Origin of the sequence: Avibacterium sp. 21-586 (assembly GCF_026226775.1) — a bacterium.
Classification (GTDB): domain Bacteria; phylum Pseudomonadota; class Gammaproteobacteria; order Enterobacterales; family Pasteurellaceae; genus Avibacterium.
Window position 1 is genome coordinate 1,490,001 of record NZ_JAKKOD010000001.1, and the last position, 57,671, is coordinate 1,547,671.

The window sequence follows — 57,671 nt, forward strand, 5'->3', positions numbered from 1 at the left end:
TGTTTATTAAAAACACAGCACTCTGCAAACACGAAAGTGGACGTATAGGGTGTGATGCCTGCCCGGTGCTGGAAGGTTAATTGATGGTGTAATCGAAAGAGAAGCTCCTGATCGAAGCCCCAGTAAACGGCGGCCGTAACTATAACGGTCCTAAGGTAGCGAAATTCCTTGTCGGGTAAGTTCCGACCTGCACGAATGGCATAATGATGGCCAGGCTGTCTCCACCCGAGACTCAGTGAAATTGAAATCGCCGTGAAGATGCGGTGTACCCGCGGCTAGACGGAAAGACCCCGTGAACCTTTACTATAGCTTGACACTGAACCTTGAATTTTGATGTGTAGGATAGGTGGGAGACTATGAAGCGGTAACGCCAGTTATCGTGGAGTCGTTGTTGAAATACCACCCTTTAACGTTTGATGTTCTAACGAAGCGCCTGAAACGGGTGTTCGGACAGTGTCTGGTGGGTAGTTTGACTGGGGCGGTCTCCTCCCAAAGAGTAACGGAGGAGCACGAAGGTTTGCTAATGACGGTCGGACATCGTCAGGTTAGTGCAATGGTATAAGCAAGCTTAACTGCGAGACAGACAAGTCGAGCAGGTGCGAAAGCAGGTCATAGTGATCCGGTGGTTCTGAATGGAAGGGCCATCGCTCAACGGATAAAAGGTACTCCGGGGATAACAGGCTGATACCGCCCAAGAGTTCATATCGACGGCGGTGTTTGGCACCTCGATGTCGGCTCATCACATCCTGGGGCTGAAGTAGGTCCCAAGGGTATGGCTGTTCGCCATTTAAAGTGGTACGCGAGCTGGGTTTAGAACGTCGTGAGACAGTTCGTCCCTATCTGCCGTGGGCGTTGGAGAATTGAGAGGGGCTGCTCCTAGTACGAGAGGACCGGAGTGGACGCATCACTGGTGTACCAGTTGTCTCGCCAGAGGCACTGCTGGGTAGCTAAATGCGGAAGAGATAAGTGCTGAAAGCATCTAAGCACGAAACTTGCCTCAAGATGAGTTCTCCCAGTCTATAAGGCTGTAAGGGTTGTTTGAGACTAAGACGTAGATAGGCTGGGTGTGTAAGCGGTGTGAGCCGTTGAGCTAACCGGTACTAATTGCCCGAGAGGCTTAACTATACAACGCTCAAGGGTTTTGGCTTGTTTTTGATTGAGAAGGAAGAGTAAGAATGCTTAGTGAGATAACGAAATAATAGAAGTTATGAACTAAGAGAAAGGACTTAAAGAATAGAAAGAATTATCTTGGCGGCGTTAGTGCAGTGGACCCACCTAAATCCATGCCGAACTTAGAAGTGAAACGCTGTAACGCCGATGGTAGTGTGGGATATTCCCATGTGAGAGTAGGGCACCGCCAGGTATTGAATGAAGAAGAACGCCATTGAGGGAACTCAGTGGCGTTTTTTTATGTGGTTAAAAAATGGAAAAATGCTAATTATGTCTTTTGGTAAAATAGGAAGAGAATAAATATTTTCTATATGAGACGTATTCCATAGCATATTATGTGATAACTTTCACAGTTTTAAAAATTATAATAGATTATTATCTTTCTCATCATTCTTACAGTCAGTTGAAAAATTTGGAGGATCCAATGAGTGTGAGCCGTAGAAAATTTATTCGTAATGTTGCTTTAGGTTCTGCTGGTTTAGTGATGATGCCTGAAAGTATAGCTAAAGGAACTTGTGAAAATACAATAAACAAACCGCTAAATGCAAAAAATATTGTAATTATTACTGCGGACCAACTGGCTAAACGAGCGGTGGGAGGATATGGCAACGAAACTGCGAGAACACCAAATATTGATGCGTTAATGAATAAGGGAGTCAGCTTTGATAATGCTTATTGTAGCTATCCTTTATGCGCCCCCTCAAGATCAAGCTTTTGGACCGGCTGTTTGCCCCATCAGACAGGCGTTGTAGCTAACGATAACGCAGATATTCCTGAAACTTTAGCTACAATTGGTACTATTTTTAGTGATGCAGGATATGATTGCTACCATTTTGGTAAACGTCACGATCACGGTGCATTGAGAGGATTTATTAGTGCACCACAAATTGAGAAAGAATTTCCTGCAGAGCTTGCCTTTCCTGTAAATTATGATACGAAAGAGGATGTCTATTGCTTAGAAGAGAGTTTAAAATTTATCAATAACCTTAACCATCGTTCAGAAAAAAAACCTTTTTTATTGGCAGTGGAATTCAATAATCCGCATAACATTAATGGTTGGGTTGGTCATTTTAGTGGTGAGCATGATGATATTGAAGGTATAGGTGAATTACCTAAATTATTGGCAAATTTTGATACTAAAAATGACTTAATTAATCGCCCTAAAGCTGTTCAGTATGCGTGTTGCACACACACAAGAGTAAAGCAAGCTGGTAAATGGAATGAAAAAAATTTCCAGCAATATCTTAAAGCTTATTATTACTATACTGAGTTGGCTGATAGTTTCATAGGACAAATACTTTCTGCTTTAGATGAGAATGGCTTACGTGATAATACTCTTATTGTTTTCTTATCTGATCATGGGGATGCAATGGGGGCACATCGTCTAGTCACTAAAATGAATTGGTTTTATGAAGAATCTACAAATGTACCTTTTATATTTGTAGGGCCAGGGATCAAGAGAAATCAACATAAGCAAGAATTGGCTTCTTTGTGTGATTTATTACCGACTCTTTGTGATTATGTTGGATTAGCAATTCCTAACCCGATTTATGGCCGTTCATTATTACCACTATTACAAGGGCAGAATATTGATGATTGGCGTGAATATGTGGTTTCCCATTGGAATACGGATCGTAATCTTGATCTCCAACCTGCTAGAATGTTGCGTACTAAGGAATTTAAGTATGTATTGTATAAAGAAGACGAGGAAGAAGAATTATATGATATGCTCAATGATCGTGGAGAAACACGAAATTTAGCAAATGATTTGAATTATCAAGCTATAAAGAAACAACTCCGAGAGAAATTGGATAAGCATATTCAAAATAATTCTGATCCTTTTTATTCGCAGGATGTTCTTATTGATAAGCAACGTTGGCGAACTCATTCATTAGGCTATGAGCATCATGTTGGGGAAACTAGTACTGAAATTTATTTGCGAGAAATTCGTCCATTATTAAATAAAAAAGAATGGGAAAAAGCACATAGGGTAAAACTTCAACTTCAAAAACAATTACGCCTAAGTAATACTACATTAGTCGTCAATAAATAATCTTATTTTAAAGCTATATTAGACGAACATAACCGTTAATCTAATATAGTTTTTTATTTTACCTTATTAATTCCAAATAATCTCCACCCAAAACCCTTTCTCCCCGCACGAATTCTCGGCATTTTTATACCGCACTTGGTAATGATGTAATTGGGCAATGCGTTGTACGATAGATAATCCCAAGCCGCTGCCTTTTTCATTTTGGCCTGCGGGGCGGTAGAAGCGTTGGCCGATCTTATCTAGGGCGTCATCAGGGACGCCACCACCATTGTCGGCGATGATGAATTTATCTTGTTGTAAAATAAGGCGAATTTTGCTGCCTTTAGGGCAATAGGCAATGGCGTTGTCGATCAGATTGCGTAGCATCAACGAAAGCAATAATGGTTCACCTTGCTGTGTATTGGGTTTGCTTAGTGGTTCAAAGATTAATGTGATTCCTGCTTTTTCGGCTTTTAAATAACGCTCAGCCACAAGCTCGGTGATTAATTTATCCCATTCAATGGTGTTAAGATGGGCTAGTTCATTGAGATTGTCTAAGCGCGAGAGTGTAAGCAGCTGTTCCACTAATTGGCTTGCACGATCGATGCCTAGCGTCAGGTTTTGCAATGCTTGATTACGCATTTTTTCGTCATCGCCTGCCATTTGAGCGAGTTCAGTTTGAATACGCAACGCGGTGAGTGGGCTGCGCAATTCGTGCGCTGCATCAGATGTAAAACGCCGCTCCCTTAGTAGGCTGGTTGCCGTGCGAGTGAAAAATTGGTTTAAATTTTGCACTAATGGCAGGATTTCTTTTGGCACTTGTTGAGTGTCTAGTGGCTGTTCATCATCAGGGCTACGCAGGCTCACCTGTTCACTTACATTACGCAATATTGCCAATTCGCGGCTAATAGCCCAAATAATCACGGCAAGTAGCACGGGCAGGCTGGCAAACCAGCTCCACATTTGACCTAGCACCATTTTTTCAACTAATTCTTGGCGATATTCCAGCTCTTGCCCCACAGCAATCATTAATCTGCCTTCCGCTGCGGGTAGCCAAAAAATTCGCCATTCATCGTCATCACCTTGCAAGGTGGTGTTATTAAATCCTCTTTTCGGTTCATAAATAAAATTGTTGCCGTTTTCGCTATCACTCAGCAGCATTTCGCCATCACGATTAAAAATCGCAAAGGCAAGGGCGTCATCATCGTAATTTTGTCTTTTGCGAAAGTGCGGTGGTTTTTGGCGATAATTTTTTCCTTCGGGGCGGTAGCGTTCAATTAAAATACTTCTTAAATGCGAGGTGGCAAGCCGTTTAGCGAATAAAATTTGTTGTTTATCAAAGACTTCGTTTACTTGGCTACGTGCTGCTGACCAAGCAATCGTAGTGGATATCAGCCAAATAACACTGGCTAACAGGGAAAGAATGAGAATTAGACGAAGACGTAAACTGCGTGGTTTCATTTTATTCCTCGATTGTGCCAAGGGCATAGCCTACGCCGTGTACCGTGCGAATAAACGGTTTGCCGAGCTTTTGGCGTAAATTGTAAATATGCACTTCCAATGCATTGCTGCTCACTTCATCGTTCCAAGTATAGAGCTTTTCTTCAATAAATCCGCGAGAAAGCACCCGCTCTTTATTGTGCATAAACAGCTCAAGCAGCTTGTATTCCGTTCCAGTGAGGGAAACTTCTTGGTTACGCAAAAAGGCTTTGTGCTGTCCCAGATCAAGGTTCACCACGCCGTGCGTGAGCAGCGATTGGGTTTGTCCGTAACGGCGGCGAATGAGCGCTTGTAAGCGTGCAACGACTTCGCCTAGGGCAAAGGGCTTGCCCAGATAATCATCTGCCCCGAGTTGCAAACCTTCAATACGTTGTTCTAAGCTATCTCGTGCGGTTAAAATAAGTACAGGCACATCTTGATTCGCTTTGCGCCATTGTTGCAACACCTGTAAGCCATCTTTTTTCGGCAAAGTGAGATCGAGCACGACGGCATCATAAGGGGCTGAAGTCAAGGCTTGCATACCGGTTTCACCGTCTTGAAACCAATCGACACTGAAACCTGATTTGCCTAGTCCAATGTTAAGCCCATCACCGATTAAAGGATCGTCTTCAATTAATAAAATTCGCATAATTTTAACCGCACTTTAGTTAGCTTAAATCCAGCCCCATTTGCCAAAAGTCAATTTCCATTCGCGTCGCCGTGGTGAAAATATGTTGTAGCTGTTGCTGTTGTTTTACTGAAACATTTTTAAATAATCCGTTGAGCATTGTGCTAAACTCCGCCGCTGCTTGTTGGAAATCTTGTGAAGCGTAAGTATCGATCCATTTCCGATAAGGATTATTCGGTGTTGGAACTTGGCTGTCGAGCATTTTGCCGATTGCCGCATAGCCCAGCATACAAGGCGCAAGGGCTGTATAAAGTTCCGCAAGCCCGCCTTTGATTCCACAATCTAATACATAACGCGTATACGCCACACAAGCGGTAGCTTCAGGCACTTTTTGTAGATCTTGCTCGGAAATGCCCCATTCTTGGCAGAATGCGATGTGTAGCTGAATTTCTTTCAGTAACACTTCATTAGCTTGGTGAGCGGTGTGAATTTCAGCAAAATTGTCTGCTTTGAAAATGCCTAGCGACAACGCACGGCTGTACTGAAAGAGATAGAGATAATCTTGCTGTAAATAATGTTGAAAGCATTGGCGTGGTAGGTGACCCGCAGCGAGCTGTTGCACAAAGGAATGTTGGATATACCTATCCCAATAAGGCTGGCTTTGGGCGATCAACTTTTCTACGGTAAGCATTTGATTTTCCTTTTATGTTGACGTAAATAATGCCATCTTGTCCCATTTACCACATAAACCCAATGAGCAAAATGCCCATTGAGTTTAGCCTAAAAAGATAAATTTGCGAATGGAATCTTTTCGCGATTAATGACTTTTTGCCACTTTTGCAACGCGTTGAACTTCCAATTCTAATTTTTTGTCGGATTTGTCTACTTCTGCAAGTATTTTCACTTCATCACTTGGCGTGATAGTTTTGCCACGCCACGCGTGTGGCTCAATTTCCACTTCAATTTCACCGCTCTTATCACGGAATAAGAAATCATCTTTGCTTAATTGTTTAATAATATTACCTTGTAAAACAATGCGTTGATCATCTTTCCAAGTCGCTTGCTCGCTAATTTGGCTTACGGGTAAATTATTGGCAAAGGGTTTTTTACCATTTGTTTGTTGCTGTGGATTATTCGGATCAACAAACCCACCGCATTTTTTGTGTTCTTTTTTATGTTTATGATGATGCTTTTTATGCGCTTTTTCTACTTTAGCCTCAGGTACGATTTGCGCTTTTTGCTCTACTGTGGCAGCTTGCTCAGTATTTGCAGGTAAATTCTCTGCGCTAACCACAAGGCTAGCAGTTGATAATAGTAAAATTGTTGCTAAACTAAGTTTTTTCATTGTTAAACTCCTTTCAAATGACAAGACGGCTGTCTTGTTGGGAATAGTAAAACAAAGAAATATTAAGAGAATCTTAAGATAGGCAAAAAAAGGAAAAAATAATGCGTTGTGAAAATATGTCGGCATTTATTGTGATGGATATTGTGCGTGAAGCGGCGAAATACCCTAATGCCATTCATTTTGAAATTGGCCAACCTGATTTACCGCCATCACCGAAAGTCAAACAAGCCTTGCAACAAGCGATTGAAGACAATCAATTTAGCTATACGGAAAGCCTTGGTTTGCCCGCATTGCGTGAAAAAATTCGTGAATTTTACCACCGCACTTATCAAGTGGATGTTGCGCTACATCGTATTATTCTTACCCCCGGCACAAGTGGCGCATTTCTTGTTGCCTATGCCTTAACCCTTAATAAAGGGGATAAATTGGGGCTGACAGATCCGGCTTATCCGTGCTATAAAAATTTTGCTTATATGATGGATATTCAGCCTGAATTTATCCCTGTCGATAAGCAAGATTGTTATCAGCTTGCACCACAGCAGCTTGAAAATCGTCAAATTAAAGCCTTGCAAATTTCTTCACCCGCGAATCCAACGGGCAACATTTATACCCCAGAACGCCTCAAAGCGCTAAATGAATATTGTATTGCTAATCAAATTGCCTTTATTTCTGATGAGCTTTATCACGGCTTGGTTTATGATGAGCAAGCTGCGACCGCCTTGCAATTTAATCCAAATGCTTATGTGATTAACGGATTTTCTAAGTATTTTTGTATGCCAGGAATGCGTTTAGGTTGGATCATCGTACCGGAAGAAAAGGCAAGAGAAGCGGAAATTGTCGCGCAAAATATTTTTATTTCCGCACCTACATTGAGCCAATATGGCGCATTAGCTGCCTTTGATTATGATTATCTTGATGAAATTAAAGGTATTTTCCAAGAACGGCGAGATTTTCTGTATAACGAATTAAAAGCCCTATTCAAGATCGAATTTAAACCGCAAGGGGCGTTTTATCTTTGGGCTGATGTATCTGATTACACGCAAGATAGCTATGAATTTGCGAAAAAAATGCTGGCTGAGATCCAAGTGGCAGCGACCCCAGGTATCGATTTTGGAGAAAATGGCACGAAGCATTATCTCCGCTTTGCCTACACCAGAGAGATTGCCCATTTGCGCGAAGGCGTAGCGCGAATGAAAAAATGGCTCGCTAAACAGAAATAATTACCGCACGATCGAAAATAAAAAGGAACATTATGCATTTTCAAGCAGATACCGAACAAGCTCTATTGGATATTGTAAAACAAGAAGTTGTACCCGCGCTAGGCTGCACCGAACCCATTTCCCTTGCTTTAGCAGCGGCAACTGCACGGCAATATTTAAACGCAATACCCGAACGCATTGAAGCAAAAGTTTCGCCTAATTTAATGAAAAACGGAATGGGTGTAACCGTACCAGGAACGGGGACTTTAGGGCTAACAATGGCGGCGGCCATCGGGGCGATTGGTGGCGATCCGAATGCTGGATTAGAGGTGTTGAAAAACATCACGTCAGAACAAACCGCGCAAGCGAAACAAATGATCAAGGAAGATAGAGTTTCCGTTTCAATTTTTGAAACGGAGCATATTTTGTACTCTGAAGCTACGCTTTTTCATCAGCAGGATAAAGTGTGCGTACGCATTGCTGCACATCACACTAATGTAATTTATATTGCCAAAAATGATCAGGTTATTTTTACCAAGCCCTGCGCGGTAGAAAGTGAAAATTTGTACGAAATTTTTACCGCACTTTCAGCGAAAGCGATTTTTGATTTTTCCACCCAAGTGGAGCTGGCTAAGATTAAATTTATTGATGAAGCTGAAAGGCTAAATTCAGCCCTTTCACAAGAGGGCTTACGGCAAGATTATGGCTTGCATATTGGGCGCACATTGCAAAAACAAATTGCCACAGGATTGCTCGGTGATGATTTAATGAACCGCATTATTATCGAAACCACCGCAGCCTCCGATGCGAGAATGGGTGGTGCAAATTTACCCGCAATGAGTAATTCTGGTTCTGGTAATCAGGGGATTGCAGCCACAATGCCTGTTGTGGTGGTCGCAAAACATATTAACGCCACTGATGAACAACTCACCCGTGCGTTATTTCTTTCGCATTTAATGGCGATTTATATCCATAGCAAACTGCCAAAACTTTCCGCATTGTGTGCGGCGACTACCGCTGCAATGGGGAGTTGTGCAGGCATCGCGTGGTTGCTTACGGGCAAATTTGAAACTGTAAGTATGGCAATCAGCAGTATGATTGGCGATATTAGCGGCATTATTTGTGATGGCGCAGCAAATAGCTGTGCAATGAAAGTATCCACCAGTGTCACTTCAAGCTATAAAGCTGTGCTAATGGCGCTAGATAATATGCAAGTGACTGGCAACGAAGGCATTGTAGAACATTGTATCGATCGTTCAATTAATAACCTTTGCAATATTGCTTCACGCAGTATGCAATACACTGATCGACAAGTGATTGAGATTATGGTGAGTAAGCCAAAGGATTAAGAGCATCTTTAATTTTTTCCTGTTAAATTGGCTGAGATTTCCCCTGCATTTTTGTTGAACTATTATACTGATACAATGTGCAGGGATAACCTTTTATAATTATTCTACTTTGTTCTTTTGTTTAATTTTTATGTCTTGCTTTTTATGTTTGTACTGCCTTTATATGTAACTTAAGCAATTAAGCGTAACATTTCTTCTGCATTAGCTAAGGCACTTTCAGTAACTTTGGTTGAACCGAGTAATTTGGCTAAGGCTTTCACGCGCTGTTGCTGAGAAAGTGCGGTCATTTTTGTTTCAGTTTTTCCATCAATGGTCTGCTTTTCTACGCAAAAATGCTGATGTCCACAGCAGGCTACTTGCGGTAAGTGGGTTACACAAATCACTTGGCATTTTTGCCCTAACTTGCGTAATAATTTTCCTACCACACTGGCAGTTGCTCCGCTGATGCCTACATCAATTTCATCAAAAATGAGCGTTGGAATGGCGGATTTATCAGAGGTTAGCACCTGTAGCACTAAAGCAATACGAGAAAGTTCACCACCCGATGCCACTTTTACCAAAGGCTGAGCAGATTGTCCAAGGTTCGCTTGTAGAATAAATTGCACCTGATCCATTCCGTGAGCAGTCAGTTTATTTTCCACTTGTTCCACGCAAATAGAAAATTCAGCATTTTCCATTGCCAGTTGCTTAATCCCTTTGGTAACTTGTGCTGAGAGCTTTTCTGCCCCTTTTTGGCGGCTTGCACTTAAAGCTTGAGCATTTTCTAATAGCTGTGCGTAAGCTTGTTTTTCTTGTTCAATGAGGGCATCTTCGCTATCCGCAAAATCTACTAGCTGATCGAGTTCCTGTCTTAAGGAGTGATGTAATGCAACCAATTCTTCTGCTTTCACATTGTGTTTACGCGCAAGTTGAAGGGCTTGGCTCATTCGGCTCTCTACTTCTTGTAAACGATAAGGATCAGGTTCAATATTGCTAGAGAGATGTTGGATCTCAGAACTTGCTTCTTGCACTTGGATAAGCGCTTCTTGCAACATGGTGAGTGCATCATTGTAGTGCGGATCAAGTGCCTGTAGTTCCTCTAAATTTTGCACTGCACGATAGAGCAGGCTATCTGCGTTCAGTTCATCATTTTCACTTAATAAATTTAGCACTGACTGCGAAAGGGCGGTCAGCTCTTCACTGTTTGCAAGGCGGTTGTACTCTTCTTCTAATTCAGCAAATTCATTTTCTTGTAAATTAAATTCATCAAGTTCTTCCACCTGATATTGCAAAAGTTGTTTTTTCGCTTCATTTTCAGCACATTTTTGTTGGAAGTTTGCCACTTGTTGTTGCAGATCTTTCCATTGGCGATAGTGCTTTTGTACTTTGGTAAGGAGATCATTATGAGCGCAATAGTGATCTAATAAGGTAAGTTGATAGTCATTTTTTAGTAAACGTTGTGAGGAATGTTGTCCGTTCACTTGAATCAAAAACTGACCCAGCTCTTTGAGTTGGCTTGCTGAAACAGGAATGCTATTAATAAAGCCTTTAGAGCGTCCATCAGAGCTTATTACACGGCGTAAAATACAATTTTCTGGATTATCTTCATCTTGCAATTCTTGGGCATTTAGCCATTCACCTGCTGGGCTGTTTGGTTCAATGCGGAATGTGGCGCAAATATCCGCACGATTTTGCCCTTCACGCAGCATTGTGCTTTCTGTCCGTTGCCCTAAGCATACACCAAGTGCATCAATAGCAATAGATTTTCCTGCACCTGTTTCGCCGGTGATTACCGACATTCCCTGCGCTAATTCAATGTCAAGATGATGAACAATAGCAAAATTATTAATTGTAAGTTGAGTAAGCATAATACACTCCCGTTTAACTGTATATACATCAGTTTATAACTGTTTTTATATACAGTAAAGCGTTTTGTGCAAATTTTTTATGCGAAATTTCTCAACCAGCCTAGTTTCGTGCTTAATACATTGTAATAATTATAATTTTTTAAGTGCAATAAGCGCAGTTTATGTTTGCTTTTATAAATATGTACCACGTCATCAGGGGTGAACGGCAGGGCAACTTGGCTATCACAACCCACTTCTAATTGCGGCGTATTGTAATCGGCAAAGCGAATGGAAATCTTACTTTCGCCGTCAATAACCAACGGGCGGGAAGAAAGGGTGTGCGGAAACATTGGTACAAGGGCAATAGCATTCAGTTGTGGGGTAAGGATTGGGCCACCAGCAGAAAGGGAATAAGCCGTTGAGCCTGTTGGGGTGGAAATGATCAAGCCGTCAGAACGTTGTGAAAACGCCAGTTTATCATCAATATAAACGTGGAAGTCGATCATATGTGCAATTTTGGCAGGGTGAATCGCCGCTTCATTCACCGCATTGCTGGTGGTAATAATTTGCCCTTCTCGCTCAATGGCAGTTTCCAAGAGAAAGCGTTCTTCAACGAAAAACTCGCCACGATCTAAACAGGCTTCTAGCTGAGCATAAGCATTTTTCGGATCAATATCCGTGAGAAAACCTAAATTGCCACGGTTGATACCAATTAAAGCAATATCATATTTGGCCAAGATTCTAGCGCGTCCAAGCATATTACCATCACCACCGATCACGATGGCTAATTGCGCGCGCGTACCAATTTCATCTAATCCTGCAAGATGTTGAGCTGGCAAGCCTAAACGCACACCAACACTCTTTTCTACTAGCACTTGATAGCCTTTTTCGGACAGCCATTGAAATAAATTTTTGTGCATTTGCAAATTTACATCATTGCGCGGACGCCCTACCAAGCCAATGGTATGGAAAGAATTATGCAAGGTTTTGTTGTCGATTAAATGAGTTGTGGACATAATATTTATTTTTATGCGAAAAACAGACCGCACTTGAATTCAAGAAATTAGGGGCTATATTACACATAAACTGTGTCAGTGGCTAGTCTTAGGGTCTGTTGATAACTCAAATACAAAATGAATTATCAACAGACCCTAGCAACTGTCAATTTTTATGTTTTTTGTTACAATAATGCAAACTTTTGAACAGATGGAGAAAACAATGTCAGAACAAGAACAACAAGTAGAAAAAAACGAATTAGATCAAGAACAAACGGAACAAGTGGAACAAGCAGAAAACGCACAAGAAACCGCAGAACCGCAAGAAAACGCTGAAAATCTTGAGGGCGATGCTTTAGAAGAAGCCATTGCCCGCGTACAAGAGCTTGAAGAACAGCTCGCTGAAACAGCAAAAAAAGAGCAAGATATTTTGTTACGTAGCCGTGCTGAAATGGATAATATTCGTCGCCGCGCTGAACAAGATGTGGAAAAAGCACATAAATTTGCCTTAGAAAAATTTGCCAAAGATCTGCTTGAAACCATTGATAACCTAGAGCGTGCACTAGCAACGCCAGTTAGCACAGAAGATGAGAGCTTAAAGGGGGTGCTAGACGGTGTAGAATTAACCTTAAAAGGCTTGTTAGCAACGGTTACACGTTTTGGCGTGGAGGCCGTGGGCGAAGTGGGCGAAACGTTCAACCCAGATTTACACCAAGCCATTTCAATGCAACCAACAGAAGGCTTTACAAGCAATCAAATCACCACAGTATTACAAAAAGGCTATTTGTTAAATGGCAGAGTGATTCGCCCCGCAATGGTAATGGTGGCTGCATAGTTTACTATTAAATTAATAATAAGTTGTGATAACGCTTTATCAAGGTAAAATTTGATAAGGCGTTTTTTTATAATGTCGTATAATACGGGCAGTTAACAAAATAGGGCAAAATTATGCAACAGAAATTAATGACTTTCATCGGCGGTGGAAATATGGCACAAGCGATTGTGTTTGGTTTATTAAAACAGGGATATCCTGCGCAAAAAATTACTGTTAGTGATCCTAATGAGGATAAATTGGCGTTGTTTGCTGAGCGTCAAGTCAATATTTCGCAAGATAATTTGCAAGCCGTGCAAAATGCCGAAGTGGTGGTGTTAGCGGTGAAGCCACAAGCCCTTGCGGAAGTATGCCAACCTTTAAGTGCGGTGGATTTTTCTGAAAAATTAGTGATTTCTATTGCGGCCGCAATTTCTGTGCGAAAACTTACCGCACTTTTGCCTAGCGCGCGCCATATTATCCGCGTAATGCCGAATACGCCAGCATTGGTATCGGAAGGAATGGCTGGTTTATTTGCGGAACACAATGTTCCAGCCGATCTCAAAGCCTTTGCACAAGATTTAATGAATGCCGTAGGGCAAGTTTGCTGGGTGGAACAAGAAGATGATATGCACTTGATTACCGCAGGTTCTGGCAGCAGCCCCGCATATTTTTTCTTATTTATGGAAGCCATGGAAAACGCCTTAAAAGCCCTCAATTTAGATGCACAAACCGCTCGAATGTTGGTGCAACAATCCGCTCTTGGTGCAGCCAAAATGGTGCAACAACAGCCTGATATGGCCATTTCTACCTTGCGTGAAAATGTGACGTCAAAAGGCGGCACAACGGCGGCAGCGCTTAATGTTTTCCAGCAACAACAATTATCCCAAACCGTACAGCAAGCCATTGAAGCCTGTGTGCAACGTTCACAAGAAATGGAAAAATTATTTTGATGAAAATCAGCCCTTTTAATTGGTTAGCCTTGAGTTTTTTCGGCTATTACTGCGTCTATGGTGTGTTTGTGCCATTTTTTCCTGCGTGGTTGAAATCGCAATCTTACAACGAAGAAATCATTGGCTTTATCATTGCCAGTTCTTACGTATTCCGCTTTTTAGGTGGGATCGGCTTTTCGGCAATGATCAAAAAAGCAGGGCATTTGCTGAATGCCTTGCGATATCTCGCTTGGGCAAGTTGTGGCGTAATGCTTTATATGAGCTTTGTGGCGGAAAGTTTCCCCTTGCTTTGCCTTGGCATCGCCTTATTTGCCATGATTAATGCGGCAGGAATGCCGTTAAGCGATACCCTTGCTACCACTTGGCAGCAGCAAATTAATTTGGATTATGGCAAAGCACGATTAATTGGCTCAGCTGCTTTTGTGGTGGGCGTGACGCTGTTTGGCAATATTATTGGCTTTATTGGCGAAAATTATACAGTCTTGATTTTAACCGTATTGCTAGCTATTTATGCCATAATGCAAATGACCACGCCAAAGATTTTGCCACAAGATACGCAGACAAGTGCGGTGGAAAAGTCCGTTGGATTTTTGCAGTTATTAAAAAATAAATGTACGTTACGTTTAATTATTGCCATTTCCCTTATTCAAGGTTCGCACGCCGCTTATTATGCTTATAGTGTGCTGTATTGGCAAAGCCTCGGTATTTCTGTGCAGACAACCAGTTTGCTGTGGGGATTAAGCGTGGTGGCGGAAATTTTGCTCTTTTTCTTTTCCACCAAATTATTTCGTTTTTGGAAAGTTAGCACCCTGTTTTACTGCGCCGCCATCGCTTGTGTGGTGCGTTGGGGCGTATTAGGCAGTGCGACAAGCCTTTGGCTAATTGCCTTAGTGCAATTATTGCATAGCTTAACTTATGCCCTTGGTCATTACGCCATGGTGCGTTACATCACCACGCAACCACAAAATGCAATGGCGAAATTGCAAGGCCTTTATAACGGCATTTCAGGTTCAGCAGTGATCGCCTTGCTTACTGCATTGGCTGGCGTGCTATACCCAATTTCACCACAAATGGCATTTACGTCAATGATGATTTTTGCCTTGCTTGCGTTGCCGATTATTCCGCGTAAAGTGGAAGCCTTTTTGGTGCGTAGAGTAGAATAGGACGTTGAATAGGATTAACAATGAAAGACAGCGCCTTAATCGATCTTTTTCTGAATGAACAATGGCTAGAAAAAGGGCTTTCGGAGAATACCATTCAATCCTACCGCTTGGATCTCAGTGCGGTGTCAAATTGGCTCGAAACGCAAAACCTCACCTTTGAAACCTTAGATGCCATTGATTTGCAAGGTTTTCTTGGTGAGCGATTGCGCGTAGGCTACAAAGCCACAAGTACAGCAAGATTATTGAGCGCGTTGCGTAAATTCTTTCAATATTTATATCGGGAGAAATATCGCACAGACGACCCAAGTGCGGTGTTAACTTCGCCAAAATTACCGAGTCGATTACCCAAATACCTAACAGAACAACAGGTTACGGACTTGCTTAACACACCTTGCGTGGAAGTGCCGTTAGAATTACGCGATAAAGCCATGTTGGAATTACTTTACGCCACAGGTTTACGGGTTACCGAATTGGTTTCTCTCACCCTTGACAACATCAGCGTGCAACAAGGTGTGGTGCGGGTTATCGGCAAAGGTAACAAAGAACGCATTGTGCCAATGGGCGAAGAAGCCGCCTATTGGATCAAACAATTTATGCTTTATGGCAGAGCCGTATTATTAGACGGACAACCTTCTGATGTGCTGTTTCCCAGTCGACGTGGCACACAAATGACTCGCCAAACCTTTTGGCATCGCATTAAACATTACGCCATTTTAGCGGATATTGACAGCGAAGCGCTCTCCCCTCACGTCCTACGCCACGCTTTCGCTACCCACTTAGTTAATCACGGCGCTGATCTGCGCGTGGTGCAAATGCTGTTAGGTCACAGCGATCTCTCCACCACCCAAATTTACACCCACGTTGCCAAAGAACGCCTAAAACACTTGCACGAACGGTATCACCCAAGGGGATAAACGTTGTGATGTGAAAAAATCCCGGACTTTATAGAGTGCGGGATTTTTTATTTACGTTATTCAACAAAATCTTCGGTTTTTTCTACCGCACTTCGGATAGTTAAACCTACTTCTGTTGAGATCATATGGGAGAGAATTTCACTAAGCGCATTTAAGCGTTGCATATCAATGTGATTTTCATCATCAAAATAGCCTTGTTCTTTTAAGCTTGCTACAAAAGCTGAGAATACGGCTTTGTCGAAAAACTCAGGTGCATTAATGCCGTGTAGTACGGATAAACGTTGAGCAACAGATTGGCTTTCTTTTTCCAATACTCCACGAGAGATGCTCGGATCGTTTTGTAAAATGCTCACGGTGATGTAGTAGCGTTGTAAGATTTCACGAATACCAGCCGACCATAATTGCAGCGCGCGAACGTGTGGTTTATTGATGGATAAGATATTCTCGTTACATTGAATAATATTTTGTCGTTGCAATTCCGCGATGATGTTTTCTACTTGCTCATTAACTTCTCCTTGACTGAAATGCAGGAATAGCTCACTTTGCAAGAAGGGATAAATTTTATTTACTGCATCAAAAACCAGAGATTTCTGAATAGATTCATAATGCAACACAATACTAGCAACCAATGACGGTAAGACAAAAAGATGCTGAATATTATTGCGATAATAGGTCATTAGCACCGCGTAATTGCGTTCTAAGCGAATAATTTCACCAAAATTATCTTTTTCTTGCACCACGCCAACTCTATCTAGATTAAGCACATGGTCGAGCATTTCTTCCGGTGTTTCCGTAGGAACGATAATATCTGAAGAATAAGGCACGTTTTGTAAGAACTGTTGATAACTAGCCAGCTGTTCTAAGAGCTGTTCACGGGTTAATGCACGTTGGCGTGAAGAGAGTAGTGCTAATCCCGTTAAATTCATTGCATTGACAGCGGCAGCATTATTAATATTCACCATAACTTGGTTTGAAACTGAATCAACCGCTTTATTAAACCATGATGAACGCTCCTCTTCTGAATGTGGTTCTTTCCATTCTGGGAAATGTTGGTTCAAATAACTGCTTAACACGATTGGCTCGCCAAAATTCACATAACCTTTACCTAAATTGCGCAATTTTTTGATTACACGTATCACAAGACCTGCATTTTCTTTCTCTTTTGCAGCACCACGCAATTCTTTGGCGTAAGTATCCACTTCTAAAACGTGTTCATAGCCCACATAGACCGGCACTACAGAAATTGGGCGTGTTTGGCGTTGTAGCAAGGCCTGTAAGGTCATTGACATCATCCCTGTTTTTGGTGCAAGCAAACGCCCTGTCCGAGAGCGACCGCCTTCAATGAAATATTCAACCGAATAACCACGATGGAATAATTCCGCTAAATATTCACGGAAAATGGTTGAATACAGGCGATTGCCTTTAAATGTACGGCGAATAAAAAATGCACCACCACGGCGGAACATTGCGCCTACTGGCCAGAAATTTAAGTTTATTCCTGCGGCGATATGTGGTGTTACTAAGCCTTGATGATATAACACATAAGAAAGCAATAAATAGTCAATATGGCTACGGTGGCAAGGTACATAAACAATTTCGTGGCCATCAAGCGCGAGCTTGCGCACACGATCAGCGTGTTGCACATCAATACCTTGATAAAGTTTATTCCATAGCCAACGTAAGAAACGATCCGCTACACGCAAGCCTTCATAACTCACATTTGCAGCGATTTCATCTAAGATTTTATACGCCTCTTTTTGTGCTTTTTCGATTGAAATTTTCTTGCTTTTTGCTTCATCTTCAATCGCTTTCAGAATTGCGGGAGATTGCAGCAATTTATTAAACATCGCTTGGCGATTTGGCAAGCGTGGCCCTGTGGCTGAAATGCGTTGTTTAGAAAAGTGAATTTTCGCAACACGTGCTAATTTCGCGGCAATTTTTTCATCAGAACCGTGTTCATTCACCATATAACGTAATGAAACAGCTTGTGAAAAACGTACAAAAGTATCGCGCCCAAACCAAATCGCAGCGGCAAATTTTTGAATACCATTTAATAAACGTAAATTTGGCAAGCCTGTTTTATTTTCGTGGCCGGGCGAACGTCCCCATAATACAGAGACAGGAATAAGCTGCACATCAAGATCAGCGAACGTGCGGTGTAATTCGAGGTATTTATTAAAAATGGCGATGGTTTCTTTTTTTGCCCCTTTAGATTTAAAAATGCGTTGTCCTTCATCTAAAAAAACAAAACGTGGCAACGAAATGCCACCAATATCATTTTTCTCAAAAGGATCAGGCAAGCCAACATTTAAACAATTTTTGCGGAAAATCACTAAATCCGTTTGCGATGTGTAAGGCAACACATAAACCATAGGTTGCTGCACATTTAAACATAATTCTTCAATAGGATTGTGAGGAATCGGATTATTTTTAACTAATACAGAAAGGGGCAATTCTAATAATTTTCTATATAAATTAAGTATGCTAGCCATATAACTATCCATCATTTTTGTAATAATTTAATAAACTATCACGGCATTTTAACACAAAAAATTTGCCTTGCTTTGAATTCAAGGTTGAACTTCCATTTTTCAGTCAACTATTTTTTTAATTTGTGGAAAAATCGACAAAATCATAGATAAACAAGAAAAGCGGTTGCAACAAATTCGTTTCTGTATATAATGCCAGTAAATATGTATATAAAAACAGGGGAATAAAATGACAATAATGATGAAAGCCCTCACTGCCCGTCAGCAAGAAGTTTATGATCTACTGAAACGCCATTTAGACACTACAGGAATGCCGCCCACTCGAGCAGAAATTTCTCGTGAATTAGGATTTCGTTCACCAAATGCTGCGGAAGAACATCTTAAAGCCCTTGCGCGAAAAGGGGTAATTGAAATTATCCCAGGTGCATCGCGCGGTATTCGTTTGCTTGTAGAAGAAAACGAGGAAGAAGAATTAGAGGGCTTACCGCTTATCGGACGTGTCGCTGCGGGTGAGCCGATTTTAGCGGAACAACATATTGAAGGCACCTATAAAGTAGATGCCAATATGTTTAAACCGCAAGCGGATTTCTTGCTAAAAGTCTATGGTCAATCAATGAAAGATATTGGCATTTTAGACGGTGATCTATTAGCAGTTCATAGCACCAAAGATGTGCGAAATGGTCAAGTGATCGTAGCTCGCATTGAAGATGAAGTTACTGTAAAACGCCTTGAGCGCAAAGGTTCGATTGTTTATCTCCACGCAGAAAATGAAGAATTTGAGCCAATTGTGGTTGATCTTACTGAAACTGAACAATTTGAAATTGAAGGCATCGCGGTAGGGATTATTCGCAATAATGCGTGGATGTAGCCGATGAATTTACTTTGCGAGTCATTGAAAATTCAAAAAATTGCACCGCACTTTTGGTTACGGATAGGGCATTAGGCAATTGTTAATTTTACAAGCTATCTTTAACTTTTAATGCAAACCTACTTGGCAAAGTGCGGTTGTTTTTCTCTAAATTTTTAGCGGAAACGCTAACTTTTTTGATATCCCCAAAAATTTACTAATTTACTACTTAAAAACCTAAGATTTCTTTATAAAAGAACCCAATTTTTCCTTGTGCTTTTTCATTAATCCTGTATAATCGCACGCCTTACAGCTACATCATCATTTTCGTTCCTTGCTTCCGCAAGATTGGTAGCTGGTCTTACAGTCGGAGGCTGATTAACCCGTAAGGAGCAGTAATGCGTCACTACGAAATCGTGTTTATGGTTCATCCGGACCAAAGCGAACAAGTACCAGCGATGATTGAGCGCTATACCAATTCTGTTAAAGAAGCGGGCGGTCAAATCCATCGTTTAGAAGATTGGGGTCGCCGTCAATTAGCTTACCCAATCAACAAATTACACAAAGCACACTATGTGCTAATGAATGTAGAAGCGCCTCAAGAAGTCATCGACGAGCTAGAAACAACTTTCCGTTACAACGACGCAGTTCTTCGTAACGCAATTATTCGTACTAAGCACGCCGTAACAGAAGCGTCCCCAATGGTTAAAGCACGCGAAGAGCGTAAACCTTTAGCTGAAGTTGAAAACAACGATTTTGAGGATGCTGAAGAGTAATTCAAAGATTGATAATCGCTTCTCATTGATTGGTCAAGTCAGTGACTTTCCCAAACGAAGCAAAAGCCCTAACGGGATTGAACATTGTCGCTTTTATTTAGAACATCGTTCTGAACAACAAGAGGCAGGATTGCCCCGCCAAGCGTGGTGTAAAATTGCAATTCAAGTTAGTGGCCATCAGTTAATTGCAAAAACTCAAAGCATTACGGTCGGCAGTAATTTATTGATTGTGGGGTTTATCACTTCACACAAATCTGCAAATGGTTTAAGTCAATTAGTATTACACGCCGAGCAAATCGAATTTATAGATTAGGAGACTAGCCAAATGGCACGTTATTTCCGTCGTCGTAAGTTCTGCCGTTTTACAGCGGAAAACGTTCAAGAAATCGATTACAAAGATATCGCAACGTTAAAGAACTATATTTCAGAGAGCGGCAAAATTGTTCCAAGCCGTATTACCGGTACTCGTGCGAAGTATCAACGTCAATTAGCTCGTGCAATCAAACGCGCGCGTTTCTTAGCGTTACTTCCATACACTGATAATCAGTAATTAAGGAGAATACGGTAATGCAAGTAATTCTTTTAGATAAAGTTGTTCACCTTGGTAACGTAGGTGATCAAGTTAATGTTAAATCTGGTTATGCACGTAACTTCCTAATCCCACAAGGGAAAGCAGTTATGGCAACTAAAGCTAACATTGAATATTTTGAAGCACGTCGTGCAGAATTAGAAGAAAAAGCAGCGAAAGCACTTGTGGCAGCAAAAGATCGCGCAGAGCGTCTTGAAGCTCTTGAGTCTGTAACCATCGCAAGTAAAGCAGGTGATGAAGGCCGTTTATTCGGTTCTATCGGTACTCGTGATATTGCTGATGCAATCACAGCTCGTGGTGTTGAAGTAGCGAAAAGCGAAGTTCGTTTACCAAATGGTTTAATCCGTACCACAGGTGAACACGAAGTTCGTTTCCAACTTCATGGTGAAGTATTTGCAACCTTACGTCTTATCGTAGTTGCTGAATAATCACAGCTTTTTATAAGATAAAAAACCCAGCATGCGCTGGGTTTTTGTTTGTAAGCGTATTTTATTCCCTTGTTGTTTCAAAAATAATAATGATAAAAAACACTTTGCCTAAAATATCCCCGATTCTTTCCTTGCTTTCCCTTTCCTGCAATGTCAAACTTACAGCAATCTATGCCTTATAAGGAAATCATTATGGCTAAAAAAATAACAAAAAAAACCACCGCACTTTCCGATCCAAATTATCAGCAGGAATTAAAAAAATATAGCAACCCTGTACCAAGCCGTGAGTTTATTCTCAACATCATTCGTGATCATAATGCGCCAATGTCAAAAGAAGAATTATATGCCGTTTTGGCGATTCACGATGAAGAACGCCAAGAAGCAATGCGTCGCCGTTTACGCGCAATGGAAAATGAAGGGCAACTTGTTTTTACCAAGCGTAAACGTTATGCCTTGTCAGAAAAATTAGACTTAATCAAAGGAATGGTGATTGGGCATAAAGAAGGCTATGGCTTTTTACAAGTAGAGGGGGTAAAGCAAGATTTATTTATTCCTAATGGACAAATGAAGCAAGTTATGCACGGTGATTATGTCCTTGCACAGCCAAGTGGCTTTGATCGCAAAGGGCGTCAAGAAGTGCGCATTGTGCGTTTACTTGAAGGACGCAAAAAGCATATTGTAGGCCGTTTCTTTTTAGAAGAAGGAATTGGCTACGTTGTGCCTGATGACAGCCGAATCAATCGTGATATTTTGATCCCAAATGAATATCGCCACGGCGCACGAATGGGGCAAGTTGTGGTAGTGGAACTCAAACCGCGCACGGCAATGTTTACTCGCCCTGTGGGAATGATTATTGAAGTGTTGGGCGAAAATATGGCAAAAGGAATGGAAACCGAAATCGCCATTCGCAATCACGATATTCCGCACGTTTTCCCAAGTGCGGTGCAAAAACAAGTAAACAAATTCACTGAAGAAGTGCCAGAAGCGGCAAAAAAAGGACGGGTGGATTTACGCCAACTTCCTTTAGTTACCATTGATGGTGAAGATGCACGAGATTTTGATGATGCGGTGTATTGCCAACGCACTGAAAAAGGTGGCTGGAAACTTTGGGTTGCCATTGCCGATGTGAGCTACTATGTTCGCCTGCGCACCGCACTCGATAACGAAGCTTATAATCGCGGAAACTCAGTGTATTTCCCAAATCGTGTTGTGCCAATGTTGCCAGAAGTGCTATCTAATGGCTTGTGTTCGCTCAACCCTCAGGTAGATCGTTTATGTATGGTCTGTGAACTTAGCATTTCACCAAAAGGCAAGATGACTGATTATCGTTTTTACGAAGCGGTAATGAATTCTCACGCACGCTTAACCTACACCAAAGTGGCGCGCATTTTGGAAGGCGATGAAGAATTACAACAGCGTTATGCACCCCTTGTTCCTCATTTACAAGAATTGCATTATCTTTATCAAGCCTTGGTAAACGCTCGTCAGCAACGTGGTGCAATTGATTTTGAAACCATCGAAAGCAAATTTGTGTTTAATGAAATGGGGCGCATTGAACGCATTGAGCCAGTGGTGCGTAATGATGCCCATAAAATCATTGAAGAATGTATGATTTTAGCCAATATTGCAGCTGCGAATTTTATGGAAACCCACAATGAACCTGCATTATACCGTATTCACGCTGGGCCAAGTGAAGAAAAACTCAGTGCTTTCCGTGCCTATCTCGCAGAACAAGGGTTAAGTCTAGGCGGTGGTGCGAAGCCAACCACAGAAGATTACGCCAAATTACTGGTACAAGTGAAAGAGCGCCCTGATCACGAACTTATCCAAACCATGTTGCTACGCTCTCTCAGTCAAGCGATTTATTCCCCTGATAATATTGGACATTTTGGCTTAGCGTTAGAGCAATATGCGCATTTCACCTCGCCAATTCGCCGTTATCCCGATTTAACTTTACATCGTGGAATCAAATACTTACTGGCTAAGTTGCAAGGTTCAAAACGCAAAACTACGGATTCAGGTGGTTATCATTATTCCTTTGATGAAACGGATAACCTAGGTGAACATTGTTCAATGACCGAACGTCGTGCTGATGACGCAACTCGCGAAGTAGCCGATTGGCTTAAATGTGAATATATGCAAGATCACGTCGGCGAAGAATTTACCGGTGTGATTTCTGCCGTAACAGGCTTTGGCTTATTTGTGCGTTTAGATGATTTGTTCATTGACGGGCTTGTGCATATTTCAACCTTGGATAATGACTATTACCAATTTGATGTAAATCGTCAGCAATTAATCGGTGAAAACAGCGGACGGATTTATCGTTTAGGCGATAAAGTTGAAGTGCGCGTAGAAGCCGTTAGTCTTGAACAGCGTCAAGTGGATTTCTCTCTCATTAGCACTGAGCGCAAGCCACGACGCGAGGGCAAAACCGCCAAAGATAAAGCGAAAAAAGGCTTCCGCTATGCAGAAAGCGCGAAAAAACAAAAAGAGAAATCCGCCACTAAATCAACAAAAAAAGTGAAAAACAAAAGTGCGGTGAAAAATTCAGAAATTTCTGCTAAGAAAAATAAGCGTAAATCGCACCGCACTTAGTCAAAATGCACTTGCAAAAGAATATTGCAAGAAGCTCGCTTTGCGAAAAACTGGCGGAAGGACGGCAAACAAGCGTATAATTCCGCCTTATTTTATGTATCAATGTAAAGGATAACAATGTCTGAAAATATTTATGGAATCCACGCGGTGAATGCGTTTTTGGCAAATGCACCTGAACGCTTGATTGAGGTTTATGTGCTAAAAGGGCGTGAAGATAAACGCTTACAGCCTGTTCTCAATACGCTTTATCAGCTTGGTATTTCTGTGCAATTCCTTAACCGCGAAACGTTGGATAAAAAAGCCAATGGCGAAGTGCATCAAGGGATCATTGCCCGCGTGCAACCTGCCAAAGAATTAAATGAAAATGATCTGGATCGCATTTTACGCGAGCAGCAAAATCCTCTTGTATTGGTGCTAGATGGCGTAACCGATCCGCATAATCTCGGGGCGTGTTTGCGTACTGCGGATGCAGCAGGCGTGTGTGCGGTGATTGTGCCAAAAGATAAATCTGCACAGCTCAATGCTACCGCACGCAAAGTGGCTTGTGGTGCAGCAGAAGTGGTGCCATTAATTCGTGTAACCAATTTAGCGCGTACTTTAAGAGAGTTACAACAGCATTATAATATGTGGGTGGTGGGCACTGCTGGGGAAGCAGCAGAAACCTTATACCAAAGTAAATTAACAGGATCGCTCGCCTTAGTAATGGGGGCAGAAGGGGACGGAATGCGCCGCTTAACCCGCGAAACTTGCGATCAGTTGGTGAGTATTCCAATGGCAGGCACCGTATCTTCCTTAAATGTATCTGTTGCTACTGGGGTCTGTTTATTTGAGATAGCAAGACAACGTTTATTAGGGTGATAATAAAAAATGGTATTTTTTGTTAGTTTAATAAAAGTTTATAGCAAGCATTATTCCAATGTAATAATGCGCTTTGATATGCATAAATGATAAAAGAAATGGAGGATATAATGAAAATTTTACTATCTATTTTGCTTTTGTTATTGACTCCCCCCTCTTTAATGGCTGAACAATTTTTGAATACTCGAAATGACTATCCTTGGGAACGATTATTTACAGTATGTTTTTTAACAAGTTCTTTTGTTGAGATGAAGTTGCCTGAAAAGGCAAATTATTGTTATAAGCTTGAACAGAATTCACTAGATAGAGGATTGAACCGTAGTTATAGGTTGTTTTTAGGTGAAATTGATCTAGTTTCTCGAAAATATTTTAAATCTGTTCAAAGGGCTTGGATTACATATAGGGATCGCTATTTTCAATTTCTCAATTCGCTATGCTCGGAAAAACAATCTATTAATGATCATTGTGATGGAGATAATTCAGAAATTAATCGGCTAAAAGCAAAATTTATAGAGCAACAAGTACTTCGTTTAAGTGATTTTATTCAGCAAGGCGGACTAGCAGATTCTATCAATATGTTAGATTATCTCACTGATAATGAGCTTCGCGAATGGAATTTTGAACCACAGGAATTGCGAGTGTTTTTGAAAAAATATCCAGCATTAGTTAGTGAAAGAATCCATCCTTTGGTACATGATGATAGTGCATTTTTATCAGAAGAACATAAAAGGAGAGCGAGTTTACACGTTAGGCATGCATATTTTTATGAACAAGAGCAAGCAATGAATGCTGAGGTTTCTCATTTGAATGGTTTAATTGAAGAAGAGCTATATTCTGATCAGTTAGAATTATTTAATAATACAAAGAAAGCTTATTATCATTTTCAACAAACATTTAAGGCGTATATGGAAAGGATTGTATGCGATTCTCAGTTTTGTGATGCAACTTTAGCTATCAAACTTAATAAAGTTATACTGGATAGAATTGACGTGTTGGAAATGCTTATTCTCTCTCAATTTTATATAGGGCCACAAGAATTATATTATCAAGATAGAGAGAGACGCTTTAACAATATTCATTTGGGAGATTGGGATTATGAGTAATGAGCATTGTGTAAAAGTAGTAATGCATAAAATATCGGAATCTGCAGACTAATTAATCCCTATTGTAGTATTTAGTATAGTAAGATCTTAGTAAAAAGGAAGGATTGCTCCTTCCTTATTTTTTATATTAAAGATGTTAAATTAAGGTTTGTAAATAATTTCTACGCCTTCATCATCTTCTTCTGACCAATCATCCCAGTCGTCATCTTCATCATCAAATTGATGTTCAGCCAGTTGTTCTTGGTGATAATCGTCCCATTTGAATTTCACTTCTTCTGGATTTTCTGGTTCTTTCTGTTCTTCCCTTGGGTGGGCATCGAGATAGTCCATAATATCACGACAAAGCGGTTCAACATTTTTACCCGTAGCAGCGGAAATTAAATAATAATCACCTTCCCAGCCTATGCGCTCAACGATTTCTTTGGCACAGTCGTGCGCTTCTTCGTCAGACATAGTGTCGATTTTGTTAAACACTAGCCATTGGGTTTTCTCGGCAAGTTTTTCGCTATATTGGAAAAGCTCGCTTTCAATAATGGCAATGTTATCCGCCGGATCGCTACCGTCAATTGGATTGACATCCACAAGGTGAATTAATACTCGGCAGCGCTCCAAGTGTTTTAAGAAGCGGATACCTAATCCAGCCCCTTCGGCCGCGCCTTCAATCAGCCCTGGAATATCAGCCACCACAAAGCTACGATTTTCCCCCACGCGAGCTACCCCTAAACTGGGTACTAAGGTGGTGAAAGGATAGTCTGCCACTTTTGGTTTCGCCGCAGAAACGGCACGGATAAAGGTCGATTTACCTGCATTCGGTAAGCCTAACATTCCCACGTCAGCGAGTAGCATTAATTCTAATAAAAGATCACGTTTTTCTCCTGGGGTGCCGTTAGTTTTTTGTCGTGGTGCACGGTTTACCGAAGATTTAAAACGGGTGTTGCCTAAACCGTGATAACCACCTTTGGCAATCAGCATTTTTGCACCGTGTTTAGTTAAATCCCCTAGGATTTCTTTGGTGTCATTATCAATTGCACGCGTTCCTACAGGCACTCTTAGGGTGATGTCTTTACCACGGCGCCCAGTACAATCTGAACTGCGACCATTTTCACCTCGTCCTGCGGCAAAACGTTTTTCAAAACGGTAGTCAATTAGGGTGTTAAGGTTTTCATCAGCAATAAGATAGACATCGCCACCATCGCCACCATCACCGCCGTCAGGCCCGCCTTTGGGGATAAATTTTTCGCGACGGAAGCTAACACAGCCATTTCCGCCATCACCAGCCTCAACGCGAATTAAGGCTTCATCAATAAACTTCATTTTTTTCTCCTATTTCTTATTCTTTATAAATTTGTGTCCAATTGCTGAGAACATTGCACCAAGCACCACTACTAATGCTCCAATATAGCTTAGGCTGTTGAGCGCTGGCGCAGAGAAATCTTGCGGATAGATCGCGTGGAGCAAATGGGAAAAAGCAATGGTAAATAATGGCACAAGCGTTACAACAACGCTCACTTTTGCCACTTCCCAGTGGTTTAAGGCTTCGGCATACGCGCCGTAGCCGATCAATGTATTTAAACAACAGTAAATAAAACAAGCTAAGGTTAAACCACTTAGCCCCTGTACTTGCGAAACCTGTGCAAAGGGGGTAAATACGATTGCACAACCAAAATAAAACATTAATAGTACTTGTTGGGCTGTGAATTGACGTAGCATCAACTTTTGTGCCACCCCATAAGCGACCCAAATTAATGCAGCGCAGACGCTTAATAACACTCCAATTAAATACCCATTCAGTTGGGTAAATTCACTGAGTTTGTCATTAAAAAATAGCGCTAAACCGATAATTAAAATTATCAGCCCAATTTTTTGGTGTAAACCTAACCGCTCTTTGAAAACAATCACGCCACAAATCAGCATTGCAAAGGATGAAAGGTGGATAAAAATCTGTACCACCGAAGGTTCAATAAATTGTAATGAGGTATTAAATAAAGAGAAATTGCCGGAAAGCCCGATGATGCCACAAAGTAGTAAGCCTACATAATAACGGTTAAGCTGTGAGAGTTTCGGCAATTTTTTGCGTAATCCTAAAAAGAGTAGCAGCGCAGAACTTGCCACAATAAAGCGATACCAAACAATCGTTTGTGGTGTCATTACATTTAACACTTGCTTTAACGCAATAGGTAGTGAACCCCAAGCCATTGCTGTGATTAAGGCAAATATAAATCCTAATAGGGGTTGTTGTTTCATTACATTTGCTCCTTAATCTGAGCGATGTTCTCTTTTATCTTTTGTGCGGTTCAAATTGCTATATGTGGACAGCTTTGGCAATGTCTATATTGACACACAAAATTTTTGAAATGATCTGGATTATATAGGCTAATAACAAAAAAGCCCCACAAAACTGTGAGGCATTCTATTCTGTTTATTTGTAAAATTATTCAGCTACGATACTCACGTATTTACGATTTTTCTCGCCTTTAACTTCAAATTTTACTTTACCATCAGCAGTTGCGAATAAAGTGTGATCTCTACCCATACCTACGTTAGCACCTGCGTGGAATTTAGTACCACGTTGACGAACAATGATGCTACCTGCTAATACAGATTCGCCACCGAAGCGTTTAACACCAAGGCGTTTAGCTTCAGAATCACGACCGTTACGAGTTGAACCACCAGCTTTTTTAGTTGCCATCTACTTGATCTCCTCTGAAATTATGCTTGAATCCCAGTGATTTTCACTTCTGTGAACCACTGACGATGACCTTGTTGTTTACGGCTGTGTTTACGACGACGGAATTTAACGATCTTAACTTTATCGCCACGACCGTGTGAAACCACTTCAGCCACTACTTTCGCACCAGCAACAACTGGCGCACCGATTTTAACATCTTCACCATTAACGACCATTAACACTGAGTCGAATTCAACGCTTTCGCCAGTTGAAACTTCAAGTTTCTCTAAACGAACAACTTGACCTTCACTTACTCGGTGTTGTTTACCGCCACTTTGGAAAACTGCGTACATAAATACTCCGCTATACGTTGTGCCTTAATGTATAATTCATTGAGCACATCAAAATTTATATAAATAGGTCGCAAATTCTACGGAAAAACAAACCTGATAGCAAGAATTTATTTGCAAGAAGATAAAAAAATTTAGATTTATGCGGGTTTGATTTCAGAAAGCTAAGAAAATCAGGTAAAATCAACCGCACTTTAGGCAATGGTAGACATTCACGATGATAGATAAACGCAATCTTATGGATATAAATTCCATCCAAATGCTAATTAGTGAGGATATGCAGAAAGTGAATGCCAAAATTTTGGCACAACTTAATTCTGATGTTCCGCTGATTAATCAGCTTGGTTACTACTTAATTCAAAGTGGTGGCAAACGCATTCGCCCGATGCTTGCCGTGTTGGCCGCCAATGCGCTGGGCTATCAAGGGGAAGAGCATATTAATTGTGCCACCTTCATTGAATTTACCCATACCGCCACCTTATTGCACGATGACGTGGTGGACGAATCAGAAATGCGCCGTGGCAAACCTACTGCGAATAGTGAATTCGGCAATGCGGCCAGTGTGTTGGTGGGTGATTACATTTATACCCGCTCTTTTCAGCTAATGACGGATACGCACTCGCTGAAAATTCTAAAAATAATGTCTGATGCCACCAATGTGATTGCGGAAGGGGAAGTTCAACAATTAATGAATATGAACGATCCTGATACCACAGAAGAAAGCTATATGCGTGTTATTTATAGCAAAACCGCGCGTTTATTTGAGGCCGCAACGCAGTGTTCCGCCATTGTCGCAGGGGCGAGCGAAGCGCAAGAGCTTGCATTGCAACAATACGGACGCTATCTCGGCACCGCATTCCAACTTATTGATGATGTGTTGGATTATCAAGCAGACGCGCAAACCTTAGGCAAAAATATTGGTGATGATCTCGCTGAAGGCAAACCGACCTTGCCATTATTACACGCAATGCACAGCGGAGATGAAAGCCAATGTCAGCTTATTCGCAATGCCATTGAACAAGGCGGACAACGTGAAATTTTAAATGATGTGCTCGCCATAATGGCACAATATGGATCCATTGAATACACGATCAACCGTGCACGCCAAGAAGCACAAAAAGCCATTGATGCCATTGCCATTTTGCCTGAAAGTGAGTATAAACAAGCGCTGATTTCTTTGGCTTATTTATCAGTGGATAGAACAACCTAATTTTATTTTTAGCTATTATTGATTATGGAACAACAAACCAATCACGAAACAAACAAAAGTGCGGTGGAATTTTCGCAAAAATCGCACCGCACTTCGCGTAAAGCAAAAAAAGATCCGAACGCGCCTTTTGTGCGTGAAAAATTAACCTTGCCAAATGGACACCAAAAATTACTACTCCATTCTTGCTGCGCCCCTTGCTCAGGTGAAGTGATGGAAGCTATTTTGGCCTCAGGCATTGAATTTACCATTTATTTCTACAATCCGAATATTCACCCGTTAAAAGAATATTTAATCCGTAAAGAAGAAAATATCCGCTTTGCAGAAAAATTTGGCATTCCTTTTATTGACGCAGATTATGATCGGCAAAACTGGTTCGATCGTGCGAAAGGAATGGAAAACGAGCCAGAGCGTGGCATTCGCTGCACAATGTGCTTTGATATGCGTTTTGAAAAAGCCGCACAATATGCGCACGAAAATGGTTTCCCCGTGTTCACAAGCTGTTTAGGCATTTCTCGCTGGAAAGATATGAACCAAATTAACGGCTGCGGACACCGCGCGGCGGCAAAATATGATGATGTGGAATATTGGGATTACAACTGGCGTAAAGGCGGTGGCTCACAACGAATGATCGAAATCAGCAAACGCGAACGTTTCTATCAACAAGAATATTGCGGCTGCGTTTATTCCTTGCGTGATACCAACAAATGGCGCGAAGCCAACGGCAGACAAAAAATCGAAATTGGTAAATTGTATTACACCAATGATTAATGAGTTAAAGGGATGGTTTTTAAGCCATCCCTTTATGGTTTATTAGAACTGATATTCTAATTTAACAGCTAAATTAGTTTGTTTTAATCCATAGTCAGAAAGGGATTTTCTATGACTAATTTGGGCACTGATGTTTAGGTTTGGCGTAATATCATAACCTGCGCTGGCAGAGAATAATAAGGCGTTGCCTAATTTACCCGTTTTGTATTGCTGGGTTATTCCATCATTGAGGGTTAAGACAGGAGTATTTCCTGTATTGTGTTCATACATTGTACGGAGTTTCAATGATTTCCACGCAATTTCACCCCCAATTTGTTGAGTGAAAATATATTGTCGATCATTATTGATATTCCAACTGAAGGTATGATCCTCAATATTGGCTTTACTACTTTGGTATTGTAACGCAATAATCGGCGTTAAACGGACTTCATTTAGCAAGAAATGATAGCCTGTTTCTGCACCAATGCCCCAAGAATGGCCTCTCACTTTGGCTAAATCTTTATGTTGTGAAGTGGAAATTTTACCGCGCATATATTGATAGTTTCCACTAAGATTAACATAGCTTTGTTCGGTCAGTTGATTCTCTAAGGTGAACAATACTCCCACAGAGTTATATTTTGCAGAACTACTGCCTTCAATTTCTGTGGTTTTTGGTTCAACTGAGAATTTACTGAGAGCAAGTCCTAAGTGAAGGTGATGTTTATCGTTGAGATCAAGACGACCGCCAAATAGAGTGCTATTTGTGGTGGATTTGTAGCCATAGCCATAATCTCCAAAGCCAAGATTGCTATTATAAGTGGCTTTACGATGTTGTTGTAAAACATAGAAATTTTTCGTGCCTTGCGTAATGTTTTGCGCAAAGGTTTGAGCCTGCATACAACTATGTTCTAACAAGGCTAAATTCGTCACCAAATAGGCTGGAACTTGGCTATTTAATGCAGGGCGATAGGTTGAGGCACTTGCGGTTGCACTGGCGGTTGTTACATTTCCTGCTAATGGCGTAACTGCTGCATTACCTGCTGGAGACGCAGCTTCTGTGCCGTTATCCACATTCCCTGTATTTGGATTAGCAGGTGCGACTACCACAGCATTATCCACTGGGGAAGAGGTTTCACTGCGGTTATCCGTATTTTCTGCATTTGGATTGGCAGGTGGTGCTACCACAGCATTATCCACTGGGGAAGTGGTTTCTGTGCGGTTATCCGTATTTTCTGCATTTGGATCGGCAGGTGGTGCTACCACAGCATTATCTACTGGAGAAGAGGTTTCACTGGTGTTATTGGCATTTCCTCCATTTTGATCTGAAGGTGGTGCTACCACTGCATTATCCACAGGAGCGGTAGTTTCACCGCTATTGTCAGTATTCCCTTCATCTTGATTTGCTGGTGGGGTTACTGTCGTGTCCGCGGTTGGTGGATTCGGTGCCGCTGTGTCATCAGCTTTAGGGCTTTCCTCTTTTGGTGCTGTTGATGGGGCTTTGATAATTGGTGATAACGGTTCGCCATCTTCATTAATTAGCAAGGTTTGCAAGCGGTAATCGTTGAAATTGCTGTTGTTTTCGCCAAAACTATTTTCACTTGCCGTAGTTGCCCCTTTTTCAACGCTAACTAAGGTGTAGCGATTAATATGGCTTTCATTATTATGAACAGCTTTCGCCAAATTGAACGCATCTATGCGGCTGGTTTCACCTTTTACTTGAATGAGAGAAATACCCTCATCAGCATCGTAACGTTCATTTTTATTGGTATCTGAATGACCAATTTGACTATTCAGTAAATTAATGTTTACTGGAATTGATTGGGTTGTAGTTAAATCTCCATTAATAAGTACGCGATCCGCGAGCCATTCAGACATATTTTCGGAAACATTATCCACATTTAATGTAATATCCGCACCTTCATTAGTAACATTGGAAAAGGATAATGTTTTAGGTTGGAAATTATCGCTTCCTGATTTATTACCATTTTCTACACTTGTTAGGTGTAGCTCATTATTTGGGATAATGTGGGAATTAGCTCTCCAATAACTATGGGAATTAATTACCCCATTTCCTGCCAAACTCGCATTTTCTTGGAGATATAATGGTGAATTATTTAGTTCTCCTTGTAAAATACTTACCCCTTGATTTAACAAGGTTTTTCCTGTGTGATTGAATTGACCAATTAAATATAATGTACCCTCTCCATTTTTGCTTAAGCTACCTTGACCTTGCGTATCTGCAAATAAACGGCTTGTTTGGTCGGCACTAATATCCGCATTAATTTGGCTGGTGTCATCAAGTGCAACGCTATCAAAGCGAGCAATTACATTATCTTTTATGCTTAATGTTGCATTCTTCGCTAAATTTGCATTTTGCGTTAAATGTGAAGTATCAGGTGCATAAATTATTTCACCTTGATTGATGGTAAGCTCGTTTAAGGTTGAGTTTGTTTCTAAAGTTAAGTGGTTATTATTAAGTGCGGTCGGTTTATAGGCAAAATTTAATTTACCCTTATCATCACCGAGTATTTCGCCCTTAATTTTTCTTTCTCCAGATTGCAGATAGTTGAGCGTGCTAGTGTCAGTGGAATTACTATTAATAATATTTCCATTAATTGTTGCGGCTTGCAGCCCTTTATCCTCACCATTTTCAATGGTGAAATTATTTCCATTTAAGTCAAACATTCCTTTATTTAAGCTAAGATTTTCGGCTTTAATTTGATTTTCACCATATAATTTTACTGTGCCATCAGGGTTTACAAGAATTTCAGAATAGGCTTGGATTTTACCTTCTTTTTCTTGCTGTTTTAGACCTAATGTGCCTTCATTAACAATGATTTTGGCAGGATTTACACCTTCACCAATTTTAATAATTTCGCCATCACCAATTTTATAGAACGTTTCAGCAGCGGTACTATTGCGGGCATATTCAAATGGTGTGTTTCGTTTATCACGATGCAAGATATTATTTTTCCAAACAAGCTCTTGAATATTTAAGCGGACAAATTCAATTTTTCCTTCCGCACCTTCATAAAGCAAGCCAATATCGCCATTTGGTAATTCAGTTAAGCTACTATAGGCATAATTATTTGGTGTAATTGTGGTGGTATATTTCCATTCGATAGAACCATCTTCTTGTACTTCACCGAGCCAAACTTTGCCATTATTACGACCGTTAGAATGTGGATTAGCAAAAAGGATATGTTCTTTGCCATTAATACGTTTGGAATATTTAATTACTGAAAGTTGGCAATAAGGTTCTAGTAACACGTCATCTAAAATAACGTCTTTTTCCCAAGTGTACCCACCATCATAACTGGTGGAAATATGAACGCGATTATGTGGCGTTACACGAGAAAAGAGTTTTAATTGTCCGTTGTCTAATTCAATCACTTGGGATTCAGTAATTTCATAGCCATAAGTGCCGTTAAGCAGACGTGATCCGCCTTGTGCCGCAAATCTGCTATCAATTGGTGATTCACCACGTTCCCAAGTTTTGCCACCGTCTTTACTAATGATAACCGCTGCTGCTTGTTTATTATTGTTATTGGTGTAGTAAACCGGCATCACTAAAGAGCCGTCTTTAAGCTGAATCCCTGTTCCGGGGCCAGTTCCCATAAAACGCATCCAATCGGCTTTCACTTGAGAGTTAATATTGACGGGGTTAGACCAAGTTTCACCGTCATTATCACTATAAGTGAGCCATAAATTGCTTGTGATGGTTGATTTAAGTGGGGCACTATCATTATTTGGATTTTTCGTTTGTAAATAAATATTTCCTAAACGTGTATCGCCTTGATATAAATCACCTAGATCTTTAAATGCCAATTCAGGATTACCATTAATAACAACCCGATAATCTGTTGGTTTATTTTTATCATTATAAACAATACCATTTTCACGAATAGTATAACGATTGTTATATTCGTCAGTTAATAATTGATAATATTTCCCACCGATATTTTTATAACCAGAACCTTCGGCATTTTGATTTTTGATCCCAAAGAAACCTTGTGTTTCAGGGAACATATCCACAATCATAAAGACACGCCCATTGCGTTTGTCTTGCACCATAAGTGGATCGATTAAGAAGGCGGAATTTTGACCGCCATAAGATTGGCTAGCAAGATCAATCACTGTTTGGCTTTTTTGCCAAGTTAAGCCACCATCAAAACTGCGGCGGATTGCTGTGTCAATATTTCCCCAGTCGGCAGAATGTTGCCAACGTTTGTCGATAGCGGCAATAACAACGCCATTTTGTGTAGTGAATAAAGAAGGAATACGGTAGTTTCTTGCGCCATCTTGATTTGGTTGAAAGAGCGATTCTTTTTCGGTAAGCATTGCTCCTGAAGCACGATGCTTATCAGCAAACTCAACTTCATTTCGGCGATAAGTTTCGGCTAACTCTTTGTGTAGTGCTTTGATTTCTTCTTCTGATAATACTTGTTCGGTAACTCCCGCAGAATAAATATTTCCACTAAAACGCATATCATTACCAGAACTTCTTGGCGTTTTTCCTAAATAAGCAATATTTAAGTTCTCAATATCTTTGAAGAATTTTGAATTATTATGAGTTTGTTTTAATTCGCCATTTACATAAATTTTAATTTGATTATTTTCTTTATCAAAGGTATAGGTAATAGTTTGATAATCTTTATTCTTATTATTTATCTTAGCAGTAAGTAATGAGTTATTAATTAAATAACTATTCTTATTTCTTAATTCTAAGCCAAAGGTATCCGTACCTTGTTTCCTTGACATATAGAAATTAATATAGTGATTTGTGTGAGCACCTTGAGTAGAAGCCCCTAAAAGAGAATAAACATTATCCCCTGCATTGGTTTTAAAACCAAAAGTTAAAGAACCATTTTCTAAATTAAAGACATCATTTTTAGTGAAGGTTTCTGTAATATTAATTGGTTTAAATAATTCGGTATTTGATTTGAAATCTAAGATTCCTTCGCTACTCGCCATGGCATATTGGCTGATAAGACATGAAGAAATTAAAGCTGCCAATGTTGTTTTTTTCATAGGGCATCCTTTTTGTTGAAGTGAAATAGAGAAAATCTCAAGCTTGATAGTATTTTTACTCCATTTTGAAGTAAATAAGGATCATTTCACTTCGTGATATTCTTCACAGAATTATTCTTATTTTCTATCAAAAATGAGAGATTTCTCGCATTTCTACAAAAAGAGAATTTCTCAAAGAGCATTAGAGCCTGTATTTAAAACGTGGTAATATGCCCATTAACAATCAAATGATTCTGACAGTAGCAGGAAAAACAAAAATAAAAGGAACATAACTTGTCCAACCCAATGAGCGAACTAAGCGAAACCTTTACTCTTGAGCCGCAAGATAATGCCCGTTTGCAAGCATTGTGCGGAGCCTTTGATGAAAATATCCAGTTGATCGAAAAAGAATTTTTCTTGGATATTGCACGGCGTAATTTTACGTTTACGCTGAAATCGAAAGATCCCAATCTAAAATCTCATCACGGGAAATTGTTAAATAAAGTGGCGGCGTTGATCCAAGCATTGTATTTGGAAACCGCTCCCGTTCGTGGCGTGGTGAAAGAAATTGATTTGTCTGATGTGCATTTAGCCATTCAGGAAAATCGAATGTTATTACAACAAGATAGCGAACAAGCAGAACAAAATGCTGTGCCAAAAGTGTATCAAACCACAATTAAAACCAAGCGTGGCTTAATTAAACCGCGTGGCGCAAATCAAATTCAATATTTGCACAATATTTTGCGTTATGACATCAGTTTTGGTATTGGGCCAGCAGGCACAGGGAAAACCTTTCTTGCTGTGGCCGCTGCGGTGGAAGCCCTAGAACGACAAGAAGTGCGTCGCATTTTGCTCACTCGCCCTGCGGTGGAAGCTGGGGAAAAATTGGGCTTTTTGCCGGGGGATTTGGGGCAGAAAATTGAGCCTTATTTACGCCCGCTCTATGATGCCTTATTTGAAATGCTGGGCTTTGAAAAAGTACAGAAATTAATGGAACGCAATGTGATTGAAATCGCACCGCTGGCTTATATGCGTGGACGCACGTTGAACGATAGTTTTATCATTTTAGATGAAAGCCAAAACACCACTACCGAGCAAATGAAAATGTTTTTAACCCGTATTGGGTTTAATTCTAAAGCGGTGATAACGGGCGACATCACGCAAATTGACTTGCCACGCAGCCAAAAATCAGGTTTACGCCACGCCATTGAAGTGCTAGAAAATGTGCCAGAATTGAGCTTTAATTATTTTGACAGTAAAGACATTGTTCGCCACCCAGTGGTTGCCAAAGTGGTGCAAGCCTATGATAAATGGGACGAACAGGAAGAAATTCGCCGTCAGGAACGCGCCTTACAGCGTCAGCAAGAGCAGGCCAAACAACAAGCCTTAGAACGAGAAGAAACAGAATGAAAGATGTCATCGTTGATTTACAAATCGCAGTAGAAAATAGTGAAAACTTGCCCACAGAACAACAATTCCAACAATGGGCAACCGCCGCAGTGCAAGCAGAGAACCTGCAACCTGAGATCACCATTCGCGTGGTGGACGAAGCCGAAAGCCAAAGCTTAAACGCCACTTATCGTGGTAAGGATTACCCAACCAACGTGCTTTCCTTTCCCTTTGAATGCCCTGAAGAAGTGGAATTGCCGCTGCTCGGCGATTTAGTGATTTGTCGCCAAGTGGTGGAACGAGAAGCGCAAGAACAAGGTAAGCCCTTAATGGCACATTGGGCGCATATGGTAGTACACGGCTGTTTGCATTTGCTGGGCTACGATCACATTGAAGATGATGAAGCAGAAGAAATGGAAAGCCTTGAAACGGAAATAATGCAAGATCTTGGCTTTGCCGATCCTTATTTAGCGGAAAAAGCCTAGCCTTGCAGCCACGTCAGCTTTGTATCTTAGTTGGGGAAAATACGTGGTTACAAACTCAACTTTCTCCTTTATTTTCTGACTTCGCTCGCTTTGAAAAACAAAGTGCGGTGCTTTTTTTTGATGAAAATTGCACCGCACTTTTTCCCGATCAAAACATCACGCCAATCCCCTTTAGCAAAGCGAAAAATCAGCTTGGGCGCGAACATTCCCTTATTATTTACGATGCCAGACAAAGCCTAAATCTTGATGCCCTTGCCATTGCCGCAGGTACATTGCAAGCGGGCGGGCAGCTTTATTTATTGTTCAACCATTGGCAAGATTTAGCCACACAAATTGATTTGGATAGCCAGCGTTGGAGCGGTGTGCCGCAAGGCATTTGCACACCGAATTTTGTCCAATTTATGCAGCAAAAAGTGCGTGAATACGGTTTTTCTATTTATCAGCAACAAAATGGCGATAGCTTTTTGCCAGCACCGCATAACTCAGCCATTGATCCGATAAAGCACTTTCATTCTGCCACGCAGGATCAACAACGCATTTTGCAACAGCTATTAAATGCTCCGAAAGAAATTAGTGTGATCACCGCCAAGCGTGGACGGGGAAAATCCGCCTTGGCAGGATTATTTGCTGCCCATTTAGACAAGGTGATTCTCACTGCACCAAATAAAAGTGCGGTGCAAATTTTGCAAGATTTTGCTGAGAAAGATCTGTTTTTTATTGCGCCTGATGAGCTTGCCCAACAAGTGCAACAAGATCCCGCTAAATTTAACGATCATTGGCTGATCATTGATGAAGCAGCGATGATCCCACTACCCTTATTAATGCAGCTCACAGCGCATTTTCGGGCGATTTTATGTACTACCACGATACAAAGCTATGAAGGAACGGGGCGAGGTTTCTTGCTTAAATTTATGCAAAAAAATCACCGCACTTTGCAACATTTTGAACTCAGCACCCCGTTGCGTTGGCGAGCTGATGATCTGATCGAACCTTTTATTTCTGATTTGCTTTTATTAGAAGCGGAAAACCAATTAGCTCAGCCTAATTTTGTCCCGAATGCAGACTTGCATTTTCATTGGCATCATAGCCACAGCCTTTTTCAGCAAGGGGAATATGAAGATTTTTACGGATTGCTGACTCTTGCCCATTATAAAACGTCCCCCGTAGATTTACGCCGTTTGCTCGATGGCAAGCATCAGCAATTTTTACTGGCAAAATCCAATCAGGATTTATTGGGCGCGCTTTGGCTACTGAATGAAGGGGCAATGCAAGATAGCGCGTTGATTGAAGGCATAATGCAAGGTGTCCGTCGCCCGAAAGGTAATTTGGTGGCGCAAATATTGTGCCAAGTAAGCCTAAATGAAGCAGCGTGCAAGCTGAGTTCTGCACGCATTTCTCGCATTGCCGTGCAACCCAAATGGCAACATCAAGGGATAGGGCAGGCGCTAATGGCAGAAGTGAATCAGCCAAGGCAGCAGAACCAAGATCACACGCAAGATTTTTTATCGGTGAGCTTTGGCTACACGCCCGAGCTTGCTCAATTCTGGCAAAAGTGCGGGTTTAATTTGGTTTATTTAGGCAGCCATAAAGAAGCTAGCAGTGGTTGTTATAGTGCAATTAGCGTAAAAGGAATAAGCCGCGCAGGGCAAGATTTTTGTACAAAATTGTTGGCGCAATTTGAGCGGGATATGACTTTATCCTTTCACCCCTTGGCCACACAGCTACACCCACAAGGGCAACAAGAAAGGGATTTTTCCTTGAATGAACAAGACATCAAAGCGCTACATTATTTTGCGCATTATCAGCGAAATTTAGCCAGCACGATCCCGGCTATTCGCCGTTTATTATGGGGCTATCAAGGGGAAACATTGCCTTTATTGTCGGCTTATTGTGAACAAAAAATCTTACCAAGCACGGGCAAAAAGCAATGGTTGCAAGCTTGTCGCGAAGAAGTAAAACGGTGGTTGCAAAAGCAAAAAATTCTTTTATGATAAGGAATACATAACACAAAGAATAAATCACAAAGTAGAGGGGAAACAATGGCAAATCAGCAAAAAGGCGTGCTGCGCAGATTATGGGATAAATACAGCGAATTTTGCAAAGAATTGGGTATCGATCAAGGCGCTTGCCGCAGTTGTGTACCAGTGGTGAAATTTGATGAAGAGCCACCGAAAAAAGCGGAGCAAGAGAAAGCGGCTAAACCTTAGGATCAGATCCCGATCTTTACATTTCTTACTTTTCCATCTTTTATATGATTCTTCACAGAGCCATTTGGCGCGTTGCTCAAATGGCTTTCTTTTTGCCCGAAATATACAAATCTTTACATAAGATCCGGATCAAATTGCTTGCAACTTAGTCAAACTAATACTAAACTTACGAATAAGTGGTAAAAAGTGGTGTTTTGTGGTAAAAATTGCAAAATTCTGTAAAAAATAACCGCACTTATTTTTAATAAGAGATCTCAAACAATGTTTCGTGGTGCATCATCGGTAAATTTGGATTCAAAGGGACGGCTTGCCATTCCTACCCGTTACCGTGCCGAGATCCTAGAAAAAAATAACGGACAGATGGTTTGCACGGTGGATATTCGTCAGCCTTGCTTGCTACTTTATCCCTTAGATGAATGGGAAATCGTTGAGCAAAAATTATTAAGTTTGTCGAATTTTGATCCAGTGCAACGCAGTTTACAGCGTGTGATGCTCGGTTATGCCACGGAATGTGAGCTAGATAGCGTAGGGCGAATTTTAATCAGTGCGCCATTACGCCAGCACGCGAAACTAGAAAAAAGCACAATGCTAGTAGGCCAATTAAATAAATTTGAAATTTGGAGCGATGTCGAATGGCAAGCTCAAATTCAACAAGATATGGCTCTCGGTGCAAGTGGTCAGCTTGCCCAATCTCCTGAATTAATCACGCTGTCTTTATAAGAGAAGATAACTTCCACCAAGACAGCGGCACTAGCAGAGATAAGCGGTGTACTTTGGTACACCGTATTATCTCATTTTAACATTTAATTTTTATTATTTAATAACGACTTATGAACGCGCAGAACCTTTTTTCTTCACCTGAACATTTCACCGTTTTATTAAATGAAGTGGTGGACGGTTTGGCGTTGAAAGAAAAAGGCATCTATATTGATGGTACTTTTGGGCGTGGCGGTCATTCCCGTCTGATTTTATCTCGCTTATCCCAAGATGGCAGATTAATCGCCATTGATCGCGATCCGCGTGCGATTGCGGCAGCTCAGCAAATTCAAGATCCCCGTTTTCAGATCGAACACAATAGTTTTTCAGCGATCCCTGAAATCTGCGAAAAATTAGGTTTAGTGGGTAAAATTGACGGTATTTTGCTCGATCTTGGCGTATCTTCCCCCCAATTAGATGAAGCTGATCGTGGGTTTAGTTTTATGAAAGACGGCCCGCTTGATATGCGAATGGATACTACGCAAGGTTTATCAGCGGCAGAATGGTTACAACAGGTTTCTGAGCAGGATTTGGCTTGGGTGTTGAAAACTTTTGGCGAAGAGCGTTTTGCTAAGCGTATTGCACAAGCCATTGTGAATTATAATAAAAATGCACGCCAAAATGACACCTCACCACTTAATCGCACCTTGCAATTAGCTGACTTGATTGCGCAATCGGTTCCTTTTAAAGATAAACATAAACACCCAGCTACGCGTAGTTTTCAGGCAATTCGTATTTTCATTAATGCTGAATTGGAAGAGCTAGAACGCGTCTTGCAAGGGGCTTTACAAGTATTAGCACCACAAGGACGTTTGTCGATCATCAGTTTCCATTCACTTGAAGATCGAATGGTAAAACATTTTATGCGTAAGCAAAGCAAGGGTGAAACGTTGCCTAGAGGCTTGCCATTACGCGAAGATCAAATTCAGCGTAGTCAAACCCTAAAAACCATTGGTAAGGCGATTATGCCAACAGAACAAGAAATTGCCCAAAATGCCCGTTCAAGAAGTGCAGTATTGCGCATTGCAGAGAGAGTATAACATGATAGAGAATTCAGAGCGTTATCCACTAACTTCTATGTTAACTGAAGATTTATTAAGTTCTAATAAATTGGTCATTTGTCTTTTTGTTTTGATCCTTTGCAGTGCATTAGGAACGATTTGGATAACTCACAAGACGAGAGCATTAGTGATGCAAAAAGGGGAATTATTGTGGCAGCATCAAGCCTTAGAAAATGAGTATTTAAGTTTAAAGTTGGAAGAGGCAACTCAAAGTGATAATAACCGTATTGAGGCTATTGCAAAAACAAAGTTAAAAATGGATAGGATTAATCCAGAACAGGAAGTCCTGCTTGTTGAGTAGTGAGAGGGGAAGATGAAAAAGAAAAGTCAAAATATAAGGCGTAATACCAAAACAAGCAGTTCAGTTAAACGTAATAAACCAAAAATTTCTTACAAAAATAGTTTTATTCGTTGGCGATTTTGGGTTGCGGCGGGAATTATGGTTACTTTATTATCTAGTCTTGCTGCAAGGGCGATTTATTTGCAGGGCGTGAATCCCGAGCCTTTGATGGTTGAGGCTGATAAGCGTTCCGTGCGTACGCAAGAGATCCTTTCGGTGAGAGGGGCTATTTTAGATCGTAACGGTCAATTATTGTCTGTGAGTGTCCCGATGTATTCTGTCGTGGCCGATCCAAAATTTATTTTTAAAGAAAATTCATTGCAAGATAAAGAACGTTGGCAAGCACTAGCAAAAGCCCTAAAAGTATCTTATAAAGACTTAGTTAAACGTATTGAAAAATCTCCTTCATCAAGATTTATTTATTTATCTCGTCAGGTTTCACCAACGATTTCAGACTATGTCAAACAGTTAAAAATTAAAGGGGTGATTTTAAAAACAGAGGCTCGCCGTTTTTACCCTAGAGTGGAAGAAACTGCACACTTAATTGGTTATACCAATATTGATGGGGAAGGTATTGAAGGGATTGAAAAAAGTTTTAACTCGTTATTAGTCGGAAAATCAGGCTCTCGTACTTATCGTAAGGATAAACTTGGGCGCATGGTAGAAGATATCGAGGATGTGAAAAAGTATGATGCACACAACGTAACCTTGAGTATAGATGAAAAATTACAATCAATGGTGTATCGAGAAATTAAGAAAGCAGTCGCCGCCAATAAAGCAGAATCGGGTACGGCTGTATTGGTAGATATCCGTACAGGCGAAGTGCTGGCAATGGTGAATGCACCTTCTTATAATCCAAATAACCGCATTGGCGTTAAAGCAGATTTAATGCGAAACCGTGCCATTACCGATACCTTTGAGCCTGGTTCAACAGTAAAACCTTTTGTAGTTTTAACCGCACTTCAAAATGGTGTAGTTGGTCGTAATGAGGTGATCAATACAGGGCCATTAGTGTTAAATGGACACGAAGTAAAAGACGTTGCACCAAGAGAGCGTCAAACCCTTGATGAAATTTTGGAAAATTCTAGTAACCGTGGGGTAAGCCGTTTAGCCTTGCGTATGCCACCAAGTGCGTTAATGGAAACTTATCAAAATGCAGGCTTAGGCAAACCCACAGATTTAGGTTTGATTGGTGAACAATCGGGTATTTTAAACGCGAATCGTAAACGTTGGGCGGATATTGAACGTGCTAACGTGGCTTATGGCTATGGTCTGAATGCAACGCCATTACAAATTGCGCGTGCTTATGTAACCTTAGGAAGTTTTGGGATTTATCGTCCTCTTTCTATTACTAAAGTGGATCCACCCGTTATTGGACAGCGAGTATTTTCCGAGAAAATCACCCGTGAAGTAGTGAATATGATGGAAAAAGTCGCAATCAAAAATAAACGTGCAATGGTGGAAGGTTACCGAGTTGGGATTAAAACAGGGACAGCGAAAAAACTCGAAAAAGGTCGCTATGTGGACAAATATATTGCTTACACCGCAGGCATTGCCCCAGTGAGTGATCCTCGTTATGCACTGATTGTCTTGATCAATGAACCGAAAGCGGGGCAATATTATGGAGGGGCTGTTTCTGCGCCATTGTTCTCAAATATTATGGGTTATGCGTTACGAATGAATAACATTCCGCCTGATGCGGTGGAGCAACAAAAAGTCGCCAAACGCACCGTTCGTTTAAACACTCAGAAAAAAGATGAAACAACGAACTGATTTTTGATGAAGGAAAAATAATGAAAAAACTCACCGCACTTTTGGGGATCAACCATTTGCCCCAAGAAGTTGAGCTGACCGAAATGACGTTAGACAGCCGCTCTGCAAAGACTGGCTGTCTTTTCGTTGCTATAAAAGGGCATCAAACGGACGGCAGAAACTACATTCCGCAAGCCATTGCTAATGGCACAAGTGCGGTGCTTTTTGAAGCAGATTTTGCACAACAACATTTAACCGTGAAAATGGAACAAGGCATTCCCCTCATTGCCTATTATGAATTACCGCAACATTTATCTCGTCTTGCAGGGCAATTTTATAATCATCCTTCAGCCCATTTAACTCTCGTTGGTGTAACAGGAACGAACGGCAAAACCACGGTGGCTCAGCTTGTGGCACAGTGGGCGAACTTGCTTGGACATAAAAGTGCGGTAATGGGAACCATTGGCAATGGCTTGCTTGGGCAAATTAAGGAAGCGACAAATACCACTGGTTCAGCTATTGAAATTCAATCTACGCTTGCGGAGTTTGCACAGGCTGGTGCAGATTTTGCTGCTATTGAAGTGTCATCACACGGCTTGGTGCAACATCGCGTTGAAGCACTGCAATTTGCCGTTGCTATTTTTACCAATCTGAGCCGTGATCATCTTGATTATCACTATACAATGGAAAATTATGCCGCCGCGAAATACCGTTTATTCAGCGAGTTAAATAGCACGCATAAGGTGATTAATGCTGATGATCCTGTGGGCGCACAATGGTTACCGCAATTACCAAATGCCATTGCGGTGAGTTGTAAAGCTGATTATCAACCAAGCCATAAGCAATGGCTCAAAGCAGAGCAAATTCAATTCCATCATCAAGGTGCAATTATTCATTTTGCATCTAGTTGGGGCAAGGGCGAATTACATAGCCCATTGATCGGTGCATTTAATGTCAGTAATTTATTGTTTGCCTTCGCCAGTCTGCTTGGCTTAGGTTATTCTTTAGATGAACTTTGCCAAAGTGCGGGGCAATTACAAGGTGTTTGTGGGCGAATGGAACGTTTAAATGCGGCAAATCAAGCCACGGCGATTGTGGATTATGCGCATACGCCAGATGCCTTAGAAAAAGCGTTGCAAGCGGCACGTTTGCATTGTAAAGGTGTGCTTTATTGCGTGTTTGGTTGCGGCGGTGATCGGGATACAGGAAAACGTCCGCAAATGGCACGCATTGCAGAGCAGTTTGCCGATTTCGTGATTGTTACGGATGACAACCCACGCACGGAAGATGCAGAAAAAATTATGCAAGACATTCAAGCGGGATTTGTGGATTTCAGCAAGGTGCAGATGATTCATCAGCGTGATCAAGCGATTCAACAAGCGCTCAAAATAGCGCAACCGCAAGATGTGGTGCTGATTGCCGGCAAAGGCCACGAAGATTACCAAATTATTGGCACAACGAAATTGCCGTTTTCCGATCAAGCAACAGTAAAACAATATTTTAGTGAAACAAAATGATTAAACTAACCACCCAACAATTGGCTGATATTCTGAATGGCACGCTTTATGGCGATGGGCGTGTAGCGATTGAAAATATCAGCACGGATACCCGTCAAGCCAATCCGCAAGGGTTATTTTTTGCCTTAAAAGGCGAGCGTTTTGATGCTCATCAATATTTAGCGAATGCCGTGGAACAAGGCGCATTAGCGCTGATCGTGGATCATCAATGTGAAATAGATGTGCCACAAATTGTCGTGGCGGACACTCGCCTTGCGTTAGGGCAGCTAGGCAAATGGCTAAAAGGACAAATTAACCCTTTAACGGTAGCGATTACGGGATCATCAGGCAAAACCACGGTGAAAGAAATGACTGCCGCTATTTTGCAACAAAGTGCGGGAGATTTTTCCCACGTTTTATTTACCAACGGTAATTTTAATAATGATATTGGCGTGCCATTAACCTTATTACGCCTTACCTCACAGCATAAATTTGCGGTGATTGAATTGGGTGCCAATCACCTAGGTGAAATCGCTTACACCACGGAATTAGTACGTCCTAACGTGGCGATGGTGAATAATGTGGCCGCCGCACATTTGGAAGGCTTTGGTAGTCTTACAGGCGTGGCACAAGCCAAAGGGGAAATCTATCAAGGGCTTGCGCAACAAGGTATTGCCTTGATTAATTTAGATTGCAATTATCTGGCGGATTGGCAAAAGAATATTGGCGATCACCAAGTGCGGTCGTTTTCTTTAACAAATTCACAAGCGGATTTTTATGCCACGGATATTCAGCTCAATGGGCAAGGATCGCAATTTACCTTACACAGCCCACAAGGCGAGATTGCCATCCAGTTGCCTTATTTAGGCGAGCATAACATCAGCAATGCCTTGGCTGCAGCAGCCTTGTCAATGAATGTAGGGGCAAGCCTTTCTGATGTGCAACAAGGCTTAGCAAAAGGCTCAAAAGTGAAAGGGCGTTTATTCCCGATTCAGCCTTGTGAAAATTTATTGTTACTTGATGACACTTACAACGCCAATGTGGATTCATTGCAGTCGGCGATTAATGTGTTACAAAAATATTCCGCTTTTCGCATTTTAATAGTTGGCGATATGGCAGAATTAGGCGAAAATAGTCAGCTTTGCCATCAGCAAGTGGCGGACGCGGTGAAAGCAGCACAATTAGATTTTGTGGCAAGTTTTGGTCAGGAAAGTGCGGTGATTTCAGCCCAAAGTGGTGGAACACATTTTACTGAACAGGCCGCCTTGGCGGATTTTGTTACTCGCTTAATTAAAGAAAAATTAGTACAAAATCAATCCGTTGTGGTGTTAGCGAAAGGCTCTCGCCGAATGCAATTAGAAAATGTAATTGAATTATTAAAGGATAACTTCCAATGTTAGTTTGGCTCGCGGAATATCTCCAGCAATATCAAAGTGGCTTTAATGTCATCTCTTATATTACCGTGCGTGCGATCTTGGCATTATTGAGCGCACTGTTAATTTCATTATGGATCGGCCCTAAGGTGATCCGCCGTTTACAAATTCTTAAATTTGGCCAAGAAGTGCGTAATGACGGGCCAGAAAGCCATTTAAGCAAAAAAGGTACGCCAACTATGGGCGGGATTATGATTTTATTCGCCATTACCGTTAGCACCTTGCTTTGGGCGAATTTAGCCAATCCTTATGTTTGGTTTAGCTTATTTGTGTTGCTCGGTTATGGCGCAGTGGGCTTTGTGGACGATTACCGCAAAATCACCCGCAAAAACACGGACGGCTTAATTGCACGTTGGAAATATTTTTGGCTATCTGCCATTGCACTTGTTGCGGTGTTTGGTATGTATGCGGTAGGGAAAGATACCGATGCCACACGCCTTGTCGTGCCATTCTTTAAAGAAGTGATGCCGCAGCTCGGCTTGTTCTATGTCGTGTTAGCCTATTTTGTGATTGTGGGGACAAGTAACGCCGTGAATTTAACCGATGGCTTAGACGGGCTTGCCATTATGCCAACCGTCTTTGTGGCAGGCGCATTTGCTTTGATTGCGTGGGCAACGGGTAACGTGGAATGGTCAAATTATTTGTATATTCCGCATATTAAATACACTTCTGAGCTAGTAGTGTTCTGTACCGCGATTGTCGGTGCGGGTTTAGGTTTCCTTTGGTTTAATACTTACCCGGCACAAGTGTTTATGGGGGATGTGGGATCGCTCGCACTGGGTGGCGCATTAGGTGTGGTGGCAGTGCTGGTTCGCCAAGAATTTTTATTGGTGATTATGGGTGGTGTTTTTGTGATGGAAACCCTGTCTGTGATTTTGCAAGTGGGTTCTTACAAATTGCGTAAACAGCGTATTTTCCGTATGGCGCCAATTCACCACCATTTTGAATTAAAAGGTTGGCCTGAACCGCGCGTGATTATTCGCTTTTGGATTATTTCCTTAATGCTTGTATTACTTGGCTTGGTTACTTTGAAATTACGTTAAAAAGGTTAAGAGCAAACAATGAATCAATATCAGGATAAAAATATCTGTGTGGTGGGCTTGGGCAAAACAGGGTTGTCTTGCGTGGACTATTTGCTTGCGCAACAAGCTAAGGTGCGCGTGATGGATACCCGCCAATCGCCAGCGGGCGTGGAACAATTACCGCCAAATGTGGAAGTGCATACAGGCGGCTTAAACCCACAATGGTTACTGGAAAGCGATATGATCGTCATAAGCCCAGGGCTTGCAGTAAAAACACCAGAAATTTACACCGCACTTCAAGCTGGCGTTGAAGTGGTGGGCGATATTGAATTGTTCTGCCGTGCTGCTGATAAACCGATTATTGCTATTACAGGTTCAAACGGCAAAAGCACGGTAACCACCTTAGTGGCAGAAATGGCGAAAGCCGCAGGCTTAAAGGTGGGAATGGGCGGCAATATTGGCATTCCAGCCCTTTCTTTGCTGGAGCAACATCACGATATTTATGTGCTAGAACTGTCGAGCTTTCAACTGGAAACCACTTACAGCTTAAAAGCCATTGCCGCTACGGTATTAAATGTGAGCGAAGATCATATGAATCGCTATGTGGATTTAGAAGATTATCGCCAAGCCAAATTAAAAATTTATCATCATTGCCAAACCGCGGTGATTAATGCAGAAGATCCGTTAACCCAACAAGACGGCACAGAGCTAGCTAAGCAGCAAGTGAGCTTTGGCGAAACGAACGCAGATTATTGGCTAAAAAGCGAAAACGGTAAGCAATATTTAATGGCTCATGAAGAAATGATTTTACCTTGCGATGAAATGAAATTGACGGGTCGCCATAATTATATGAATGCACTGGCTGCCATTGCCCTTGCACAAAGTGCGGGGATAAATTTGCAAGGAATTTGTACCGCACTTCGTGAATTTACAGGGCTAGATCACCGTTTCCAATTAGCCCATTTTGCTCAAGGCGTACGTTGGATTAACGATTCCAAAGCCACCAATGTCGGCAGTACTGTGGCAGCACTCACCGGCTTACAGGTGGCAGGTAAACTTTATTTATTGCTTGGTGGTGATGGTAAAGGCGCTGATTTTTCTGAACTCGCCGCGTTGATTAATCAACCGCATATTGAATGTTATTGCTTTGGGCAAGATGGCGAAAAATTAGCACAACTTTCGGAGCAAAGCTATTTGTTTGACACAATGGAACAAGCGATTGAAGCGTTTCGTCCGCAACTCAACGCAGGCGATATGGTATTGCTTTCTCCTGCTTGTGCGAGCCTTGATCAATTTTCTTCATTTGAAAAACGTGGTGAAGAATTTACCCGCTTAGCCAAATTAAGTTAGGAAAGGGATAATGGAATTTATTGAAAAATTAAAAAGTTATACCCAGATTACGACCGATAATTTACTTTATGATCGTGCTTTATGGTGGTTATTTATTACCTTACTATCTGTAGGTTTAATCGCTGTATCTTCCGCGTCAATTCCTGTAGGGGATCGTTTATTTCAGGATTCTTTTCATTTTGCTAAACGTGATGCTTTTTATGTTTTTTTCTCTATTATTGCTTGTTATTGTGTGCTTAATATTCCAATGGCAGTTTGGGAAAATAAATATGGCTATATTTTTGGATTAGCAATTTTTTTGCTTGTTTTGGTGTTGATCCCAGGTATTGGTGCAAAAATTAATGGCGCAAGACGCTGGATCCCGTTGATCTTTTTTAATTTTCAACCTGCAGAATTTGCCAAGTTAGCACTGATATGTTTCCTTTCAAGCTATTTTACACGTCGTTATGATGAAGTTCGTAGTCGAAAATTGAGTGCTTTTAAACCAATGCTTGTGATGGGGTTATTTGGTAGCTTATTGATTTCACAGCCTGATTTAGGTAGTACGATTGTGTTATTTGTGATTACCTTTGGTTTACTGTGGATAGTTGGCGCCAATTTCTGGCAGTTTTTTACTTTAGTTTGTGCTGGTATTGTTCTTTTACTTTGGCTGGCTTTTGCTTCAGCTTATCGTTTGAAACGAATGACAGGGTTTTGGGAGCCTTTTAAAGATCCTTATGGCACAGGCTTCCAATTATCTAATTCTCTCATGGCATTTGGAAGAGGGGAGATTACAGGAGAAGGCTTGGGAAATTCTATTCAAAAATTAGAATATTTACCAGAAGCCCATACGGACTTCGTTATGGCTGTCGTTGGCGAAGAATTCGGTTTGATTGGTATTCTCTTTGTCATTATTTTACTGAGCTTATTAGTTTTCCGCGCCTTAAAAATTGGTAAAGAGTCTTTATTATTAGAACAACGCTTTAAAGGCTTTTTTGCCTTTGGGATTGGCTTTTGGATTTGTTTTCAAGGTGTGGTTAATTTAGGAATGGCATTAGGTATTTTACCGACAAAAGGTTTGACTTTTCCATTGGTAAGTTATGGGGGATCGAGCTTAATAATTATGTCTGTGAGTATCGGCGTGTTACTTCGTATTGATCACGAAAACCGCTTAATGCGTAGCGGTCAAGCACGTTTGCGAGATAATTAAAAGGATAAATTGTGGTACAACAACAAAAACGTTTATTAGTGATGGCTGGTGGAACTGGAGGACATGTTTTCCCTGCAATTGCCGTTGCACAATATTTACAGCAACAAGGTTGGCAAATCTGCTGGCTGGGCACACAAGATCGTATGGAAGCACAATTAGTGCCAAAACACGGTATCTCGATTAAATTTATTCAAATTTCGGGCTTGCGTGGTAAAGGGATAAAAGCCTTGCTTACCGCACCATTTAAAATTTTGCGAGCAATTTTTCAAGCGAAAAAAATTATTCAAGAATATCAGCCTAACGCCGTCCTTGGTATGGGTGGTTATGTTTCAGGGCCGGGTGGCGTGGCGGCAAAATTATGTGGTGTGCCAATCGTGTTGCACGAACAAAATGCTGTAGCAGGCCTAACTAATTCTTGGTTAGCCAAAATCGCAACGCGCGTGTTGCAAGCGTTTCCTAACACGTTTCCAAATACGGAGGTAGTGGGCAACCCTGTGCGTCAATCCTTGTTTGAAATGCCAAGCCCTGTACAGCGTTTCACTGAGCGTTCGGGCAAATTAAGAGTGCTTGTGGTTGGTGGCAGCCAGGGCGCGCGCGTGTTAAATTTGACTTTGCCGAAAGTGGTAGACGCATTAGGGGATAAATTGACGGTTCGCCATCAAGTTGGGGCAAATATGTCAGAAAAAATCACCGCACTTTATCCGCAAGGCGCTGATGTACAAGTAACGGATTTTATTGATGATATGGCAGAAGCCTATGGCTGGGCGGATATTGTAATTTGTCGTTCTGGCGCATTAACGGTGTGCGAACTTGCTGCCGTAGGGACGCCAGCGATTTTCGTGCCCTTCCAACATAAAGACAGACAGCAATATTTAAATGCGAAATATTTAGCGGACGTGGGAGCGGCTCAAATTATCGAACAAAAAGATCTCACGCCAGAAGCACTGATTAAGATGTTGAATCAATTTGATCGCAGCCAATTATTAACAATGGCAGAGAAAGCCAAGGCAATGGCAACGCCACAATCGGCTCAACAAGTGGCTGAAGTGATTATGGCAGTCGCTCAATAAATATTAGAAGAACAATTTAAAAGGCGGAAAAAGTGAAAGAATTTCAAAAACGAGTAAGGCAAACTGTGCCAGAAATGCGCCGCGTGAAACAAATTCATTTTGTTGGTATTGGCGGTGCGGGAATGGGCGGTATCGCGGAAGTCTTGTTGAATGAAGGTTACCAAGTAACAGGATCGGATATTGCGGAAAATGCAGTAACGCAACGCTTAAGTGCGTTAGGCGCAAAAATTTATTTTTCTCACCAAGCTGCCAATGTTGATGGCGCGAGTGTGGTGGTGGTATCCAGCGCCATTAAAGATGATAACGTAGAAGTGGTGGAAGCACACAATAATCGTATTCCCGTGATTCAACGAGCACAAATGTTAGCGGAGATTATGCGATTCCGTCACGGTATTGCCATTGCAGGGACACACGGTAAAACTACGACAACTGCTATGATTTCAATGGTTTATGCGCAGGCAGGGCTTGATCCGACTTTTGTTAATGGCGGATTAGTGAAATCAGCAGGCACAAATGCCCATTTAGGTGCAAGCCGTTATTTAATCGCCGAAGCAGACGAAAGCGATGCATCTTTTTTACACTTACAGCCAATGGTTTCAGTGGTTACCAATATTGAGCCTGACCATATGGAAACCTATCACGGTGATTTTGAAGAAATGAAGCAAACCTATGTGAATTTCTTGCATAATTTACCGTTTTATGGCTTAGCGGTAATGTGTGCAGACGATCCCGTGCTACTTGAGTTGATTCCAAAAGTTGGACGTCAAGTGATCACTTATGGCTTTAGCGAAAATGCGGATTATCGTATTGAAGATTATCAGCAAACCGGCTTTCAAGGGCATTACACCGTGGTTACCCCACAAGGTGAGCGCGTCAATGTCTTGCTTAATGTACCGGGTAAGCATAATGCATTAAATGCAACCGCAGCCTTTGCCGTGGCGAAAGAAGAAGGCATTGGCAATGAAGCCATTTTAGCCGCATTAGCGGATTTCCAAGGCGCAGGACGCCGTTTTGATCAGCTTGGCCAATTTATTCGTCCAAATGGAAAAGTGATGTTAGTGGACGATTATGGGCATCACCCAACAGAAGTGGGCGTAACCATCGAAGCGGCGAAAAAAGGCTGGGAAAATAAGCGAATAGTGATGATTTTCCAACCGCACCGTTATTCTCGTACCCGTGATCTGTTTGATGATTTCGTGCAAGTGCTATCCCAAGTTGATGTGCTATTAATGCTGGATGTGTATGCCGCAGGTGAAGCGCCAATAGCTGGGGCGGATAGCCGTTCGTTATGTCGTTCTATTCGTAATTTAGGCAAAGTTGATCCGATTTTTGTGGCTGAACAAGAAAGTCTTGCGGAAATTTTGGATCAAGTGATTCAAGACGGTGATTTAATTTTGGCGCAAGGTGCTGGCAATGTGAGTAAACTATCCCGTCAATTAGCAGAAAGTTGGACAGAAAATTAATTGGACGCAGTATGAAAAAAACATTAAAACAAGAAAAAATTGCTGTATTACTTGGTGGAACTTCCGCAGAGCGTGAGGTTTCACTTAATTCTGGTGAAGCCGTGCTTAATGCGTTAAAAAGCCTTGGCTATGACGCTCACCCCATTGATCCGAAAACCTTTCCAGTCGCAGAGTTAAAGCAACAGGGCTTTGATAGAGTATTCAATATTCTGCATGGACGTGGTGGGGAAGACGGTACAATGCAAGGCTTGCTTGAACAAATTGGCATTCCTTACACAGGTTGTGGCGTAATGGCCTCTGCTTTAACAATGGATAAAATGCGTACTAAAATGTTGTGGAAAGCTTTTGGCTTGCCAGTGGCCAATATGGAAGTGGTCACTAAAGACAGCTTTGCCGAATTTGATCCGCAAGCGGTTGTGGAAAAATTAGGTTTGCCATTAATGGTAAAACCTTCTTTAGAGGGTTCTAGTGTAGGCTTGAAAAAAGTAAAACAGCTTGATGAATTAAAAAGTGCGGTGCAATTTGCTTTAGGTTTTGATGATACCATTCTTATTGAAGAATGGCTTGCAGGTGATGAATTTACTGTGCCTGTTTTAGATAATGAAGTGTTACCTTCAATTAAAATCGTGCCTGAAGGCGAGTTTTATGATTATGAAGCGAAATACGTTTCTGATAATACACAATATTTTTGTCCAGCAGGTTTAACTGAGGAGCGTGAGCAAGAATTGCGTCAATTAGTGAAACGTGCTTATGATGCAGTAGGTTGCCGAGGTTGGAGCCGTATTGACGTGATGATGGATGGTGAAGGACAATTCCGCTTAGTGGAAGTGAATACGAATCCAGGAATGACCAGCCATAGTTTATTCCCAAAATCAGCATCGACGGTGGGCTATTCTTTTGAACAGCTTGTAGAGAAAATTTTGGAGCTAAGTATTTAATGGGTCTGTGGCATAAAGCAACGCAAAGTGTCAGAAGTGGAAGGCAAAAATCACGCATTTTTGTGCCAGTGAAATTGCTTATTGTGTTACTATGCTTGGGGGTATTTTTTTATGCTTACTCCAACTGGCAAAACTGGTTAGAGAAACTGGATGAGCGCCCTATTAGTGGCTTTAATTTAGTCGGCTCACCTACTTTTACTACTGATTCTGACGTGCGGGAAATTATTTCAGGAATGGCCGATTTGAAAGGATTCTGGGGGCAAGATATCAGTTTAGTGAAAGAACAAATATTGACCATACCTTGGGTTTCGCAAGCAATTGTGAGAAAAATTTGGCCTGATCGTCTAAGCATTTTATTAAACGAATACACACCAGTAGCAATTTGGAACCACAATGAGTTCGTATCACCAGAAGGCGTTGTGTTTAAATTGCCAATGGATAGATTAGGTGATAGAGATTTGCCTCGTTTAGCAGGGCCTGATTATAAGAGTTTGGTTGTCTTAGAGGCTTGGAAGAAAATTTATAATGAATTAAAAGCCAAAAATTTAGTATTAAAATCATTGAGTATTGATGAGCGAGAAGCGTGGCAGTTAGAACTTGAAAATGGCGTGATCTTAAAACTAGGACGAGGTGAGTGGAAAGCGAAAATCGATCGTTTTGTAACTATTTATCCTGAAATTGAAGTGCCAGAAAATAAGCGGTTAGCGTATGTCGATTTACGATATAAAGTAGGTGCGGCTGTCGGATTAGTGGATAAAGAATAAATCGACAGTATGAATTTTAAACTGATTAGAAAGATGTGAAAAATATGGCGAAAATTATTGAATCAAAAACAGTTGTTGGCTTAGAAATTGGAACGTCTAAGGTGGTTGCCGTAGTTGGTGAAGTTTTGCCTGACGGTGTTGTAAATGTACTTGGGGTAGGAAGTAGTCCATCAAAAGGGATTGATCGGGGCAGTATCACTGATTTAAATGCGGTAATTAAGTCTATCCAACGTGCTGTTGAAGCGGCTGAATCAATAGCAGATTGTCAAATTATCAGTGTCACTTTGGCTATTACAGGCGATCATATACAAAGCCTAAATGAAAGTGGTTTTGTTCCGATTGCAGATGGTGAAGTGACTCAAGAAGAAATTGATTCTGCAATGCATACCGCAAGCTCAGTAAAAATAGGTGAGGGACTCTCCTTATTACATATTATTCCGCAAGAATATGCTGTTGATAAGCAAATGAATATTAAAGATCCGCTAGGATTGCAAGGTGTCCGTTTGAAAGCACAGGCCCACTTAATTGCGTGTCATCAAGATTGGTTGAACAACTTAAAAAAAGCCGTAGAGCGTTGTAAATTAAAAGTAGAAAAAATTGTTTATTCTGGTGTTGCATCAGGTTGTTCTGTACTTACTGAAGATGAAAAAGATTTAGGCGTATGTTTAATTGATTTTGGTGCAGGCACAATCGACATCGTGGTTTATACCAATGGTGCATTACGTTTTAGTAAAGTGATTCCTTATGCGGGAAATCGAGTTACAGATGATATTGCTTATGCTTGTGAAACGTCAAGAGCAGAAGCTGAACGGGTTAAAGTTAATTATGGTAGTGCTTATAATCCACCGTCTAGTCATGCAGAAAAGCGTATTGAGGTAGCTGGTATTGGTGGAAGGACGCCTAGAGTATTGAGTAAACAACAATTATCCATTGTTACAGCTGCACGTTATGAAGAATTGTTAAGACTGGTTCGCGAAGAACTCAATCAATTACAGTATGAATTAGAAAATAAGCAAATGAAATTTGAGTTAATCGCAGGCGTAGTAATTACAGGCGGAGGTGCACAAATTGAAGATTTGAAACAATGTGCAGAAAAAGTCTTTGGTACCCCTGTTCGTGTTGGACATCCTCTTAATATTACGGGATTAACAGACTATGTAAGCAAACCTCAATATTCTACAGTAGTTGGATTATTGCAATATAATCATAATGATGAAGATGAAAGTCCACTTAATGATCAAGATGGTCCAGAAGAAGGCTTTTTTACTACCACATGGTCTGGCTTTAAAAAATTCATTAATAAAGTGAAGTCAGAGTTTTAAATTTAGTGTCCACATTAGTGGCAGTTAATGATGTGGCAGTGAAAATAATAGGACGATATTGTAGTCATGAGATTGGCATTTGGTTTAAATAAAAAGCTTTTTTGCCTTTAAAATAAGAATTTAATGACAAATCTCAGGTTTCTCATCTTTTTTTGTCATTATTCAGAAATTTTATTAATAAAGTGCGGTCTAAATTTTGAGAATTTCTATTTTTCATCTACAATAAGAGCAATTTAGGTTTTAATTTTGTGCTAAGAGCAATAAGCACGGACGGAGAATGAGTATGTTTGAACCAGTGGAGTATGATGTTAGTGATGTTGGCGGAGCCACGATAAAGGTTATTGGCGTTGGTGGTGCAGGTGGAAATGCAATTAATTATATGATTGAGAATATGATTAATTATAATGGCGAAGCGAATAATGCTCCATTTGGAGATAATATCTTAAATTTCCCAGAAGTAGATGATGGGTCCCATGGCCGAGTTATTTTTTATGCTGTAAATACGGACGCAAAAGATTTGCGTCAAAGTAAAGCTCAACATACTATTCAAATCGGCGAAAAGATTACAAAAGGATTAGGAGCTGGTGCTAATCCTAATATTGGCCGTCAAGCAGCAGAAGAAGATCAAGATGCTATTCGTTCAATGCTTGAAGGTGCTGATATGGTCTTTATTGCTGCAGGTATGGGGGGCGGCACAGGAACAGGTGCATCTCCAGTTATCGCTCAAATTGCAAAAGAATTGGGGATTTTGACTGTTGCAGTAGTAACTAAACCTTTTGCTTTTGAAAGAGGTAGAAGAATTCAATTTGCTGAAATTGGAATCAATGAATTATCTAAACACGTTGATTCTTTAATCGTTATTCCTAATGAAAACTTAGTTCGTGTGTGTGGTAAAAATATCACTTTACAGTCAGCTTTTGCTGCGGCAAATGATGTATTACGTAATGCGGTAATGGGAATTTCTGATATGATCACCAGCCCTGGACTAATCGCAGTGGATTTTGCAGATGTTAGAACTGTTATGTTAGGAATGGGAAGAGCGATGATGGGATCAGGCGTTACTGAAGGTGAAGCTGGTAGTGGCCGAGCTGAAAAAGCTGCTCAAGAAGCAATTGCAAGCCCATTGCTAGAAGATGTTGATCTGTCTGGTGCGAAAGGTATTATTGTGAATGTTACCTCTGGATTTGATTTAACTTTAGATGAATTTACCATTATCGGTAATACAGTAGGAAGCTTTGCTGATGATGAAGCTACAGTAGTTATCGGTACAGCTTTAATGCCAGAGATGACGAATGAAATTAGAGTAACTGTTGTTGCTACAGGATTAGGTAGTAATCATAGTTCTCAAAATATGCGATTTGCGCCTAAAATTCCGTTAGAAGATCCTTCTTATGTTAAACCAGAGACTCTGCGAAATATCAAACAAGATGAACGCCTACAATCTGGAGCAAATGTTTATGATCCATCGGAAGAAAGTAAAACTGAGCTAGAACGTCCAACAGATTTAAGTAACAAAAATATTAATATTTTTGATACACCGAGCTATATTCGTAATAAAGAGCAAGATAATAAGCAATAAATCTGATTGTTATACAGTAGATTTAGGATAGATTATGATTAAACAAAGAACTTTAAAACAGAGTATCAAAGTAACAGGTATCGGTTTACATAGCGGAAATAAAGTGACACTTACTTTGCGTCCTGCTATGGCGAATACTGGGGTGATTTATTGTCGTACGGATTTAAACCCACCAGTAACTTTCCCTGCCAATGCGAATGCTGTACGTGATACAATGCTGTGTACTTGTTTGATAAATGAAGAAGGTATTCGTATTTCAACCGTAGAACATTTGAATGCAGCCTTAGCTGGCTTAGGCATTGATAATGTGATTATTGAAGTGGATGCGCCAGAAATTCCGATTATGGACGGTAGCGCGAGCCCATTCATTTATCTTTTATTAGATGCAGGCATTGAAGAACAAAATGCAGCGAAAAAATTTATTCGCGTGAAAAAGCCAATTCGTGTGGAAGATGGTGATAAATGGGCTGAATTTAAACCTTACAATGGTTTCCGTTTGGATTTTACTATTGATTTTAATC

At 41.1% G+C, this 57,671-nt stretch carries 49 protein-coding genes and 2 rRNA genes (2 of these 51 cut by a window edge); 39 read left to right on the forward strand and 12 right to left on the reverse strand.

All coding sequences use genetic code 11. The annotated features are described in order from the left end of the window. The 3 genes from L5B71_RS06870 to L5B71_RS06880 all read left to right on the forward strand — a co-directional run. Positions 1–1,125: ribosomal RNA gene (locus L5B71_RS06870) — 23S ribosomal RNA — on the forward strand (it extends 1,773 nt beyond the left edge of the window). 122 nt (positions 1,126–1,247) lie between these two features. Beyond that, a 5S ribosomal RNA gene (rrf, locus tag L5B71_RS06875) occupies positions 1,248–1,363 on the forward strand. Between the two features lie 231 nt (positions 1,364–1,594). Then, entirely contained in the window at positions 1,595–3,223 is a 1,629-nt protein-coding gene (locus tag L5B71_RS06880; RefSeq protein ID WP_265757627.1) for a sulfatase family protein, read from the forward strand. Between the two features lie 66 nt (positions 3,224–3,289). Here the strand turns inward: L5B71_RS06880 and qseC are convergent, their stop codons facing one another. The 4 genes from qseC to L5B71_RS06900 all read right to left on the reverse strand — a co-directional run bounded on the left by qseC (position 3,290) and on the right by L5B71_RS06900 (position 6,654). Further along, positions 3,290–4,663, reverse strand: coding sequence for a quorum sensing histidine kinase QseC (qseC, locus tag L5B71_RS06885; protein WP_265757628.1), 1,374 nt, complete (start codon positions 4,661–4,663; stop codon positions 3,290–3,292). Position 4,664: 1 nt separating this feature from the next. After that, on the reverse strand, positions 4,665–5,330 hold the full coding sequence (locus tag L5B71_RS06890) for a response regulator (RefSeq protein WP_265757629.1): 666 nt from the start codon (positions 5,328–5,330) through the stop codon (positions 4,665–4,667). A 19-nt stretch (positions 5,331–5,349) separates the two neighbouring features. Continuing rightward, positions 5,350–6,000 carry a thiaminase II gene (gene tenA, locus L5B71_RS06895; protein WP_265757630.1) on the reverse strand — a complete coding sequence of 217 codons (651 nt, stop codon included), beginning with the start codon at positions 5,998–6,000 and terminating at the stop codon, positions 5,350–5,352. Between the two features lie 126 nt (positions 6,001–6,126). Beyond that, a complete protein-coding gene (locus L5B71_RS06900) occupies positions 6,127–6,654 on the reverse strand; it encodes a YgiW/YdeI family stress tolerance OB fold protein (RefSeq protein ID WP_265757631.1) in 528 nt (175 codons plus the stop codon). Between the two features lie 101 nt (positions 6,655–6,755). On the opposite strand from L5B71_RS06900, the gene L5B71_RS06905 reads away from it, so the two are divergent. Both L5B71_RS06905 and L5B71_RS06910 read left to right on the forward strand, forming a co-directional pair. Then, positions 6,756–7,874, forward strand: a complete 1,119-nt coding sequence (locus tag L5B71_RS06905; RefSeq protein WP_265757632.1) for a pyridoxal phosphate-dependent aminotransferase — start codon at positions 6,756–6,758, stop codon at positions 7,872–7,874. Positions 7,875–7,906: 32 nt separating this feature from the next. Then, the gene (locus tag L5B71_RS06910; protein ID WP_265757633.1) at positions 7,907–9,202 is read left to right on the forward strand and encodes an L-cysteine desulfidase family protein; all 1,296 of its coding nucleotides are present in this window, start codon (positions 7,907–7,909) and stop codon (positions 9,200–9,202) included. A gap of 170 nt (positions 9,203–9,372) precedes the next feature. Here the strand turns inward: L5B71_RS06910 and recN are convergent, their stop codons facing one another. Together recN and L5B71_RS06920 are read right to left on the reverse strand one after the other, a co-directional pair. Further along, a complete protein-coding gene (gene recN / locus L5B71_RS06915) occupies positions 9,373–11,049 on the reverse strand; it encodes a DNA repair protein RecN (RefSeq protein WP_265757634.1) in 1,677 nt (558 codons plus the stop codon). A 77-nt stretch (positions 11,050–11,126) separates the two neighbouring features. Continuing rightward, positions 11,127–12,044 carry an NAD(+) kinase gene (locus tag L5B71_RS06920; RefSeq protein ID WP_265757635.1) on the reverse strand — a complete coding sequence of 306 codons (918 nt, stop codon included), beginning with the start codon at positions 12,042–12,044 and terminating at the stop codon, positions 11,127–11,129. A gap of 202 nt (positions 12,045–12,246) precedes the next feature. Here L5B71_RS06920 and grpE point away from each other — a divergent pair, with 202 nt between their 5' ends. The 4 genes from grpE (at position 12,247) to xerD (ending at position 15,864) form a co-directional block, all read left to right on the forward strand. After that, on the forward strand, positions 12,247–12,858 hold the full coding sequence (gene grpE, locus L5B71_RS06925) for a nucleotide exchange factor GrpE (RefSeq protein ID WP_265757636.1): 612 nt from the start codon (positions 12,247–12,249) through the stop codon (positions 12,856–12,858). A gap of 113 nt (positions 12,859–12,971) precedes the next feature. Continuing rightward, the gene (gene proC, locus L5B71_RS06930) at positions 12,972–13,787 is read left to right on the forward strand and encodes a pyrroline-5-carboxylate reductase (protein ID WP_265757637.1); all 816 of its coding nucleotides are present in this window, start codon (positions 12,972–12,974) and stop codon (positions 13,785–13,787) included. After that, a complete protein-coding gene (locus L5B71_RS06935; protein WP_265757639.1) occupies positions 13,787–14,950 on the forward strand; it encodes a 3-phenylpropionate MFS transporter in 1,164 nt (387 codons plus the stop codon). The genes proC and L5B71_RS06935 overlap by 1 nt, the downstream gene beginning before the upstream one ends. 20 nt (positions 14,951–14,970) lie before the next feature. Next, a complete protein-coding gene (gene xerD / locus L5B71_RS06940) occupies positions 14,971–15,864 on the forward strand; it encodes a site-specific tyrosine recombinase XerD (RefSeq protein ID WP_265757641.1) in 894 nt (297 codons plus the stop codon). Between the two features lie 56 nt (positions 15,865–15,920). Here xerD and plsB read toward each other — a convergent pair whose 3' ends face one another. Continuing rightward, positions 15,921–18,356 carry a glycerol-3-phosphate 1-O-acyltransferase PlsB gene (gene plsB / locus L5B71_RS06945; protein WP_265757642.1) on the reverse strand — a complete coding sequence of 812 codons (2,436 nt, stop codon included), beginning with the start codon at positions 18,354–18,356 and terminating at the stop codon, positions 15,921–15,923. A 238-nt stretch (positions 18,357–18,594) separates the two neighbouring features. Here plsB and lexA point away from each other — a divergent pair, with 238 nt between their 5' ends. From lexA to L5B71_RS06985, 8 genes are all read left to right on the forward strand, one after another. Beyond that, on the forward strand, positions 18,595–19,221 hold the full coding sequence (gene lexA, locus L5B71_RS06950) for a transcriptional repressor LexA (RefSeq protein WP_265757794.1): 627 nt from the start codon (positions 18,595–18,597) through the stop codon (positions 19,219–19,221). Positions 19,222–19,598: 377 nt separating this feature from the next. Continuing rightward, complete coding sequence (rpsF, locus tag L5B71_RS06955; RefSeq protein ID WP_265757643.1) at positions 19,599–19,976, forward strand: 30S ribosomal protein S6; 378 nt, start codon at positions 19,599–19,601, stop codon at positions 19,974–19,976. Continuing rightward, complete coding sequence (gene priB, locus L5B71_RS06960; protein WP_265757644.1) at positions 19,963–20,289, forward strand: primosomal replication protein N; 327 nt, start codon at positions 19,963–19,965, stop codon at positions 20,287–20,289. Before rpsF ends, priB begins: the two co-directional genes overlap by 14 nt. A 12-nt stretch (positions 20,290–20,301) precedes the next feature. Continuing rightward, positions 20,302–20,526, forward strand: a complete 225-nt coding sequence (rpsR, locus tag L5B71_RS06965; RefSeq protein ID WP_035687245.1) for a 30S ribosomal protein S18 — start codon at positions 20,302–20,304, stop codon at positions 20,524–20,526. Between the two features lie 17 nt (positions 20,527–20,543). Beyond that, positions 20,544–20,993: a 50S ribosomal protein L9 gene (gene rplI / locus L5B71_RS06970; protein WP_265757645.1), complete on the forward strand. Its 450-nt coding sequence runs from the start codon at positions 20,544–20,546 to the stop codon at positions 20,991–20,993. A 192-nt stretch (positions 20,994–21,185) separates the two neighbouring features. Then, on the forward strand, positions 21,186–23,588 hold the full coding sequence (gene rnr, locus L5B71_RS06975) for a ribonuclease R (RefSeq protein ID WP_265757647.1): 2,403 nt from the start codon (positions 21,186–21,188) through the stop codon (positions 23,586–23,588). Positions 23,589–23,705: 117 nt separating this feature from the next. Further along, complete coding sequence (gene rlmB, locus L5B71_RS06980; protein ID WP_265757648.1) at positions 23,706–24,446, forward strand: 23S rRNA (guanosine(2251)-2'-O)-methyltransferase RlmB; 741 nt, start codon at positions 23,706–23,708, stop codon at positions 24,444–24,446. Between the two features lie 110 nt (positions 24,447–24,556). Continuing rightward, complete coding sequence (locus L5B71_RS06985) at positions 24,557–25,549, forward strand: lysozyme inhibitor LprI family protein (RefSeq protein WP_172459085.1); 993 nt, start codon at positions 24,557–24,559, stop codon at positions 25,547–25,549. A gap of 141 nt (positions 25,550–25,690) precedes the next feature. Here L5B71_RS06985 and cgtA read toward each other — a convergent pair whose 3' ends face one another. The 4 genes from cgtA to rplU all read right to left on the reverse strand — a co-directional run bounded on the left by cgtA (position 25,691) and on the right by rplU (position 28,570). Beyond that, positions 25,691–26,863 (reverse strand): Obg family GTPase CgtA, encoded by a 1,173-nt coding sequence (gene cgtA, locus L5B71_RS06990; protein WP_265757649.1) that lies wholly within the window; start codon positions 26,861–26,863, stop codon positions 25,691–25,693. A gap of 9 nt (positions 26,864–26,872) precedes the next feature. Next, complete coding sequence (locus L5B71_RS06995; RefSeq protein ID WP_265757650.1) at positions 26,873–27,793, reverse strand: DMT family transporter; 921 nt, start codon at positions 27,791–27,793, stop codon at positions 26,873–26,875. A 187-nt stretch (positions 27,794–27,980) separates the two neighbouring features. Further along, positions 27,981–28,238: a 50S ribosomal protein L27 gene (gene rpmA, locus L5B71_RS07000; RefSeq protein WP_103853279.1), complete on the reverse strand. Its 258-nt coding sequence runs from the start codon at positions 28,236–28,238 to the stop codon at positions 27,981–27,983. 20 nt (positions 28,239–28,258) lie between these two features. Continuing rightward, the gene (gene rplU, locus L5B71_RS07005) at positions 28,259–28,570 is read right to left on the reverse strand and encodes a 50S ribosomal protein L21 (protein ID WP_103853280.1); all 312 of its coding nucleotides are present in this window, start codon (positions 28,568–28,570) and stop codon (positions 28,259–28,261) included. 235 nt (positions 28,571–28,805) lie between these two features. Between rplU and ispB the strand changes: the two genes are divergently transcribed. Next, positions 28,806–29,777 (forward strand): octaprenyl diphosphate synthase, encoded by a 972-nt coding sequence (gene ispB / locus L5B71_RS07010; RefSeq protein ID WP_265757651.1) that lies wholly within the window; start codon positions 28,806–28,808, stop codon positions 29,775–29,777. A 24-nt stretch (positions 29,778–29,801) separates the two neighbouring features. Then, positions 29,802–30,545 (forward strand): epoxyqueuosine reductase QueH, encoded by a 744-nt coding sequence (locus L5B71_RS07015; RefSeq protein WP_245872635.1) that lies wholly within the window; start codon positions 29,802–29,804, stop codon positions 30,543–30,545. Between the two features lie 42 nt (positions 30,546–30,587). Here the strand turns inward: L5B71_RS07015 and L5B71_RS07020 are convergent, their stop codons facing one another. Next, positions 30,588–35,555: an exo-alpha-sialidase gene (locus L5B71_RS07020; protein ID WP_265757654.1), complete on the reverse strand. Its 4,968-nt coding sequence runs from the start codon at positions 35,553–35,555 to the stop codon at positions 30,588–30,590. Positions 35,556–35,840: 285 nt separating this feature from the next. Between L5B71_RS07020 and L5B71_RS07025 the strand changes: the two genes are divergently transcribed. The 20 genes from L5B71_RS07025 to lpxC all read left to right on the forward strand — a co-directional run. Beyond that, positions 35,841–36,944, forward strand: a complete 1,104-nt coding sequence (locus L5B71_RS07025; protein WP_265757795.1) for a PhoH family protein — start codon at positions 35,841–35,843, stop codon at positions 36,942–36,944. Next, positions 36,941–37,408, forward strand: coding sequence for an rRNA maturation RNase YbeY (ybeY, locus tag L5B71_RS07030; RefSeq protein WP_103854599.1), 468 nt, complete (start codon positions 36,941–36,943; stop codon positions 37,406–37,408). Before L5B71_RS07025 ends, ybeY begins: the two co-directional genes overlap by 4 nt. Before the next feature lie 2 nt (positions 37,409–37,410). Continuing rightward, entirely contained in the window at positions 37,411–39,399 is a 1,989-nt protein-coding gene (locus L5B71_RS07035; RefSeq protein ID WP_265757656.1) for a tRNA(Met) cytidine acetyltransferase TmcA, read from the forward strand. Positions 39,400–39,447: 48 nt separating this feature from the next. After that, entirely contained in the window at positions 39,448–39,615 is a 168-nt protein-coding gene (locus L5B71_RS07040) for a DUF5363 domain-containing protein (protein ID WP_265757657.1), read from the forward strand. Positions 39,616–39,876: 261 nt separating this feature from the next. Further along, positions 39,877–40,335 carry a division/cell wall cluster transcriptional repressor MraZ gene (mraZ, locus tag L5B71_RS07045; RefSeq protein WP_115250036.1) on the forward strand — a complete coding sequence of 153 codons (459 nt, stop codon included), beginning with the start codon at positions 39,877–39,879 and terminating at the stop codon, positions 40,333–40,335. 110 nt (positions 40,336–40,445) lie between these two features. After that, positions 40,446–41,411 (forward strand): 16S rRNA (cytosine(1402)-N(4))-methyltransferase RsmH, encoded by a 966-nt coding sequence (rsmH, locus tag L5B71_RS07050; protein WP_265757658.1) that lies wholly within the window; start codon positions 40,446–40,448, stop codon positions 41,409–41,411. 1 nt (position 41,412) lies between these two features. After that, positions 41,413–41,733, forward strand: coding sequence for a cell division protein FtsL (gene ftsL / locus L5B71_RS07055; RefSeq protein WP_265757659.1), 321 nt, complete (start codon positions 41,413–41,415; stop codon positions 41,731–41,733). A 12-nt stretch (positions 41,734–41,745) separates the two neighbouring features. Continuing rightward, positions 41,746–43,545 carry a peptidoglycan glycosyltransferase FtsI gene (gene ftsI / locus L5B71_RS07060; protein ID WP_265757660.1) on the forward strand — a complete coding sequence of 600 codons (1,800 nt, stop codon included), beginning with the start codon at positions 41,746–41,748 and terminating at the stop codon, positions 43,543–43,545. 20 nt (positions 43,546–43,565) lie between these two features. Beyond that, positions 43,566–45,041 (forward strand): UDP-N-acetylmuramoyl-L-alanyl-D-glutamate--2,6-diaminopimelate ligase, encoded by a 1,476-nt coding sequence (murE, locus tag L5B71_RS07065; RefSeq protein ID WP_265757661.1) that lies wholly within the window; start codon positions 43,566–43,568, stop codon positions 45,039–45,041. Continuing rightward, complete coding sequence (gene murF, locus L5B71_RS07070; protein WP_265757662.1) at positions 45,038–46,420, forward strand: UDP-N-acetylmuramoyl-tripeptide--D-alanyl-D-alanine ligase; 1,383 nt, start codon at positions 45,038–45,040, stop codon at positions 46,418–46,420. Before murE ends, murF begins: the two co-directional genes overlap by 4 nt. Then, positions 46,414–47,496 (forward strand): phospho-N-acetylmuramoyl-pentapeptide-transferase, encoded by a 1,083-nt coding sequence (gene mraY, locus L5B71_RS07075; protein ID WP_265757663.1) that lies wholly within the window; start codon positions 46,414–46,416, stop codon positions 47,494–47,496. Before murF ends, mraY begins: the two co-directional genes overlap by 7 nt. Positions 47,497–47,514: 18 nt before the next feature. Next, positions 47,515–48,825: a UDP-N-acetylmuramoyl-L-alanine--D-glutamate ligase gene (gene murD, locus L5B71_RS07080; protein WP_265757664.1), complete on the forward strand. Its 1,311-nt coding sequence runs from the start codon at positions 47,515–47,517 to the stop codon at positions 48,823–48,825. 10 nt (positions 48,826–48,835) lie between these two features. Then, the gene (ftsW, locus tag L5B71_RS07085) at positions 48,836–50,014 is read left to right on the forward strand and encodes a putative lipid II flippase FtsW (protein WP_265757666.1); all 1,179 of its coding nucleotides are present in this window, start codon (positions 48,836–48,838) and stop codon (positions 50,012–50,014) included. Between the two features lie 11 nt (positions 50,015–50,025). Next, positions 50,026–51,084 (forward strand): undecaprenyldiphospho-muramoylpentapeptide beta-N-acetylglucosaminyltransferase, encoded by a 1,059-nt coding sequence (murG, locus tag L5B71_RS07090; RefSeq protein WP_265757667.1) that lies wholly within the window; start codon positions 50,026–50,028, stop codon positions 51,082–51,084. Between the two features lie 74 nt (positions 51,085–51,158). After that, positions 51,159–52,547: a UDP-N-acetylmuramate--L-alanine ligase gene (gene murC / locus L5B71_RS07095; protein ID WP_268741557.1), complete on the forward strand. Its 1,389-nt coding sequence runs from the start codon at positions 51,159–51,161 to the stop codon at positions 52,545–52,547. An 11-nt stretch (positions 52,548–52,558) separates the two neighbouring features. Next, positions 52,559–53,485 carry a D-alanine--D-alanine ligase gene (locus L5B71_RS07100; protein WP_265757669.1) on the forward strand — a complete coding sequence of 309 codons (927 nt, stop codon included), beginning with the start codon at positions 52,559–52,561 and terminating at the stop codon, positions 53,483–53,485. Then, positions 53,485–54,249, forward strand: a complete 765-nt coding sequence (locus tag L5B71_RS07105) for a cell division protein FtsQ/DivIB (RefSeq protein ID WP_265757670.1) — start codon at positions 53,485–53,487, stop codon at positions 54,247–54,249. Before L5B71_RS07100 ends, L5B71_RS07105 begins: the two co-directional genes overlap by 1 nt. Positions 54,250–54,293: 44 nt before the next feature. Next, positions 54,294–55,571 (forward strand): cell division protein FtsA, encoded by a 1,278-nt coding sequence (ftsA, locus tag L5B71_RS07110; protein WP_265757671.1) that lies wholly within the window; start codon positions 54,294–54,296, stop codon positions 55,569–55,571. A gap of 283 nt (positions 55,572–55,854) precedes the next feature. Beyond that, positions 55,855–57,150 carry a cell division protein FtsZ gene (gene ftsZ / locus L5B71_RS07115; RefSeq protein WP_265757796.1) on the forward strand — a complete coding sequence of 432 codons (1,296 nt, stop codon included), beginning with the start codon at positions 55,855–55,857 and terminating at the stop codon, positions 57,148–57,150. Between the two features lie 34 nt (positions 57,151–57,184). Beyond that, positions 57,185–57,671 carry the 5' portion of a UDP-3-O-acyl-N-acetylglucosamine deacetylase gene (lpxC, locus tag L5B71_RS07120; RefSeq protein WP_265757672.1) on the forward strand. Its footprint extends 431 nt past the window's final position, so the window shows 487 of its 918 coding nt (coding positions 1–487); the start codon lies at positions 57,185–57,187; its stop codon lies beyond the right edge, outside the window.

What these genes read in the sequence shown, in the direction of transcription:
- L5B71_RS06880 (WP_265757627.1), top strand. Translation starts at nt 1,595, where the DNA reads ATGAGTGTGAGCCGTAGAAAATTTATTCGTAATGTTGCTTTAGGTTCT.
- qseC (WP_265757628.1), bottom strand. Translation starts at nt 4,663, where the DNA reads ATGAAACCACGCAGTTTACGTCTTCGTCTAATTCTCATTCTTTCCCTG.
- L5B71_RS06890 (WP_265757629.1), bottom strand. Translation starts at nt 5,330, where the DNA reads ATGCGAATTTTATTAATTGAAGACGATCCTTTAATCGGTGATGGGCTT.
- tenA (WP_265757630.1), bottom strand. Translation starts at nt 6,000, where the DNA reads ATGCTTACCGTAGAAAAGTTGATCGCCCAAAGCCAGCCTTATTGGGAT.
- L5B71_RS06900 (WP_265757631.1), bottom strand. Translation starts at nt 6,654, where the DNA reads ATGAAAAAACTTAGTTTAGCAACAATTTTACTATTATCAACTGCTAGC.
- L5B71_RS06905 (WP_265757632.1), top strand. Translation starts at nt 6,756, where the DNA reads ATGCGTTGTGAAAATATGTCGGCATTTATTGTGATGGATATTGTGCGT.
- L5B71_RS06910 (WP_265757633.1), top strand. Translation starts at nt 7,907, where the DNA reads ATGCATTTTCAAGCAGATACCGAACAAGCTCTATTGGATATTGTAAAA.
- recN (WP_265757634.1), bottom strand. Translation starts at nt 11,049, where the DNA reads ATGCTTACTCAACTTACAATTAATAATTTTGCTATTGTTCATCATCTT.
- L5B71_RS06920 (WP_265757635.1), bottom strand. Translation starts at nt 12,044, where the DNA reads ATGTCCACAACTCATTTAATCGACAACAAAACCTTGCATAATTCTTTC.
- grpE (WP_265757636.1), top strand. Translation starts at nt 12,247, where the DNA reads ATGTCAGAACAAGAACAACAAGTAGAAAAAAACGAATTAGATCAAGAA.
- proC (WP_265757637.1), top strand. Translation starts at nt 12,972, where the DNA reads ATGCAACAGAAATTAATGACTTTCATCGGCGGTGGAAATATGGCACAA.
- L5B71_RS06935 (WP_265757639.1), top strand. Translation starts at nt 13,787, where the DNA reads ATGAAAATCAGCCCTTTTAATTGGTTAGCCTTGAGTTTTTTCGGCTAT.
- xerD (WP_265757641.1), top strand. Translation starts at nt 14,971, where the DNA reads ATGAAAGACAGCGCCTTAATCGATCTTTTTCTGAATGAACAATGGCTA.
- plsB (WP_265757642.1), bottom strand. Translation starts at nt 18,356, where the DNA reads ATGGCTAGCATACTTAATTTATATAGAAAATTATTAGAATTGCCCCTT.
- lexA (WP_265757794.1), top strand. Translation starts at nt 18,595, where the DNA reads ATGAAAGCCCTCACTGCCCGTCAGCAAGAAGTTTATGATCTACTGAAA.
- rpsF (WP_265757643.1), top strand. Translation starts at nt 19,599, where the DNA reads ATGCGTCACTACGAAATCGTGTTTATGGTTCATCCGGACCAAAGCGAA.
- priB (WP_265757644.1), top strand. Translation starts at nt 19,963, where the DNA reads ATGCTGAAGAGTAATTCAAAGATTGATAATCGCTTCTCATTGATTGGT.
- rpsR (WP_035687245.1), top strand. Translation starts at nt 20,302, where the DNA reads ATGGCACGTTATTTCCGTCGTCGTAAGTTCTGCCGTTTTACAGCGGAA.
- rplI (WP_265757645.1), top strand. Translation starts at nt 20,544, where the DNA reads ATGCAAGTAATTCTTTTAGATAAAGTTGTTCACCTTGGTAACGTAGGT.
- rnr (WP_265757647.1), top strand. Translation starts at nt 21,186, where the DNA reads ATGGCTAAAAAAATAACAAAAAAAACCACCGCACTTTCCGATCCAAAT.
- rlmB (WP_265757648.1), top strand. Translation starts at nt 23,706, where the DNA reads ATGTCTGAAAATATTTATGGAATCCACGCGGTGAATGCGTTTTTGGCA.
- L5B71_RS06985 (WP_172459085.1), top strand. Translation starts at nt 24,557, where the DNA reads ATGAAAATTTTACTATCTATTTTGCTTTTGTTATTGACTCCCCCCTCT.
- cgtA (WP_265757649.1), bottom strand. Translation starts at nt 26,863, where the DNA reads ATGAAGTTTATTGATGAAGCCTTAATTCGCGTTGAGGCTGGTGATGGC.
- L5B71_RS06995 (WP_265757650.1), bottom strand. Translation starts at nt 27,793, where the DNA reads ATGAAACAACAACCCCTATTAGGATTTATATTTGCCTTAATCACAGCA.
- rpmA (WP_103853279.1), bottom strand. Translation starts at nt 28,238, where the DNA reads ATGGCAACTAAAAAAGCTGGTGGTTCAACTCGTAACGGTCGTGATTCT.
- rplU (WP_103853280.1), bottom strand. Translation starts at nt 28,570, where the DNA reads ATGTACGCAGTTTTCCAAAGTGGCGGTAAACAACACCGAGTAAGTGAA.
- ispB (WP_265757651.1), top strand. Translation starts at nt 28,806, where the DNA reads ATGGATATAAATTCCATCCAAATGCTAATTAGTGAGGATATGCAGAAA.
- L5B71_RS07015 (WP_245872635.1), top strand. Translation starts at nt 29,802, where the DNA reads ATGGAACAACAAACCAATCACGAAACAAACAAAAGTGCGGTGGAATTT.
- L5B71_RS07020 (WP_265757654.1), bottom strand. Translation starts at nt 35,555, where the DNA reads ATGAAAAAAACAACATTGGCAGCTTTAATTTCTTCATGTCTTATCAGC.
- L5B71_RS07025 (WP_265757795.1), top strand. Translation starts at nt 35,841, where the DNA reads ATGAGCGAACTAAGCGAAACCTTTACTCTTGAGCCGCAAGATAATGCC.
- ybeY (WP_103854599.1), top strand. Translation starts at nt 36,941, where the DNA reads ATGAAAGATGTCATCGTTGATTTACAAATCGCAGTAGAAAATAGTGAA.
- L5B71_RS07040 (WP_265757657.1), top strand. Translation starts at nt 39,448, where the DNA reads ATGGCAAATCAGCAAAAAGGCGTGCTGCGCAGATTATGGGATAAATAC.
- mraZ (WP_115250036.1), top strand. Translation starts at nt 39,877, where the DNA reads ATGTTTCGTGGTGCATCATCGGTAAATTTGGATTCAAAGGGACGGCTT.
- rsmH (WP_265757658.1), top strand. Translation starts at nt 40,446, where the DNA reads ATGAACGCGCAGAACCTTTTTTCTTCACCTGAACATTTCACCGTTTTA.
- ftsL (WP_265757659.1), top strand. Translation starts at nt 41,413, where the DNA reads ATGATAGAGAATTCAGAGCGTTATCCACTAACTTCTATGTTAACTGAA.
- ftsI (WP_265757660.1), top strand. Translation starts at nt 41,746, where the DNA reads ATGAAAAAGAAAAGTCAAAATATAAGGCGTAATACCAAAACAAGCAGT.
- murE (WP_265757661.1), top strand. Translation starts at nt 43,566, where the DNA reads ATGAAAAAACTCACCGCACTTTTGGGGATCAACCATTTGCCCCAAGAA.
- murF (WP_265757662.1), top strand. Translation starts at nt 45,038, where the DNA reads ATGATTAAACTAACCACCCAACAATTGGCTGATATTCTGAATGGCACG.
- mraY (WP_265757663.1), top strand. Translation starts at nt 46,414, where the DNA reads ATGTTAGTTTGGCTCGCGGAATATCTCCAGCAATATCAAAGTGGCTTT.
- murD (WP_265757664.1), top strand. Translation starts at nt 47,515, where the DNA reads ATGAATCAATATCAGGATAAAAATATCTGTGTGGTGGGCTTGGGCAAA.
- ftsW (WP_265757666.1), top strand. Translation starts at nt 48,836, where the DNA reads ATGGAATTTATTGAAAAATTAAAAAGTTATACCCAGATTACGACCGAT.
- murC (WP_268741557.1), top strand. Translation starts at nt 51,159, where the DNA reads ATGCGCCGCGTGAAACAAATTCATTTTGTTGGTATTGGCGGTGCGGGA.
- L5B71_RS07100 (WP_265757669.1), top strand. Translation starts at nt 52,559, where the DNA reads ATGAAAAAAACATTAAAACAAGAAAAAATTGCTGTATTACTTGGTGGA.
- L5B71_RS07105 (WP_265757670.1), top strand. Translation starts at nt 53,485, where the DNA reads ATGGGTCTGTGGCATAAAGCAACGCAAAGTGTCAGAAGTGGAAGGCAA.
- ftsA (WP_265757671.1), top strand. Translation starts at nt 54,294, where the DNA reads ATGGCGAAAATTATTGAATCAAAAACAGTTGTTGGCTTAGAAATTGGA.
- ftsZ (WP_265757796.1), top strand. Translation starts at nt 55,855, where the DNA reads ATGTTTGAACCAGTGGAGTATGATGTTAGTGATGTTGGCGGAGCCACG.